This is a genomic window from Luteipulveratus halotolerans, from assembly GCF_001247745.1.
GTDB lineage: Bacteria > Actinomycetota > Actinomycetes > Actinomycetales > Dermatophilaceae > Luteipulveratus > Luteipulveratus halotolerans.
This window is the reverse complement of sequence record NZ_LAIR01000002.1, coordinates 3505339-3562003: the sequence shown is the minus strand read 5'-3', so window position 1 is coordinate 3562003 and position 56665 is coordinate 3505339. Positions and strand designations below refer to the sequence as shown.

52 protein-coding genes, 3 pseudogenes and 1 other annotated feature (2 of these 56 running past the window's edge) are annotated in these 56665 nt (G+C 70.2%); of the genes and pseudogenes, 30 read left to right on the top strand and 25 right to left on the bottom strand.

The annotated features are described in order from the left end of the window. Positions 1 to 982: the 3' portion of a DHA2 family efflux MFS transporter permease subunit gene (locus tag VV01_RS17895; protein ID WP_050671078.1), read on the top strand. It extends 236 nt beyond the left edge of the window; only the last 982 of its 1218 coding nucleotides appear in the window; its start codon lies off the left edge, out of view; it ends in the stop codon at positions 980 to 982. Positions 983 to 1398: 416 nt separating this feature from the next. Here the strand turns inward: VV01_RS17895 and VV01_RS17890 are convergent. Continuing rightward, positions 1399 to 2642 (bottom strand): IS3 family transposase gene (locus tag VV01_RS17890; protein ID WP_157508689.1). Its coding sequence is split into 2 segments (ribosomal slippage): positions 1399 to 2354 and positions 2354 to 2642, totalling 1245 coding nucleotides; the frame shifts between segments, so codons are not numbered across the junction. Continuing rightward, positions 2227 to 2355, bottom strand: a sequence feature (AL1L pseudoknot). It overlaps the preceding gene by 129 nt. On the opposite strand from VV01_RS17890, the gene VV01_RS17880 reads away from it, so the two are divergent. After that, positions 2641 to 3705: an IS110 family RNA-guided transposase gene (locus VV01_RS17880; RefSeq protein ID WP_050671077.1), complete on the top strand. Its 1065-nt coding sequence runs from the start codon at positions 2641 to 2643 to the stop codon at positions 3703 to 3705. The genes VV01_RS17890 and VV01_RS17880 overlap by 2 nt on opposite strands. A 14-nt stretch (positions 3706 to 3719) precedes the next feature. Next, positions 3720 to 4070 (top strand): UBP-type zinc finger domain-containing protein, encoded by a 351-nt coding sequence (locus VV01_RS17875; protein ID WP_050671076.1) that lies wholly within the window; start codon positions 3720 to 3722, stop codon positions 4068 to 4070. 8 nt (positions 4071 to 4078) lie between these two features. Here the strand turns inward: VV01_RS17875 and VV01_RS17870 are convergent, their stop codons facing one another. Then, the gene (locus VV01_RS17870) at positions 4079 to 4906 is read right to left on the bottom strand and encodes a helix-turn-helix transcriptional regulator (RefSeq protein ID WP_050672013.1); all 828 of its coding nucleotides are present in this window, start codon (positions 4904 to 4906) and stop codon (positions 4079 to 4081) included. Positions 4907 to 5057: 151 nt separating this feature from the next. Here VV01_RS17870 and VV01_RS17865 point away from each other — a divergent pair, with 151 nt between their 5' ends. The 5 genes from VV01_RS17865 to mgrA all read left to right on the top strand — a co-directional run bounded on the left by VV01_RS17865 (position 5058) and on the right by mgrA (position 10338). Then, complete coding sequence (locus tag VV01_RS17865; protein ID WP_331456463.1) at positions 5058 to 6491, top strand: MFS transporter; 1434 nt, start codon at positions 5058 to 5060, stop codon at positions 6489 to 6491. 147 nt (positions 6492 to 6638) lie between these two features. Continuing rightward, positions 6639 to 7217 (top strand): TetR/AcrR family transcriptional regulator, encoded by a 579-nt coding sequence (locus VV01_RS17860; RefSeq protein ID WP_050671075.1) that lies wholly within the window; start codon positions 6639 to 6641, stop codon positions 7215 to 7217. A gap of 88 nt (positions 7218 to 7305) precedes the next feature. Further along, positions 7306 to 8550: a Cmx/CmrA family chloramphenicol efflux MFS transporter gene (locus tag VV01_RS17855; protein WP_050671074.1), complete on the top strand. Its 1245-nt coding sequence runs from the start codon at positions 7306 to 7308 to the stop codon at positions 8548 to 8550. A 158-nt stretch (positions 8551 to 8708) separates the two neighbouring features. Next, entirely contained in the window at positions 8709 to 9272 is a 564-nt protein-coding gene (locus tag VV01_RS17850; protein ID WP_050671073.1) for an NADPH-dependent FMN reductase, read from the top strand. Positions 9273 to 9294: 22 nt separating this feature from the next. After that, a complete protein-coding gene (mgrA, locus tag VV01_RS17845) occupies positions 9295 to 10338 on the top strand; it encodes an L-glyceraldehyde 3-phosphate reductase (RefSeq protein ID WP_050671072.1) in 1044 nt (347 codons plus the stop codon). A 32-nt stretch (positions 10339 to 10370) separates the two neighbouring features. Here the strand turns inward: mgrA and VV01_RS17840 are convergent, their stop codons facing one another. From VV01_RS17840 to VV01_RS17820, 5 genes are all read right to left on the bottom strand, one after another. Beyond that, on the bottom strand, positions 10371 to 11393 hold the full coding sequence (locus tag VV01_RS17840; protein ID WP_050671071.1) for a 6-phosphofructokinase: 1023 nt from the start codon (positions 11391 to 11393) through the stop codon (positions 10371 to 10373). A 152-nt stretch (positions 11394 to 11545) separates the two neighbouring features. Further along, positions 11546 to 12229 (bottom strand): VOC family protein, encoded by a 684-nt coding sequence (locus VV01_RS17835; RefSeq protein ID WP_050671070.1) that lies wholly within the window; start codon positions 12227 to 12229, stop codon positions 11546 to 11548. A gap of 36 nt (positions 12230 to 12265) precedes the next feature. Continuing rightward, positions 12266 to 12985 (bottom strand): response regulator transcription factor, encoded by a 720-nt coding sequence (locus VV01_RS17830; protein ID WP_231635267.1) that lies wholly within the window; start codon positions 12983 to 12985, stop codon positions 12266 to 12268. Between the two features lie 165 nt (positions 12986 to 13150). Continuing rightward, on the bottom strand, positions 13151 to 13672 hold the full coding sequence (locus VV01_RS17825) for a cysteine hydrolase family protein (RefSeq protein ID WP_050671068.1): 522 nt from the start codon (positions 13670 to 13672) through the stop codon (positions 13151 to 13153). After that, positions 13669 to 15180 carry a purine-cytosine permease family protein gene (locus tag VV01_RS17820; RefSeq protein WP_050671067.1) on the bottom strand — a complete coding sequence of 504 codons (1512 nt, stop codon included), beginning with the start codon at positions 15178 to 15180 and terminating at the stop codon, positions 13669 to 13671. Before VV01_RS17820 ends, VV01_RS17825 begins: the two co-directional genes overlap by 4 nt. Here VV01_RS17820 and VV01_RS23455 point away from each other — a divergent pair. After that, entirely contained in the window at positions 15179 to 15343 is a 165-nt protein-coding gene (locus tag VV01_RS23455; protein ID WP_157508912.1) for a hypothetical protein, read from the top strand. The two genes, VV01_RS17820 and VV01_RS23455, sit on opposite strands and share 2 nt — an antisense overlap. A gap of 13 nt (positions 15344 to 15356) precedes the next feature. Here VV01_RS23455 and VV01_RS17815 read toward each other — a convergent pair whose 3' ends face one another. Beyond that, positions 15357 to 16805: an HNH endonuclease signature motif containing protein gene (locus tag VV01_RS17815; RefSeq protein WP_197275096.1), complete on the bottom strand. Its 1449-nt coding sequence runs from the start codon at positions 16803 to 16805 to the stop codon at positions 15357 to 15359. A gap of 156 nt (positions 16806 to 16961) precedes the next feature. On the opposite strand from VV01_RS17815, the gene VV01_RS17810 reads away from it, so the two are divergent. Genes VV01_RS17810 through VV01_RS17800 form a run of 3 tightly spaced genes read left to right on the top strand, consistent with a single transcriptional unit; the run spans position 16962 to position 19470 of the window. After that, on the top strand, positions 16962 to 17537 hold the full coding sequence (locus VV01_RS17810; RefSeq protein WP_050671065.1) for an NADPH-dependent FMN reductase: 576 nt from the start codon (positions 16962 to 16964) through the stop codon (positions 17535 to 17537). Then, positions 17534 to 19045, top strand: a complete 1512-nt coding sequence (locus VV01_RS17805) for a DHA2 family efflux MFS transporter permease subunit (protein WP_050671064.1) — start codon at positions 17534 to 17536, stop codon at positions 19043 to 19045. Before VV01_RS17810 ends, VV01_RS17805 begins: the two co-directional genes overlap by 4 nt. Further along, positions 19042 to 19470, top strand: a complete 429-nt coding sequence (locus tag VV01_RS17800; RefSeq protein WP_050671063.1) for a MerR family transcriptional regulator — start codon at positions 19042 to 19044, stop codon at positions 19468 to 19470. The genes VV01_RS17805 and VV01_RS17800 overlap by 4 nt, the downstream gene beginning before the upstream one ends. Before the next feature lie 12 nt (positions 19471 to 19482). Here VV01_RS17800 and VV01_RS17795 read toward each other — a convergent pair whose 3' ends face one another. From VV01_RS17795 to VV01_RS17765, 7 genes are all read right to left on the bottom strand, one after another. After that, positions 19483 to 19809: a WhiB family transcriptional regulator gene (locus tag VV01_RS17795; RefSeq protein ID WP_157508911.1), complete on the bottom strand. Its 327-nt coding sequence runs from the start codon at positions 19807 to 19809 to the stop codon at positions 19483 to 19485. 82 nt (positions 19810 to 19891) lie between these two features. After that, entirely contained in the window at positions 19892 to 21217 is a 1326-nt protein-coding gene (locus VV01_RS17790; protein ID WP_050671062.1) for an NAD(P)/FAD-dependent oxidoreductase, read from the bottom strand. Between the two features lie 6 nt (positions 21218 to 21223). Beyond that, on the bottom strand, positions 21224 to 21553 hold the full coding sequence (locus VV01_RS17785; protein WP_050671061.1) for a hypothetical protein: 330 nt from the start codon (positions 21551 to 21553) through the stop codon (positions 21224 to 21226). Beyond that, entirely contained in the window at positions 21534 to 22931 is a 1398-nt protein-coding gene (locus VV01_RS17780; protein ID WP_071606594.1) for an ABC1 kinase family protein, read from the bottom strand. The genes VV01_RS17785 and VV01_RS17780 overlap by 20 nt, the downstream gene beginning before the upstream one ends. A 236-nt stretch (positions 22932 to 23167) precedes the next feature. After that, positions 23168 to 24061, bottom strand: coding sequence for a LysR family transcriptional regulator ArgP (locus tag VV01_RS17775; RefSeq protein ID WP_050671059.1), 894 nt, complete (start codon positions 24059 to 24061; stop codon positions 23168 to 23170). Positions 24062 to 24064: 3 nt separating this feature from the next. Continuing rightward, positions 24065 to 24559: a Cys-tRNA(Pro) deacylase gene (gene ybaK, locus VV01_RS17770; RefSeq protein WP_050671058.1), complete on the bottom strand. Its 495-nt coding sequence runs from the start codon at positions 24557 to 24559 to the stop codon at positions 24065 to 24067. 50 nt (positions 24560 to 24609) lie between these two features. Next, entirely contained in the window at positions 24610 to 26430 is a 1821-nt protein-coding gene (locus tag VV01_RS17765) for a multicopper oxidase family protein (protein ID WP_082221074.1), read from the bottom strand. A 339-nt stretch (positions 26431 to 26769) separates the two neighbouring features. Here VV01_RS17765 and VV01_RS17760 point away from each other — a divergent pair, with 339 nt between their 5' ends. Continuing rightward, entirely contained in the window at positions 26770 to 27369 is a 600-nt protein-coding gene (locus VV01_RS17760; RefSeq protein ID WP_050671057.1) for a LysE/ArgO family amino acid transporter, read from the top strand. On the opposite strand, the gene VV01_RS17755 is transcribed toward VV01_RS17760, so the two are convergent. Together VV01_RS17755 and VV01_RS17750 are read right to left on the bottom strand one after the other, a co-directional pair. Next, positions 27268 to 28140 carry a phosphatase PAP2 family protein gene (locus VV01_RS17755; protein WP_157508910.1) on the bottom strand — a complete coding sequence of 291 codons (873 nt, stop codon included), beginning with the start codon at positions 28138 to 28140 and terminating at the stop codon, positions 27268 to 27270. The genes VV01_RS17760 and VV01_RS17755 overlap by 102 nt on opposite strands. Positions 28141 to 28453: 313 nt before the next feature. Beyond that, entirely contained in the window at positions 28454 to 29218 is a 765-nt protein-coding gene (locus tag VV01_RS17750; protein ID WP_050671055.1) for a TetR/AcrR family transcriptional regulator, read from the bottom strand. Between the two features lie 77 nt (positions 29219 to 29295). On the opposite strand from VV01_RS17750, the gene VV01_RS17745 reads away from it, so the two are divergent. After that, on the top strand, positions 29296 to 29709 hold the full coding sequence (locus VV01_RS17745) for a VOC family protein (protein WP_050671054.1): 414 nt from the start codon (positions 29296 to 29298) through the stop codon (positions 29707 to 29709). Positions 29710 to 29837: 128 nt separating this feature from the next. On the opposite strand, the gene VV01_RS17740 is transcribed toward VV01_RS17745, so the two are convergent. After that, a complete protein-coding gene (locus VV01_RS17740) occupies positions 29838 to 30314 on the bottom strand; it encodes an OsmC family protein (protein ID WP_050671053.1) in 477 nt (158 codons plus the stop codon). Between the two features lie 163 nt (positions 30315 to 30477). On the opposite strand from VV01_RS17740, the gene VV01_RS17735 reads away from it, so the two are divergent. The 4 genes from VV01_RS17735 to VV01_RS17720 are packed head-to-tail and all read left to right on the top strand — an operon-like array spanning position 30478 to position 34109. Further along, positions 30478 to 31725, top strand: a complete 1248-nt coding sequence (locus VV01_RS17735; RefSeq protein ID WP_050671052.1) for a glycosyltransferase family 4 protein — start codon at positions 30478 to 30480, stop codon at positions 31723 to 31725. Continuing rightward, on the top strand, positions 31722 to 32453 hold the full coding sequence (locus VV01_RS17730) for a class I SAM-dependent methyltransferase (protein WP_050671051.1): 732 nt from the start codon (positions 31722 to 31724) through the stop codon (positions 32451 to 32453). The genes VV01_RS17735 and VV01_RS17730 overlap by 4 nt, the downstream gene beginning before the upstream one ends. After that, positions 32450 to 33508 carry a prenyltransferase/squalene oxidase repeat-containing protein gene (locus VV01_RS17725; RefSeq protein ID WP_050671050.1) on the top strand — a complete coding sequence of 353 codons (1059 nt, stop codon included), beginning with the start codon at positions 32450 to 32452 and terminating at the stop codon, positions 33506 to 33508. Before VV01_RS17730 ends, VV01_RS17725 begins: the two co-directional genes overlap by 4 nt. Further along, on the top strand, positions 33492 to 34109 hold the full coding sequence (locus tag VV01_RS17720) for a class I SAM-dependent methyltransferase (protein WP_050672009.1): 618 nt from the start codon (positions 33492 to 33494) through the stop codon (positions 34107 to 34109). Before VV01_RS17725 ends, VV01_RS17720 begins: the two co-directional genes overlap by 17 nt. Positions 34110 to 34211: 102 nt before the next feature. Here the strand turns inward: VV01_RS17720 and VV01_RS17715 are convergent, their stop codons facing one another. Continuing rightward, complete coding sequence (locus VV01_RS17715) at positions 34212 to 35216, bottom strand: GNAT family N-acetyltransferase (RefSeq protein ID WP_050671049.1); 1005 nt, start codon at positions 35214 to 35216, stop codon at positions 34212 to 34214. A 98-nt stretch (positions 35217 to 35314) separates the two neighbouring features. On the opposite strand from VV01_RS17715, the gene VV01_RS17710 reads away from it, so the two are divergent. Continuing rightward, positions 35315 to 38725, top strand: a complete 3411-nt coding sequence (locus tag VV01_RS17710) for a transglutaminase family protein (RefSeq protein WP_050671048.1) — start codon at positions 35315 to 35317, stop codon at positions 38723 to 38725. Positions 38726 to 38978: 253 nt separating this feature from the next. On the opposite strand, the gene VV01_RS17705 is transcribed toward VV01_RS17710, so the two are convergent. Further along, positions 38979 to 39443, bottom strand: a complete 465-nt coding sequence (locus tag VV01_RS17705; protein ID WP_157508909.1) for a hypothetical protein — start codon at positions 39441 to 39443, stop codon at positions 38979 to 38981. 144 nt (positions 39444 to 39587) lie between these two features. After that, positions 39588 to 40217 (bottom strand): HNH endonuclease family protein, encoded by a 630-nt coding sequence (locus VV01_RS17700; RefSeq protein ID WP_082221073.1) that lies wholly within the window; start codon positions 40215 to 40217, stop codon positions 39588 to 39590. A 247-nt stretch (positions 40218 to 40464) separates the two neighbouring features. Between VV01_RS17700 and VV01_RS17695 the strand changes: the two genes are divergently transcribed. The 4 genes from VV01_RS17695 to VV01_RS17680 all read left to right on the top strand — a co-directional run bounded on the left by VV01_RS17695 (position 40465) and on the right by VV01_RS17680 (position 46174). Then, positions 40465 to 43131 (top strand): circularly permuted type 2 ATP-grasp protein, encoded by a 2667-nt coding sequence (locus VV01_RS17695; RefSeq protein ID WP_050671045.1) that lies wholly within the window; start codon positions 40465 to 40467, stop codon positions 43129 to 43131. Further along, positions 43131 to 44048, top strand: a complete 918-nt coding sequence (locus VV01_RS17690; protein ID WP_050671044.1) for a transglutaminase family protein — start codon at positions 43131 to 43133, stop codon at positions 44046 to 44048. Before VV01_RS17695 ends, VV01_RS17690 begins: the two co-directional genes overlap by 1 nt. 5 nt (positions 44049 to 44053) lie before the next feature. After that, entirely contained in the window at positions 44054 to 44593 is a 540-nt protein-coding gene (locus tag VV01_RS17685; RefSeq protein ID WP_157508908.1) for a DUF4190 domain-containing protein, read from the top strand. A gap of 87 nt (positions 44594 to 44680) precedes the next feature. After that, entirely contained in the window at positions 44681 to 46174 is a 1494-nt protein-coding gene (locus tag VV01_RS17680; protein WP_050671042.1) for a flavin-containing monooxygenase, read from the top strand. Between the two features lie 154 nt (positions 46175 to 46328). Here the strand turns inward: VV01_RS17680 and VV01_RS17675 are convergent, their stop codons facing one another. Next, positions 46329 to 47267, bottom strand: coding sequence for a type IV toxin-antitoxin system AbiEi family antitoxin domain-containing protein (locus tag VV01_RS17675; RefSeq protein ID WP_050671041.1), 939 nt, complete (start codon positions 47265 to 47267; stop codon positions 46329 to 46331). A 238-nt stretch (positions 47268 to 47505) separates the two neighbouring features. Here VV01_RS17675 and VV01_RS17670 point away from each other — a divergent pair, with 238 nt between their 5' ends. From VV01_RS17670 to VV01_RS17655, 4 genes and pseudogenes are all read left to right on the top strand, one after another. Next, a complete protein-coding gene (locus VV01_RS17670; RefSeq protein WP_050672008.1) occupies positions 47506 to 48687 on the top strand; it encodes an acyl-CoA dehydrogenase family protein in 1182 nt (393 codons plus the stop codon). Further along, positions 48684 to 49718, top strand: a complete 1035-nt coding sequence (locus VV01_RS17665) for an asparaginase (RefSeq protein ID WP_050671040.1) — start codon at positions 48684 to 48686, stop codon at positions 49716 to 49718. Before VV01_RS17670 ends, VV01_RS17665 begins: the two co-directional genes overlap by 4 nt. After that, a complete protein-coding gene (locus VV01_RS17660) occupies positions 49715 to 50806 on the top strand; it encodes a CaiB/BaiF CoA transferase family protein (RefSeq protein WP_050671039.1) in 1092 nt (363 codons plus the stop codon). The genes VV01_RS17665 and VV01_RS17660 overlap by 4 nt, the downstream gene beginning before the upstream one ends. 110 nt (positions 50807 to 50916) lie before the next feature. Continuing rightward, positions 50917 to 51426 (top strand): annotated as a pseudogene (locus tag VV01_RS17655) (helix-turn-helix domain-containing protein); the annotation flags it as partial. Between the two features lie 450 nt (positions 51427 to 51876). Here VV01_RS17655 and VV01_RS17650 read toward each other — a convergent pair. Next, positions 51877 to 53081: pseudogene (locus VV01_RS17650) on the bottom strand (IS3 family transposase). Between the two features lie 445 nt (positions 53082 to 53526). On the opposite strand from VV01_RS17650, the gene VV01_RS17640 reads away from it, so the two are divergent. The 3 genes and pseudogenes from VV01_RS17640 to VV01_RS17630 form a co-directional block, all read left to right on the top strand. Further along, complete coding sequence (locus tag VV01_RS17640) at positions 53527 to 54195, top strand: YoaK family protein (RefSeq protein ID WP_197275093.1); 669 nt, start codon at positions 53527 to 53529, stop codon at positions 54193 to 54195. Continuing rightward, on the top strand, positions 54188 to 54814 hold the full coding sequence (locus VV01_RS17635; RefSeq protein WP_197275092.1) for a carbonic anhydrase: 627 nt from the start codon (positions 54188 to 54190) through the stop codon (positions 54812 to 54814). Before VV01_RS17640 ends, VV01_RS17635 begins: the two co-directional genes overlap by 8 nt. Positions 54815 to 55154: 340 nt before the next feature. Then, positions 55155 to 55859: pseudogene (locus VV01_RS17630) on the top strand (IS30 family transposase); the annotation flags it as partial. 83 nt (positions 55860 to 55942) lie between these two features. Here the strand turns inward: VV01_RS17630 and VV01_RS17625 are convergent. Then, positions 55943 to 56533, bottom strand: coding sequence for a GTP-binding protein (locus tag VV01_RS17625; RefSeq protein WP_050671035.1), 591 nt, complete (start codon positions 56531 to 56533; stop codon positions 55943 to 55945). Beyond that, positions 56514 to 56665 carry the 3' end of a DUF742 domain-containing protein gene (locus VV01_RS17620; RefSeq protein ID WP_082221071.1) on the bottom strand. It continues 244 nt past the right edge of the window, so only the last 152 of its 396 coding nucleotides appear in the window; the start codon falls outside the window, past its right edge; its stop codon occupies positions 56514 to 56516. The genes VV01_RS17625 and VV01_RS17620 overlap by 20 nt, the downstream gene beginning before the upstream one ends.

Sequence of the window (56665 nt, the reverse complement as noted above, 5' to 3'; positions counted from 1 at the left end):
CCTCGGCATGCTGCTGATGTCGCCGGGTCTGGCACTGTTCCTGTACGGCGTCTCCTCGATCCCCGAGGAGGGCACGATCGCCGCGGCGAAGGTGCTCATCCCGATGATCGTCGGTGCGGTGCTGATCGTGGCGTTCGTGTTCCACACCTTCCGCCCCGAGCACCCGCTGCTCGACCTGCGGCTGTTCAAGAACAAGAACCTCACGGTCTCGATCATCACGATGTTCCTGTTCGTGGCGGCGTTCTTCGGTGGTCTGCTGCTGGTGCCGACCTACCTGCAGCAGATCCGTGGCGAGTCGGTCACCAACTCCGGCCTGCTCATGGCGGCACAGGGCATCGGCGCGATGGTCACGATGCCGCTCGCCGGTGCGCTGGCCGACAAGATGCCGATCGGCCGTTTCGTCCCGATCGGTCTGGTCCTCATCACCGGTGGCATGTTCGGTCTCTCGCGCATCGACGAGTCGACCTCGTACTGGGGCTACATCATCCCGGTGCTGTTCGTGATGGGTCTCGGCATGGGCGCCACGATGATGCCGATCATGACGTCGGCCCTGAAGACGCTGCGCGGCAAGGAGATCGCGCGCGGCTCCACGCTGATCAACATCGTCCAGCAGGTCGGTTCGTCGGTCGGTGTCGCGATCATGTCGGTGCTGCTGACCAACCACTTCAACAACTCCAACGCGGTCCAGGCAGGCCAGAAGCTCGGCGAGGCGCAGCAGGTCGGCACCCCGCAGGCGATGCAGCAGGCTCAGCAGGACCCGGTCGTGATCGAGGCTCTCAAGGCCGCCGGCGGCAGTGTCCAGAAGCTCACCCAGATGGCGATGCACGAGGGCGCCGAGGCGTTCGCGAGCACGTTCGTCGTGGCCTCGATCCTCGTGGCGCTGACGTTCATCCCGGCGTTCTTCCTGCCCCGCAAGCCGCTCGAGACGCCCCCGGCGCCCGAGGGCGAGGGCGGCGAAGAGGTGCCGGTGCTGATGCACTGAGCCACGCTCGTACGCCGAACGGCCCCGTCTCCCAGCCCGGGAGGCGGGGCCGTTCGTCATGGCCCGGTCGGACGGCCTCCACGGGTCTAGCGTGGACGTCAGTGTCAGGGTGAGGCTCGCCGCTTTCGCGGCTGGTTGGATCCTGAGCACCTGGTGTCTGGCTCGTAGCGTTGTTGTCGCCTGTGGGCTGATGTGCATGCGTTGTGCCGGCACTGGGTGTGAAGGAGCCGGTCGGCGTGACTTGAGAGGAGCGTGGCATCGCCCCCACTGAGATGTGTCCGCCGACCGGCCCAACCGTCCAGTCACTGATCAGGTGAAGGAGGCAACCACCATGGTTGTTGTTGGGGCCGATGTGCACAAGCGCACGCACACGTTCTGAACCGCCCCGGGGTTTCCGGACACTTCGTGTTGTGTCTCTACCCGGACGGGATGAGACGGTTTCGTGCAGCGTAGTGGGCTGATTCGACCTCGATGGGTGTCAGGTCGTCGATGGACTCGTGGGGTCGGTCGTGGTTGAACCAGTGGACCCACTGCAGGGTGTCGAGCTCGACGTGCTCGACATCGCGCCACGGCCCGTCGGGACGGATCAGCTCGGTCTTGTACGCGCCGATCTGGGACTCAGCCATCGCGTTGTCGTAGGCGTCGCCCACCGAACCCACTGATGGGTCCACGCCGGCGTCAATCAGCCTGGTAGTGAAGGCGAAAGAGGTGTACTGGCTGCCGGCGTCGGTGTGGTGCACCAGCCCGGTCAGGTCGTCCACGCCGTGCTGGCGGCGTGACCAGATCGCGTGCTCGAGGGTGTCCAGCACCAGCTGGGTGCTCATGCTGGTGGCCGCGCGCCAGCCGACGATCATCCGGGAGTAGACGTCGATGACGAACGCGACGTAGACGGTCCCGGACCAGGTCGCGACATAGGTGAAGTCAGCGACCCACAGCCGGTTCGGGGCCGAGGCGGTGAAGTCTCGCTGGACCAGATCCGCCGCTCGGGCATCGCGCGGGTCAGCGATGGTGGTCCGCACCTGCTTGCCCCGCAGTGCGCCCTGCCAGCCGTTCGCGGCCATCACTCGCTCCACGGTGCACCGGGCCACGTCATGGCCCTGCCTGCGCAGGTGCAACCACATCTTGCGCGCACCGAACCGGGTCACGAACCGCTGCTGACGCGCGGACCGGATCAGCTCGCCGACCTGCGCATCGCGCAGCGTCCGCGCTGAGGGCGCCCGATCGCGGGCCTCGTAGTACGTCGACGGGGCGATCTTGACGCCGTGCTCGCACAGCACTCGACAGATCGGCTCGACCCCGAACTCCTCACGATGAGTGTCGATGAACTCGGTCAGTACCTGGGTGGGCGGTCGAGCTCCGCCGCGAAGAAAGCCGACGCTGACTTCAAGATCTCGTTCGCCCGGCGCAGCTCGGCGTTCTCCTTCTTCAACGCCCGGATCTCCTCCAGCTCCTGGGTCGTGCGACCCGGTCGGGTCCCGCCATCGACCTGGGCCTGGCGAACCCACTTACGCAGGGTCTCGGGAGACCCGATGCCCAGTCGAGCCGCGATCGTGCGGATCGCTTCGAACTCGCTGGTGTACTCGCCGGCGGCGACTGACTCCGTCACCATCCGGACCGCACGCTCCCGCAGCTCACGCGGGTACTTCGAGGGACGTGCCATGACTTCATCCTCCAGTAATGAAGTCTCCGGACATCCCGGGGCGGTTCAGTTCGTCGCGGTCGACGAGGTCGGCAAGCAGATCGGACAGCTTACGGTCGCGGCCACGAGCGCGGGCCATGCCAAGGCGTTGAGGTGGGCCCGCACCCAGTTGGGTGAGGAGCTGACGTGGGCGGTCGAGGACTGCCGGCACCTGTCGGCCCGGTTGGAGCGGGACCTGCTGTCCGCGGGGCAGCAGGTGGTGCGGGTGCCGCCGAAGATGATGGCCGAGCAGCGTCGGATCGCGCGTACGCGGGGTAAGTCGGACCCGATCGATGCGTTGGCGGTCGCACGGGCCTACCTGCGTGAGCCTGACCTGCCGGTGGCGTCCCACGATGAGGTGTCGCGGGAGGTCAAGCTGCTCGTCGACCGACGAGATGCGTTGGTAGCGACCAGGACTCGCACGATCAACTCGTTGTTGTGGCGGGTGCACGAGCTGGACCCGCGGCGGGCGCCCAAGCCGCGGTCGCTGGACCTGGCCAAGCATCAGCAGCTGCTGCGTGCCTGGCTGGGCACCCTCAGCGGTGTGGTCGCCGAGATGGCCTTGGACGAGCTCGATGACGCCATCAGCCTCACCGCGCGGATCAAGACGTTCGAGAGGCGAATCAGGCAGCTGGCGCGTCAGCACGCGCCGAGTCTGGTGGCGATGCCCGGCTGTGGCGAGCTGTCCGCGGCCAAGCTGTTGGGTGAGTCCGCCGGGATCAGCCGTTTCCACTCAGAAGCCGCGTTCGCACGGCACGGTGGACTCGCGCCGATCCCGGTGTGGTCGGGCAGCACCGCCGGCCGGGTACGGATGACCCGCAGCGGGAACCGGCAGATCAACTGCGCGATCCACCGCATCGCAATCACCCAGCAGCGCATGCCCGGCTCCCTGGGGCGGGCGTACTACGACAAGAAGATCGCAGAGGGCAAGACCAAGACCGAAGCGCTGGGCTGTCTCAAGCGGCGCCTCGTACGCGTGATCTTCAACCACCTCACAACCGACCAGACCAACCGTCAAACCGCGACCCTACCGACCGCGGCTTGACATAGGAGAAAGGCATGAGCGACACCGACATCGACCCGAGCGTCCCGCCGAGCGGCACCGGCTGCGTCGAGTGCCTCGACCGACCGGACGGCTGGTGGGTGCACCTGCGTCGGTGCGCCGCGTGCGGTCACATCGGCTGCTGCGACACCTCGCCCGGGCAGCACGCGTCAGCGCACGCCGAGCAGACCGGCCACCCGGTGATCCGCAGCTTCGAACCCGGTGAGGAGTGGTTCTTCGACTACCGCACCAGCAGGGTGCGTACGAGAGGGCCGGCGCTCGCCGAACCGATCAGCCACCCCGCCGAGCAGGGTGTCCCCGGGCCGGCCGACCGTGTACCCGACGACTGGCAGTCGCACCTGCACTGACCCATCGGTCAGCTGCGGGCCAGCAGCTCCAGACCGTCGGCGGCCGGCGTACCGGGCTCGGCGTGATAGATCCCGATGCGGTGGGTGCTGTCGGACAGGCTGAGCACCTCGTACGCCACATCGAGCCGCCCGACGAGCGGGTGCTGGAACCGCTTCACGCCGTAGCCGCAGTCCTGCACGAGGTGCTTGGCCCACAGCCGGGCGAACTCGTCGCTCTTCTGACACAGCTCGCCGACCAGCGCGGTGAGGTTGGGGTCGTCCGGGTTGTTGCCCGAGGAGAACCGCAGGAACGCGACCATGTCCTTGGCCACCTGGCCCGCGTCGACGTACAGGTCGTGACCGTCGGGGTCGAGGAAGAACATCTTGAGCAGGTTGGGACGGTTGCGCTGCTGCTTGGGGTGCTCGAAGCACGTCTGATAGCCGATCAGCTTGTGCCCCAACGGATTCCACGCGAGCACGTCGTTGCAGTGGTCGAGGATGACGGCCGGGTTGGACATCGACATGATCATCGCGACAGTCTCCGGCCGGGCCTGTGTGCGCTTCGGTCGTCGCGGCGTACGACCGGGCTCGGGGTGGGCGAGCCGCCGCAGGTGCTCGTGCTCCTGGGGGTTCAGCGCGAGCGCCCGGGCGAGCGCGTCGATCACGCCGTCGGACGCGTTGTGGGAGGCCGACTGCTCCAGCCGCGTGTAGTAGGTCGGGCTCACGCCGGCGAGCTGGGCGAGCTCTTCGCGCCGCAGTCCTGGGACGCGCCGGGTGCCGTACGACACCACGCCGACGTCCTCGGGGTTGATCGCGGCTCGTCGGATCCGCAGGAACTCACCCAGCTCGGTCGTCATGGCGACCATTGTGCGCGGATCCTTCCCGCTCAGCCTGACCTTGGCAGTGCTACCCAGGCCAGGGGTAGGCAGCGCAGGGACCTGGTTGGCGGTCGCGACGGCGAGCAGGTTGGTGGACGAACGCATCACCACCGACTCACAAGGGGAACCCGTGACCACCCACGTCTCACCCGAGGCGTCCGCCTCGATGACACGGCGGCAGCTGCTCGTCCTGGGCCTGCTGCTCGCGTCGCAGTTCATGCTCGCCGTCGACTTCTCGATCCTCAACGTGGCCCTGCCGACCGTCGGCGCCGGGCTGGGCTTCGCCGAGGCCGACCTGCAGTGGATCGCCACCTCGTTCGCCCTCTGCGCGGCCGGGTTCACGTTGCTGTTCGGCCGGTTCGGCGACTATCTCGGGCGGCGCCGGATGTTCCTGATCGGCATGGCCGCCCTGGGTGTCGCTTCGCTGGTCGGCGGCCTCGCGACCAGCCCGTCCATGCTGCTCGCGGCTCGTGTGGCGCAGGGCCTCGCGACCGCCGCCGTGACTCCGGCCGGCCTGTCGCTGCTGACGACGTCGTTCCCGGAGGGGCCGCTGCGCTCGCGGGCGCTCGGCCTGAACAGCGTCATGATGTCGGCCGGCTTCACCTCGGGCGCGATCCTCGGCGGTGTCCTCACCGACCTGCTCAGCTGGCGCTGGGCGTTCCTGGTCAACGTGCCTGTCGCGGCGCTCGTGCTGGTGCTGGCCCCGATGCTGCTCACCGACACCGCCGACCGCGAGCGCTCACGCCTCGACGTCCCCGGCTCGGTGCTCGTCACGACCGGTCTGCTCGCGCTGGTGTACGGCGTCACGCGCGCCGGTGAGGAGGGTTTCAGTGACCCGTGGGCCGGGTCCGCGCTGCTCGCCGCGGTCGTGCTCCTCGTCGCGTTCTGGCGGGCCGAGGGTCGTCACTCCCACCCGCTCGTGCCGACCGCGATCCTGCGCCGGCGCACCATCGGCTGGGGCAACCTCGGCGGCTTCATCACGTTCGCGATGGAGAGCTCGCAGGTGTTCCTGCTGACGCTGTACCTGCAGCACGTCGTCAGCCTCGACGCGCTGCAGACCGGTCTCACCCTCGGGGCGATGGGTCTCGGCGCGATCATCGGCGGCGCGTGCGGTCCACGCGTCATCGCCGCGGTCGGCGTACGCCGCGCGCTCGCCGGCGGTCTGCTCGTCCAGGGCGTCTTCACCGCGGTGCTCGTCGTGCTCGGTGCGGCGACGGGTTGGATCTGGCTGGTCGCCGGTGCGACGTTCGTCGGCGCGATCGGCCACGTCTGCGCGATCGTCGGGTTCATGGTCGCGGCGACGTCGGGTCTGCCCGACCACGAGCAGGGCCTCGCGACCGGGCTCGCGACCATGACCCAGCAGGTCGGCGTCGCCATGGGCGTACCGGTGATGAGCGCGGTCGCGACGATGGCCGGTTCGTTGGAGTCGCTCACGTCGCTGCGGGTCGCGCTCGGTGTCGACGCGGCGGTCGTGCTGGTCGCGGCGCTGCTGGTGGCGACCCAGCTGCGCGCGGGCCGGACGGCAGCCGCCGAGCCGCAGGAGCGCGTACCCGCCTCCGCCTGACCGCCCTTCCGCCGACAGCACACCTCTCGCCGAGAGGCATGTCCCACGGGTATGCCTCCCGGCGAGAGGTATGCCTCTCGCGGCGTGGTGAGACGGCGCAGGACGCTTTCTGGACAGATCAGTTCAGAATGTGTCAGGGTCGTCCTCGTGGCACGGCACAAGGAGTTCGACGAGCAGCACGCGCTCGACCAGGCGTTGGAGACGTTCTGGTCGGGCTCGTACGCGTCGACGAGCACCCAGGACCTGTGCGACTCGACGGGGCTGTCGCGCAGCAGCCTTTACAGCACGTTCACCTGCAAGTCCGACCTCTACCGTCGGTCGCTGCGGCGCTACGGCGAGATCAAGGGCGTCGAGCGCAGCGGCTACCTCGAGCGCGAGGGCAGCGGTCGTGAGCTGCTCACCGCGATGCTCACCGACGTGCTCGGTGGCCAGTGCGACGACCCCGACCGGCGCGGCTGCATGATCATCAACGCCGCGGTCGAGCTCGGCGAGAGCGACGACGAGGTCGCCGCGCTGTCCCGGGCCAACCTTGAGGAGTTCCGCGACGTGCTCGCGGCCCTCATCGCGAGAGGGCAGGACGACGGGTCGATCACCGCGACCACCCCGGCCATCGACCTCGCGACCGTCGTGCACGCCACGCTCAACGGCCTGCAGGTCAGTGCGCGCGTCGCGACCGACCCCGCCGCGCTGACCAAGGCCCTGCACACCTTGCTCTCACTCATCTGACCGTCGGCGCCGTCGTCGTGCGCCGGCGCCTGCCGCCTTTCTGAACCGATCAGTCCACAATCCGGAACGCCCACGAAAGGGAACGCCCGTGTCGCTCGCGACCGAGACCGCACCGCCGCGGACTCGCCTGCCCCTCGCCGTCTACGTCCTCGCCCTCGGCACGTTCTGCCTCGGCACGTCGGAGTTCATGCTGGCCGGGCTGCTGCCCCAGCTGTCCGACGGCCTCGGCGTCTCGATCCCGCGCGCAGGCCTGCTGATCACCGCCTTCGCCATCGGCATGACGCTCGGCGCGCCGGTGATGACGCTCGCCACGCTCCGACTGCCTCGGCGGGCGACCCTGCTCAGCGCGGCCGCTGTCTTCGCCGCCGTCCACCTGCTGCCGCTGGCCTTCGACGGGTACGCAGCGGTGTTCGCCGGCCGTGTCATCGCGGCGGTCGCGTGCGCGACGTACTGGGCGGTGGGCGCCGTCATCGCGGTCCGCCTCGCCGGCCCCGACCTCACCGCCCGCGCACTGGCCGCGATCGTCGGTGGCCTGACCCTCTCCAACATCCTCGGTGTCCCGGCCGGCACCTGGATCGGCGAACAGCTCGGCTGGCAGGCGGCGTTCGTCGCCGTGGCGATCGCGACCATCGTCATCATCGGTGTCCTGCGGGTCATGGTCCCGGTGCAGCCGCACGACGACGCCTCCACGCCGATGAAGGTCCTCGTACGCCGCGAGCTCGTCGCCTTCCGCGACCGTCGGCTCTGGCTGGCGCTCGCGACGACGGCGTCGTTCCAGGCGGCCGTCTTCTGCTGCTTCTCCTACCTCGCGCCCCTGCTGACCGACGTCGCCGGTATCTCCGACTCGCGAGTTCCGTTGGTACTGCTGCTGTTCGGCGTCGGATCCTTCGTCGGCGTGACGATCGGTGGCCGGTACGCCGACCGCGACCTGCTGGTCAACGTGTGCGCCAGCCTGGGCGCGATGACTCTCGCCTTGCTGCTGCTCATCGTGCTCGCGGGATCGGGTGTCGGTGTCGTGGTCGCGACCTTCCTGTTCGGCGCGACCGCGTTCTCGATCGCTGCCGCGCTCAACGGTCGCGTGTTCGCGTTCGCCGGTGACGCCCCGACGCTCGCCGCATCGGTCAACGTGTCCGCGTTCAACGTCGGCAACGCGATCGGCCCCTGGATCGGCGGCCTCGTGATCGACGCCGGGCTCGGGCTGCGCGCGCCGGCATGGGCCGCGATCGGCCTCGCGCTCATGGCGCTGACGATCGCGGCGTTCAGCTGGCGCCTGGAGCGCGGGCCGGCCGCTCGGCGTACGGACTGCCCTGACGCGGTGTGCGCCTCCGCCTGAGACACCTGGCGTGACGTGAGCTCCTCGTCCGCGCAGCTGCTGCAGCGGATGCGCGGACGAGGACCTGCCAGTACGTCCGGGCGGGAACTGTCACAACGCGCGTCCGATGCATCAGAGTGGGAGCTGCTTCGGGGAGAGAGGCTCGACAGGAGGTCACCATGAACCAGCTCCGCATCGCCGTCATCACCGCCAGCACCCGCCCCACACGCGTCGGACCGCAGGTGACCGACTGGGTGATGGGACACCTGCGCACCCGCTCCGACGCGGCGTACGAGGTCATCGACCTGCTCGACGTCGGCCTGCCGTTTCTCGACGAGCCGGAGCCCGCGTCGTCCGGCCACTACACGAAGGCGCACACCCACGACTGGGCCGCGACCATCGACGGGTACGACGGGTTCCTGTTCGTCACGCCCGAGTACAACCGCGGTATGCCGGCGCCGCTCAAGAACGCACTCGACTTCCTCTACGCCGAGTGGAACAACAAGGCCGCCGGGCTCGTGGTCTACGGCAGCTCCGGCGGGCTGCGCTGCGCCGAGCAGCTGAAGTCGGTGCTCGGCGAGCTGCAGGTCGCGACCGTGCGGGCCCAGGTGTCGATCTCGATCTACGACGACATGGCCGACTTCGAGCGCATGACGCCCCGCGACTTCCAGGCCGGCAACCTCGGGACGACGGTCGACCAGCTCGTGCGCTGGTCCAAGGCGATGCGCGGGATCCGCCGCTGAGCCGCGTCGTACGGTGGCAGGTATGACGCTGCACGCCGACGACTACCAGGCCGACCGCTCGCGCTACGACTCGATGACCTACCGCCGCTGCGGGCGCAGCGGTCTCGACCTGCCCGCGGTGTCGCTCGGCCTGTGGCACAACTTCGGCGACGACGTGCCGCTCCAACGCCAACGAGCTACTCTCCGTAGGGCTTTCGACCTCGGCGTCACCCACTTCGACCTCGCCAACAACTACGGTCCGCCGTACGGCTCGGCCGAGCGCAACTTCGGCACGATCTTCGCGCAGGACTTCCGCCGCTACCGCGACGAGCTGATCATCTCGAGCAAGGCCGGTTACGACATGTGGCCCGGCCCGTACGGTCAGGGCGGCGGCTCGCGCAAGTACGTCCTGGCATCCCTCGACCAGTCGCTCGCCCGCATGGGCCTGGACTACGTCGACATCTTCTACAGCCACCGGTTCGACGACTCGACGCCGCTGGAGGAGACGCTCGGCGCGCTCGACACCGCGGTGCGTCAGGGCAAGGCGCTGTACGTCGGGATCTCGTCGTACTCCGGCCCGCGCACGCAGGAGGCCGTCCGCATCCTGCGCGACCTCGGGACGCCGCTGCTGATCCACCAGCCGTCGTACTCCATGCTCAACCGTTGGGTCGAGGAGGACCTGCTCGACGTGCTCGGCGAGGAGGGCGTCGGCTGCATCGCGTTCTCACCGCTCGCCCAGGGCATGCTCACCGACAAGTACCTCAAGGGCATTCCTGCCGATTCCCGTGCGGCACAAGGGAAGTCGCTCGACCCGAAGATGCTCGACGAGGCCGCGCTCAAGCACATCCGCGCGCTCAACCGCATCGCCAAGGCACGCGGTCAGTCGTTGGCGCAGCTCGCGCTCGCGTGGATCCTGCGCGACCCGCGCGTCACGTCGGTGCTGATTGGGGCGTCGTCGGTCGAGCAGCTCGAGAACAGCCTCGGCGCGCTCGACAACCTGGCGTTCGACGACGCCGAGCTGAAGAAGATCGACAAGCACGCCGTCGACGCCGGCATCAACATCTGGGCGAAGTCCTCCCGGGCCTGACCAGCGGTCTGCGACTCGCCCAGCGGCCAGGGTCAGCCGAAGAGGATGGCGGCCTCGTCGTACCTCGACCGCGGCACCGTCTTGAGCACGGTCGTCGCGTCGTGCAGGTCGACGGTGACGACCTCGGTGCCGGACAGCGACACCATGGTGCCCCACTTCTGCTCGACGACGGCGTCGATCGCGCCGGTGCCGAAGCGGGTGGCGAGCACGCGGTCGTACGCCGACGGCACGCCTCCGCGCTGCAGGTGACCGAGCGTGGCGACCCGGGTCTCGATGCCGGTGGCGTCCTCGACCATCGGGCCGAGGCGCTCGCCGATGCCGCCGAGGCGCGGGCGCCCGAACGCGTCGAGCCCGCGCGGTGCGTCGGGGTGCTCCTCGCCGTCGAGGGTGAACCCCTCGGCGACCACGACGATCGGGGCACGGCCGCGGTCGCGGGCGCTCTCGACCCACTCGGCGATCTGCCCCATCGACTGGGGCACCTCGGGGATCAGGATCGCCTGGGCGCCCCCGGCGAGGCCGGCGTGCAGCGCGATCCACCCGACGTGGCGGCCCATGACCTCGACGACCATGCAGCGGTGGTGCGACTCGGCCGTCGTACGCAGCCGGTCGATCGACTCGGTCGCGATCTCGACCGCCGTGTCGAACCCGAACGTGTAGTCGGTCGCCGACAGGTCGTTGTCGATCGTCTTGGGCACACCGACGATGTTGATGCCCTCATCGGCCAGCCGGCGCGCTGCGGTGAGAGTGCCCTCGCCACCGATCGCGATCACGGCGTCCATCTCGTGATGGGCCATGACCTTGCGGACCTGGTCGATGCCGCCGTCGTCGAACGGGTTGGTGCGCGACGTGCCGAGGATCGTGCCGCCCTGCCGGGACAGGCCGCGTACGTCGTGGCGGGGCAGAGGGATGACGTCGTCCTCGACGAGGCCGCGCCAGCCGTCCTTGATGCCGAGGAAGGTCTGACCGTGGATGCGGTCGCCCTTGACGACCGCGCCTCGGATGACCGCGTTGAGGCCGGGGCAGTCGCCGCCGCTGGTGAGGATTCCGATACGCACCCGACAATTCTGGACGTTCGATCGTGTTTACACGTGAGTACGTCTCATCCTTCGGGTCACATTCTCGGTCGAGTCCCGTCTGTCCGGCAGTGCATGGAGTGCCGGGCAGACGAGATTCGCGCGGGAGGCGCGACCGGCGTACGACGAGTGGCTCAGACCGGTGTGAACGCGCAGAACTCGTTGCCGGCTGGGTCGGTCATGACGTTCCAGCCGATGCCGTCGTCACCCTTGGGCCGCTGCAGCACGGCGCCCGCGGCGATGAGCGCGTCGAGGTCGTCGGTGGTGACGTCGAGATGGATGCGGTTCTTGGTGGTCTTGGGCTCGGGCACCGGAGCGAAGTCGATCGACTCGAACGGTGCGCCCGTGATGCCCTCGATGTAGGAGAAACCCTCGTCGTCCCGGACCGCCTCGACCCCGAACGCAGCTGCCCACCAGGCTGCGAGCTCGTGCGCCGCGTCGGCGTCGCCGGTGACGTCCCAGCCGATCTCGTACAGGCCGATCGGGTGTGCCGCCGGCCGGATGAAGACGCAGAAGTCCTGACCGTCGGGGTCGCGCATCGTGGTCCACGAGAAGCTCTCGGCGTCGACGACGGTCGCGCCGGCCGCGATGATCGGGTCGAGCGAGTGCGCGTTGATGTCGAGGTGGACGCGATTCTTGGCTGTCACCGGCTCGGGCACCTGGTTGACCCACACCTCGACGGCCTCACCTGCACGCAAGCAGCCGTCACCGTCGTCGTGCGGGTGCGGGTCCCACCCGAGCAGCGGAGCCCAGAACCGTGTCTGCGCATGGGCGTCGGAGGCATCCATGCACAGGTCCTTGTACGCCACGAGAGCCATGCCTGCGAACCTACCGAGCCCCACCGACAGCGGCGGTCAGGTACGGCTCTGGCGGCCGCGTCCGAGCATCGCGAGCACGGCACCGGCGCGCGAGTCGGCACCCGTGAGCGCCATGACCGCCGCGACGTCACGGGCCACGGTCCGGGGCGAGACATCGAGCGCGCGAGCGATCGCGGCGTCGGTGCGACCCAGGCACATGGCGCGTGCGACCGACAGCTGGCGAGCGTTGAGCGGGGGCTCCTCGCTGTCGGCGAGCACGGGTCGCGACTCCGCCCAGGTCACGTGCCACAGCTCGAGAGCGCGCGCGAGGAACGTGCCCGACGTCGCCGCCCAGGCCACGGGTTCGCCACGGGCGGTGTCGGGTCCCTCCAGGAGGGCGAGCCGTTCGTCGCTGATGATGAGGCGCAGCATGGCGGTGCCCACCCGGATCTGCGGGGTGAACGACGGCAGCAGAGGGCTGAACCGCAGCGCTCGCTCGGTCGTGATCCTCTGCAGATCGACCTTGCGTGCGTACGAACGGTCCTCGAGCTCGAAGGCAGGGTTCTCGGGGTCGAAGCTGAGCGTCGGGTTGGTGCTCCAGACGCTGCGCACGGTCTGCGCCTCGATGTCGACGAGACGCTTCGTGATCGGCCCCTGCCCGACGGCGAACAGGCTCAGACCGGGCGGTGGCGGTCCATCCGACATCGCGACGTCGGTGACGGCCGCGCGCAGAGCCACGCCGAGCGTCCGGGCATCGTGCCGTTCAGGTGGCGTCACCCTGAGTCCTCCCCTGAGCCGGCCCGGTACGGCCGGACCGCGTGGGCACTGAGATAGCACCCCGGGCGCTGGGGCCTCAAGCGCGGTGACGAAGTCTCGCCACGAGTCGGAAGCGCAGGGCTGCGTGATGCCGGACCGTCACCTGCGCGGGACGCGGCGTTGCCGTCAGCGCTCGACGGTGATGAGGGGGCTGTAGAGCGCCATCACGTCGAGGGCCTTGGTGTGGTTGTCGGGCGTCGAGCCGGCGCATGCCTCGGCCCGGACCGTGAGCGCGTAGCCCACGTCCGACATCGCGAGGGCGGTCGAGATGACGCAGCAGTCGGTCGCGACGCCGACGAGCTCGACCGACCGCGCGTCACCGAGCGCCCGCTCCAGCTGCGGCCCCCACTTGCCGAACGTCGTCTCGTCGACGGTCGGGCGGTCGGCGTACTCGTCGATCATGCGGTACTGCCTCGCGTCGGGGGAGGTGAGCGCGAACGGCCAGTCCTCGTAGTACTTCACCCACGCGCCCTCGGGCGTCTCGGGCGCGATGAACCGGGTGAACACGACACGGTCGTCGTACGCCGCCACGCGGCTCGCGATCCGCGGTCGCGCATCCGCGAACATCGGTGAGCCCCAGTCGCTCTCGGGGTCGGCGAACACGTTCTGGGCGTCGATGACGAGCAGAACGTCGGAGGCGGCGCTCACGACGCCGCCACCGGCTCGTCGTGCGCCACGTCGTCGAGGGCCTCCTGGCGGGCGACCTCACCGCGGGTCAGCAGCCAGGTGCCGACGAAGCCGATCAGCAGCGACACCAGCACACCGAGGCCGGCGAACGCCCAGGTGCCTTCCTTGCCGCCGAGGTTGAACGCGTCGAGCAGGTAGCCCTGCCACTCCAGCCAGCCGGTGCCGGTGGTGTTGACGACCAGACCCCAGCCGACGGCGGTGCCGAGGGCGAGCAGACCCAGCGCCGACCAGCGCACCGAGCCGTAGCGGCCGCGAGCGTCGTACAGGTCCTCGTCGTGGTAGTCGCGGCGGCGCAGCACCATGTCGGCGAGGAAGATGCCGCACCACGCCGCGAGCGGCACGCCGCCGGTGATGAGGAAGCCCTGAAACGGGCCGATGAAGTCGTCGGCGAAGAACACGACCGCGATCGCGCCGAGCGTCATCACGACACCGTCGATGAGGGCGGCGACGTAGCGCGGCACGCGCAGGCCCATGCTCAGCAACGACAGGCCGGAGGAGTAGATGTCGAGCACGGTGCCGCCGATGAGACCGAGGATCGCGACGAGCGCGAACGGCACCAGGAACCACGTCGGCAGGATCGTCGTGAGCGCGCCGATCGGGTCGGACTGGACCGCCGTCGACATCTTCTCGCTCGACCCGGTGAGCAGGATGCCGAAGAAGATCAGCACGAGCGGGCCCAGCGAGGCGCCGAACGTCGGCCAGAAGACGACACCGCGCGAGGACGCCGACCGGGGCAGGTAGCGGGAGTAGTCGGCGGCGGCGTTGGTCCAGCCGAGGCCGAGCGCGGTGACGAGCATGACGGTGGCGCCGATGACCTCGGGCAGCCCGCCGCTGCTGTGCGCGGTGACCGCGTCCCAGCTGATCTCGTCCCACGACAACGCGATGTAGACGACGGTCAGCACGGCGGTCGCCATCGTGATCCAGGTCTGCACCTTCATGATGATCTGGAAGCCGAAAACGCCTGCCACCACCGTGATTCCGGCGACCAGGATCAACGCGACGACCTTGGTCTCGTTGCCGCCGCCCCAGCCGAGCCGGTCGAACACGGTGGCGCTCGCGAGCGTGGCGAGCACGACGAGCACGGTCTCCCAGCCGACGAGCAGCAGCCACGACAGGAACGCCGGCACGCGGTTGCCGTTGACACCGAACGATGCTCGCGACAGCACCATCGTCGGCGCGGAGCCGCGCTTGCCCGCGAGCGAGACGAACCCGCACAGCAGGAACGACAGCACCGTGCCGAGCACCATCGCGAGCAGCGCCCGCCCGAACGACAGGCCGAAGCCGAGCACGTAGGCGCCGTAGGGGATTGCGAGCACCGAGATGTTGGCCGCGAACCACGGCCAGAACAACGAGCGCGGCGTGCCGTGCCGCTCCGACTCGTGGATGACGTTGAGGCCGTTGGCCTCGACCGATGCTGCGGCGCCGGTGGCGGCCGGGGGCGCAGGCTCAGCTGACAGAGGGGTCGCCATGGACCACAACGTAGCGCCGAACGCACCGCGGGTCTCGGCACCGGCGTTCGTACGTCGGGTCCGTGACCTCGTACGACGCGACGTCGGCTCGGACCAGCGGCGCTTGTACGTCGGGAGTGCCCTCGCGCGCATGCTCCGCAGCCCGCCGTCGCCGGAGGGCTGAGAGGGCAGGGTCGTCATGCGAGCCCGGTGTGCCAGACGACACCGGTGGCGGTCACCGTCGCGGTCAGGTCGCGGCGGTGCACGAGGGTGTGGTGGCGCCCGCACAGCAGTGCTGCGTTGGAGACGTCGGTCGTGCCGCCGCGTGACCACCAGATCACGTGGTGGGCATCGCACCACTGCGGTGGGATCGTGCACCCGGGGTAGGTGCAGCCTCCGTCACGGCGCCACAGCGCACGCCGTTGGCCGAGCGTGAACAGCCGCTGCTCGCGGCCGACGTCGAGCACCTCGCCTCTGCTGCCCAGGACCATCGGCACGATGCCGGCGTCGCAGGCCATCCGGCGTACCTCGCCGCCCGAGAGCACCTGGCCGGTGGCGGTGACACCTGCGCCGGCCCCGAGCGCAGCGCCCACCCCCGCGCCGAACGCAGAGCCGAAGGTAGTGGGAGCCCCCGCGCCGAACGACGTCCCGAACGCAGCGTCGAATGCAACTTCAACCCCAGCGCCGAATGCAGGACCGGACTCCGCTGCAGCACCGGGTGCAGGCGTGTCGGTGCGAGCCCGGGCTCCGTGATGGGTGGCCAGGTCGGCGAGCAGCTGGTCGAGCGTCATGGTGACGATCACCTGGGCCTTGGCGGTGGTCGGCTGCTCACCCGGGGAGGACACACCGCGTCGCACGATCTCGACCAACGCGTCAGCGCGGCGCTGAGCTGCCGGCCGCAGGTCGGGCTCACGGTCCGGGCCCGTCACCGGCGCAGAAAGTCCGGCGACGGCAGCGTCGACGACGGCGGCACCCGCAGGGTCGAGGAGCAGGCGATAGGCGCACAGCCCGCCCGGCCCGGGCCCCGACGTCAACGACCGGCCACGCGCCAGGGCCTCGTGCTCGCGGTCGAGGTCGCGCTCGGGCTTCATCAGCTCGCCGGCGTAGCGGATCGCCGTGCGCAGCTCGCGCTCGGTGAGGCCGGTGGTGTCTGCGGTGTCGGAGGCGGCGTCGACGAGATGGTCGACCGTCTCGAGGACCGTGTCGGCAGCCACCACCGGCGTGACCTCGCGCTCGAACCGGCCGATCTGGTCGGCCTTGCCGAGTGGCAACGTGCCGAGCCGGAACGCCGACCACACGGCCCGACCGCCGACCCGGGAAGCGCACTGCACCACGCGCACCACACGGGCAGCGTGCGCGACATCGCCCACGGGTGCGCCGGTCCGACGCTGACACGAGCGCACCCAGTCGACGGCGCCGAAGCCCTGCTCGCGGTGCAGGCCGCGCTCCAGACCCTCACGCACCGCAACGGCGTCGAGCCGGTCGAGCGCGCTGCGCGTCGCGGCCGCCAGACCGATCAGCTCCTCGACCTCGGCACCCGACAGCCGCCACAGCTCGGCATCCACCGCGTCGGCGACCACGGCGGCGGCAGCGCGCAGCCCGGCGACGGTCGAGAGCTCCTCGACCTGTGGAACGAGCGGCTGCATGGCCATGAGTCGAACATACATTCGAACACCGACAGCCCGTCTCGATCATCCACAGGGCCGACGTCACCAGGGCTCAGTCGCGGGGAAAGGGGGCGCGCGGGACTGCTCGAACCCACGCTTGACCTCAACCTTTGTTCAACTTCTAGCGTCCCCGTCATGGACACCTCGAAGATGCGCATCGTGCTGCTGGTCGGCAGTGTTCGGACCTCGCGGATGGCCGACCCGATCGTCGCCTGGCTGCGCGCACAGCTCGCTCAGCACACCTGGATCGACCTCGACGTGATCGATCTGGCGACCGTGCGACTGCCTGAGGCCGAGCTCCGTCCGGGCTCCGGCGACAGTCCGATCGCCGACCGGATGAACGCCGCCGACGGGTTCGTCGTCCTCACGCCCGAGTACAACCACAGCTTCCCGGCCGCTCTGAAGAACGCGATCGACTGGCACTACACGGAGTGGACTCGCAAGCCGGTGACGTTCGTGGCGTACGGCGCCGGGTCGGGCGGGATCCGCGCGATCGAGCAGCTGCGGCTGATCTTCCCCGAGCTGTCGGCCGTGACGACCCGCAACGTCGTCACGCTCAGCGCACCGTGGAATCACCTGGGGGACAACGGTTTCGAGCCTCCTGAGCAGGTCGTCGGTGCCCTTGAGGCAACGGTCGCCGAGCTGCACTGGTGGGCCACGGCCCTGCGGGTGGCCCGCGGGCGCGACGCTGCGGACCTGGTGCCGGCATGACCATCGACGCACGAGCCTCCGCGCGCCCGCCCACGCAACCGACGGCGTACGACGACGCCGCCACCGGCCGAACCCGGCGCGGTCTCGCCCTCGCCGTCGGCGGTTTGTGCATCGTCCTCGACACGACGATCACGGTCGTCGCGGTGCCGGTGCTGATGCGCGAGCTCGACGCGTCGCTCGCGACGATGCAGTGGACGACGACGGCGTACATCCTGGCGCTCGTCACGACGCTCCCGCTGGCGGCACGGCTGAGCACGCGCTACGGCCCGCGCCGGACGTATGTCGCGGCGATGCTCGTCTTCGCGCTCGGCTCGGTGCTCGCCGGACTGGCCTCCGGGCCCGTCACCCTGATCGCCGCGCGCGTCGTCCAGGGCCTCGGCGGCGGCCTGGTCAACCCGGTCGCGATGATGCTGCTGATGCGCGGCGTGCCGGCCGCGCAGCGGGGCAAGGTCGCGAGCCTCCTTGGGCTACCCGTGCTCCTCGGACCGCTGACCGGCCCCGTGCTGTCCGGCTGGCTCATCGACACCTGGTCGTGGCGCGCGATCTTCTTCATCACCGTGCCGCCCGCCCTGCTGGCCGCCGTGCTCGTACGCCGGCTCGCGCCTCCCGACGGAGCCGGCACCCGCGAGCCGGTCGACGTCCGTGGTCTCGCGCTGCTCCTGCCCGCGTCGGTCATCACGGTGCTCGGCCTGGGCGAGGCCGCGTTGCCGGCAGCGCTCCGACTCGCGCTGATCGCCGCGGGGCTCGGGCTGATGCTCGGGTTCGTCCGCCACGCGCGCACGACGTCCGCACCGCTGCTGCGCGTCGCCCTGCTGTGGCGGCGCAGCATGGCCAGCAGCGTGGTCGTGCTCGTGCTCTTCGGGGCGGCGTACTTCGGGTCGATGCTGCTGCTGCCGACCTACGTCCAGGTGATGCGCGGCGACTCCGCGCTCACCGCGGGAAGCATGAGCATCCCGGTCGCGCTGGCGACCGGGCTGATGATGCAGGTGGCGACCAGACTGGTCGACCGGGTCGAGCCCTGGCGGATCGTCGCCGCCGGGCTCACCGTCTCGCTGGCCGGAGCCGTGACGCTCGCCGTCGTGCTGCGGCCCGACACGTCGTACGTCGTGCTGATGGCCGCCTCCGCCGTGATCGGGCTCGGCGCCGGTGCGGTCATCCTGCCCGCGATGACGGCCGCCACACGCGACCTCGACGGTGCCGACCTGGCGTCGGGCTCGTCGGTGATGGGCCTGGCCCAACAGCTGGCGTCGGCGTTCGGGACGGCGGCGGTCACCGCCCTGCTGGCCGCCGCTGTCGCCTGGCGGGCACCCCTGCTCGACGACGGACTCGAAGGCGCGGCGCGCCTGTCCGGACCGGCGCGTGCCGACGTCGCCCCTGACCTCGTCGACGCACAACGCCTCACCCAGCTCGCGGTCGTCCTGCTGATCGGCACCGCACTCGTCCTGGCGCTCACGCTCATGCCTCGGGCGTCCCGACCGCCGAAGTCCCAGCCGCAGGAGGACCGATGACCACCCAGATGCTCGAGCGCACCCTCACGGTCAGCGACGTCGCACGCCAGGCCGGCGTCGCGGTCTCGGCCGTGCGGTTCTACGAGAAGCACGGTCTGCTGGTGAGCGAACGGACGAGCGGCAACCAGCGCCGCTTCGACCGCACCGCACCCTGCCGCATTCGTGTCGCACGCGTCGCGCAGCGAGTAGGCATGACTGTCAACGACATTCGCGATCTGCTGACGGTGCTGCCCGAGGACGGGAGCGCGACGGACGAGCACTGGCGGGCGATGTACGACGCGATCCTGGCCGAGGGTGAGCGTCGGGTGCGCGTGCTGCGCCGGGCGATGGCCGACATCGTCACCCAGGACCGGCTGTGCGAGGTGCCGGTCGACGACCAGGTCGAGCCGACCCCGTACCGGATGGGCCCGGCGCGCACGACCTGATCGACCAGAGCGCTACGCCGCGTCCAGCTTCTTGCGCGGTCGACCGCGGGCGCGCTTCTTGACGAGGATCTCCCCGTCGACGAGGAACTCGCCTCCCCAGACGCCCCAGGGCTCCTGACGTTCCTGCGCGTCCGCGAGGCACTGGGCCTGGAACGGGCAGACGCGGCACAGTGTCTTGGCGCGCTCGACCTGGACCGGGCTCTCCGCGAACCAGATCGCCGGGTCGTGCGTCCGGCACGGCAGCGTGTCGCCGTCGTCGTGGGCCAGCAACGTCTCGTTGATCAGGTGTACGAGGCGTGTGGCCCGTCTCGTGGTGGTGCAGCGGTTGTCGTTCCGCATCTCCTGCTTCCCCCGTAGCTGTTCGTCGTTCGGCGACGCTAATGACCCGCCCTACATGTGGCCTACATCCGCCCTACATCGGTCACGAGGCGCGGGGCGCCGTCGACGATGCAGCTCGCCGGAACTCCTCTGCCGGCCGCTGGAGGCTGCCCAGCGACGAGACCTCGCGGCGGAAGAACATCGCCATGGTCCAGTCGAGGACCACGCGCAGCTTGCGGTTGAACGTCGGGATCCGCGACATGTGATAGCTCCGGTGCAGCAGCCACGCCGGCCATCCCTTGACGCGGACGCCGTACAGCTCGGCGACCCCGCGGTGCAGGCCCAGGCTCGCGACGGAGCCGACGTGCCGGTGCCGGTACGACTGCAGCGGCTCGGCGTCGATCGCGCGCAGGATGTTGCGCGCGAGGACCTTCGCCTGCCGCACGGCGTGCTGGGCGCTCGGGCTGCACAGCGCGCCGTCCTCGCCGGTCAGGTCGGGTACGGCGGCGTTGTCGCCGGCAGCCCAGGCGTGCCGGCACCCGGCGACCGCGAGGGTCGGCTCGCACACGACGCGGCCCAGCGTGTCCAGCTGCAGGCCGGTGCCGACGAGGTCGGGGTGAGCCCGTACGCCGGCCGTCCAGACGATCGTGTCGGCGTCCAGCTCGGTGCCGTCGGTCAGCACGACGTGGCCGTCGACGCACGACACGAGGCGGGTGTCGAGCCGCACCTCGAGGGCGCGCCGCTCCAGCTGGGCGAGCGCGTACCGGCCGAGGCTGTCGCTGACCTCGGGCAGGATGCGGTCGGACGCCTCGACGAGGACCCAGCGCAGATCGCTCGGCTCGATCGTGGGGTAGTGGCGGGTCGCGTCGCGGGCCATGTCCTCCAGCTCGGCGAACGCCTCGACGCCCGCATACCCGGCGCCCACGACCACGAACGTCAGTGCGGCCGTCCGCAGGGTTGAATCTCGTTGCGACGCAGCGACATCCAGCCGGTCGATCACCTGGTTGCCCAGCGCGATCGCCTCCTCGACCTGGTGGAACCCGATGGCGTTCTCGGCGAGCCCCGGGATCGGGAGCGTGCGTGAAACCGACCCGAGCGCGAGGACGACGTGGTCGTACCCGACGTCGTACGCCGCACCCTCGGTGGGCGTGATCGTCGCGGTCCGTCGGCCGTGGTCCAGCCCGGTGACGCGACCGGTGATCACGTCGCAGCCGGACAGGACCGTGCGCAAGGGGACGACGACGTGTCGGGGCTCGATCGAGCCGGCCGCCGCTTCGGACAGGAACGGCTGGTAGGTCATGGCCGACCGGGGGTCGACCACGGTCACGCGGACCCGGCCCTTGCGGGCGGCGCGGCGCAGGCCGTACGCGGTGTACAACCCGACGTAACCGCCTCCGACGACGAGGACGTGCGGAACTCGCTGTGTCATGACTGCTCACTCCTGTGCGGTGGACGTGGTGGGTTCGTGGGTCACGGCGCCCTCGATGCGGCGCAGCCTCGCCTCGACGCGTTCGAGCTGCTCGTCGAGCCGGTCCAGGGCGTCGGCGGGCGCGCGCATCCGGCGTTCGAGGCGTGCCACGTCGGTGGCGGTGGGCAGGTTGAGCGCCCCGAGGACGCCCTCCTGGGCGCGGATGAACCGGTCGCGCCCGGCGGACACCTCGCGCAGCAGGCGTTGTACGACGGGCTCGTCGGCGAGCGGCATGAGCACCGGTTCGAGGACCTCGCGGACGCCGGCGAGCAGCCGGTCAGGATGCCGGAGCAGCATGGCCCGCCTCCATCGCCCAGGCGCGCTCGACCCGGCCGAGCCCAGTGACCGGCGGCTCGTCGTACACCCACTCGCGGGCGACCCGATGCAGGTTGATCGTGGGACGCAATGTGCTGAGGAGCCCAGGGATTTGGCCTTCGGCGCGCGCCCGGAAGGCGTACGTCGACGGCATCGAGAACTGTTGTGCCAGAGCGAGACTCGCGCGCGGAGTCGCCATCTGCGCGGGCAGCTCGTTGACAGCTGCGGACGAGATCTCGACCTCGCGGTCCTCGCAGAACCACCAGCACACCGAGCGCATCATCGACAGCAGGTCGTCGGCGTCGACCGCGCTCGGGTCGGACAGGAAACCGCGTTCGTACGACAGTCGCGCCAGGGCTTCGGCGTCACCCTCGATGACCGCCCGGAGCGTCGCGCGTTCGGCGGCCGAGTCGTGCAGCGACAGCCGACCGAGGAGGCCGAAGTCGAGGAACGCCAGCGTGCCGTCGGCCATGACCAGGCAGTTGCCGGGGTGCGGGTCGGCGTTGTAGATGCCGTTGCGGTGCGGCGTGAGCCCGTAGAACCGGTAGAGGATCTCGGCGGTCCGACGCCGCGTGTCCGGGTCGGCGTCGGCGACGCTGCGCAGCGGGACGCCGTCGAGCCAGGTGGTGGTGAGCACGCGAGTGGTGCTCAGGTCCGACACGACTGCGGGCACCCGGATGAACGGGTGTCCGCGAAACACGCGTGACATCGCCCGCGTGTGGTCGGCCTCCAGCACGTAGTCGAGCTCGTCCACGATGCGCGCCTCGACCTCGGCGGCCAGCGCGGTCGCGTCCAGCGGTGAGCGCATGGTGCGACCGGCGACCTTGAGGAACAGCGCGAGGTTCTTCAGGTCGCCCCGCACTGCGGTGTCGATGCCGGGGTACTGCACCTTGACGGCGACCTCGCGGCCGTCGCGCAGCACCGCCCGGTAGACCTGGCCGATCGACGCCGCGGCGACCGGCGTCTCGTCGAAGTCCTTGTACGCACTCGCCAGCCGCTCCCCGAGCTCGGACTCGATCTGGCGTCGCATCCGGTCCCACGGCACGGTCGGCGCGTTGGCGTGCAGGGCGGCGAGCCGGCTCTGGAACTGCTCGCGGTGGGACTCCGGGACCAGCCCGCCGTCGACCATGGCGAGCATCTGCCCGAACTTGAGCGCCGCTCCCTTCATCGTGCCGAGCACGGTGAGCAGGCGGTCGGCCATCTCGATGCTGCGGGCCTCGAGCGCCGCGGCGGCGGCCTCATCGGAGCGGAACACGTTGGCGGTGCGCGTGCTCAGCTGACGGGTCGCCTGGCCGCCTGCGACTCCGGCGAGCTGGGCGGTGCGTCCGGTGCGGGACCTTCGCGTCCTGGGTGTCGGCATCGTCACTCCTTCGGGGGTGTCGTTGCCGCGACGCTAGGAAGTGCGCGAGCCCTCGCCATCCCTCACAGGAGCGTTCACCGCCCGGAGGGCTCCCTCGGGTGGGTGATCACGGATGCCACGTTCGATGTGAGGAAGCGTGAGCAGGAGCGCTCGGTGTGACGCAGCGTGCGGTGGGTGGTGCTGCGTTCGATGTGAGGAAGCGTGAGCAGCAGCGCTCGGTGTGACGCAGCGTGCGATCAGGGTCGCCGCAGCGTCGAGGCCGCTGCTCGGCGTACGACGTCGGAGATCTCGTCCAGACGGGTCGAACGCAGCCGCCACCGCTGCCAGTACAACGGGACGTCGACGTGGTCACGCGAGCCGAGGCGTACGAGCCGGCCGGTCTCGAAGTCGTCACCGGCCTGCTGCTCGGGCACCGCTCCCCAGCCGAGCCCGGCGTGCACGGCGGCGAGGAACCCTTGCGACGACGGTACGAGGTGGGTGGGCGGGTCGTCGGTGAGGCCGCGGCGTTCGAGCACGCGCCGCTGGAGGTCGTCCTTGGCGTTGAACCGCACCACCGGCATCGTGGTCCAGTCGACCCGACGGCCGCGCCGGTGGCGGGCGAGGAACTCCGGCGCCGCCGCGGGGAGGTAGCGCATCACGCCGAGTGGTTCGATCGAACAGCCTTGCACCGCAACGTGATCCGAGGTCACCGCGCCGAGCACGGCCCCTGATCGGAGCAGCGCCGCCGAGTGGTCCTGGTCCTCGACGTGCAGGCGGAGCGTGACGTCGTCCCAGTCGCCGCAGGTGTCGAGCACGGTGGTGAACCACGTGGCCAGCGAGTCGGCGTTGATCGCGAGCGAGAGCTCCACCCGCCCGGGGTCGTCGGCGTGCAGCTCGCGGCGGACGTCGGCGTCGAGGAGGCGGCGCTGCCGGGCGAGCCGGACGAGCACCTCGCCGGCGTCGGTGGCCTCGCACGGTGTCGTACGTCGCACGACCACTTGCCCGACCTGGGCCTCCAGGGCGCGGATGCGCTGGCTCATCGCAGACGGTGTGATCGACAGGGCACGCGCTCCCGCGTCGAACGTGCCGTGGTCGATCGCCGCGAGCAGGGCGTCGAGATGCTCACCGCGAAAACCGTTGGGGGAGTGCATGACTCAGCGCCCGATGGCCGCGAACGTGGCCTGCGTCACCGAAGCCAGGTCGGCCGGGGCGAGCTCGATGTCCATTCCGCGACGTCCGCCGGAGACGAGCACCGTGGCGTACGCGGTCGCCGACTGGTCGAGGAACGTCGGCAACGACTTGCGCTGGCCGATCGGGCTGATGCCGCCGACGACATATCCGGTCGACCGCTCGGCGTCCTTGGGGTCGGCCATCTCGGCGCGCTTGGCGCCCAGTGCGGCTGCGATCGCCTTGAGGTCGAGCTGCCGGTCGACCGGGACGACACCCACCGCGAGCGTGCCGTCGACCCGCACGAGCAGTGTCTTGAGCACCCGGCCGGGCTCGACGTCGAGTGCCTCGGCCGCCTCCAGGCCGTACGACGCCGCAGCCGGGTCGTGCGCGTAGGTGCGGACGTCGTACGCGATGCCGGCCCGGTCGAGCGCGACCGTTGCGGGGGTGCCGCCCGCTTGCTGCTTCTTGGTGCGCGCCATGGCCGCGACGATAACCGCCGCGGCCACGGCACGCCGTACGAGTGCGCGGCTCAGTGGTCGTGGCCGCCACTGCCGGGGTGCGTGTGGAACTGCGCCACCTCGGGCGGGTGGACGACGAACGGCCGCATCATGCCTTCGTCCTCGTGGTCGAGGATGTGGCAGTGGTACATGAAGTCACCGGTGCCACCGACCATCTGGCCCACGACCGTGGCCCACTCACCAGCCCGCAGCTGGAAGGTGTCCTTCCAGCCGATCTCGTAGTCCTCGATCGCACGACCCGGCCCGGGCGCGGGCAGCGGAGCGGTCGTACCCCCTGCCGCGACGTCGAACCCGACCGCGGCGCCCCCGGGCGCGGTGAGTGCGTACTGCTGCCGGGTGAGCAGCTGGAACTCGGCCAGGTGGATGTGCACGGGGTGCGTGGGTCCGCCCAGGTGCACGAGGTTCCAGATCACCCAGCGTCCGTGGTCGAGGAAGAACGTGGTCGTGTCGTCGAAGACGCGGGCCACCGTGCGGAACGTGCGCACCGCGTCGCTCGACGGGTCGGTGAGCTGCACCCAGCCCTCCGCGGGGAACGACGGTGGCAGCTGGGCCGGGTCCGTCACCTCGGCGAGCTCCCACATCTGCGGGTGCGCCTCGCCGGCGCTGCCGGGCGGCACGAGCCCGACGAACACGTGGTCGTGCTCGGGCAGCGTGGTGCCGTGCTCGAGCCGGAAGTACGACGACGACAGCCGCGACGGCAGCTCGAACCGGTCCTTGACCGGCCGGTCCCCGACCCGGAACTCCATCAGGTCGGGCTCGGTCGGTCCACCGGCAGCGTTGAGGTCGGTGAGGCGCACGTTCCGGCCGCGCAGGGCGCCGAAGTCGATGAGGATGTCGGCCCGCTCGGACGGGTGCAGCGTCAGCCCGTCCTCGGGCATGCGCACCGGCCGGGGCAGCAGACCGCCGTCGGTGCCGATGATCCGTACGGCGTCCTGCTGCGTGATGCCGTCGTCGTCGACCAGGTCGAGCCGGTACGGGCGGGCTCCCGCAGTGTTGAGCACGCGGAAGCGGTACCAGCGCGGCTCGACGTCCAGGTGCGGCCAGATGACGCCGTTGACCAGGTTGAACGGCCCGGTGAACGGGAGGACCGCACCGTTCGGCAGCACCGGCACCTTCCACAGCAGGTCGCCCGTGAGCTCGCCGGTCTGCGGGTCGGTGTCGAGGTTGCAGTCGCGCAGGACGAGCGGGATCTCGTGCTCGCCGTGCGGCAGCCGCAGCCGGTCCTCGTCCTCGTCGCGGATGAGGTACATCCCGGCGAGACCGGCGTGCACGTTGAAGCGGGTGATCGCCATCGCGTGGTCGTGGTACCAGAGCGCCGTCGCCTCCTGGCCGTTCGGGTACTCCGCGAGCTGCGACGCACCGTGCAGGACCGCGTTGTGCGCCCAGCCGTCGTTGCCGCCGCTCGTGCGAGCACCGTGCAGGTGCACGACGTTCCACGCGGGCAGTGCACCGACCTCGTCGAGCACGTCGACGCCGTCCTGCAGCGTGCCGTCCGGGTTGCGGTAGCCGGGTGACGTGGCCGGCAATGCCGCGCTCGGCTGCTGCACCGCGGTGAGCGGGATCCGGCCCTCGGTGCCGTTGCGCCACCGGATCCGGACCGGCTCGTCGCGGCGCACCTCGATGGTCGGGCCGGGCATGCGGCCGTCGTACCCCCAGACCGTCGTCGACGAGAGCTCGGAGTGCAGGCGTACGCGAGTGCGGCGGGTCGTGACGGTCAGCTCACCGTCACGCGGGCGGACCACCGGCGGGATCCGGAGTGGGTCCAGGAACTTCGTCAGGCCGTACGTCGGCGCGTGCGAGGTGCGCTCGACGGCCGGGGTCATCGTGCTCATGTGTGTGTCTCCCTCTCGATGGACGAGCGGGGCAGAGGTCAGCGCCTCCCCAGGCTGCTGCGTGGTCGGTCCACGCCCTCTGCGTCCCCCTGTCGGCCTCGATGGCCGCCGTCCTGTCTAGTCGTCGAGCACGGTGAGTTCAAGGGGGTCGAGCATGTATCAGCAGACGGTGCTCCCGCTCCTGTCCTGCCCGATGGCGTGGTGTCGAAATCGTGATCTGCCAACGCTGTTCGCGACATGCTCGGGAGGTCAGGAGCCCGGTCATGATGAAGTCACACTTCATCATCTGAAGAATTCGTTGCTTTGCTTCAGGGCTGCGGCGTCCTAACGTCGCTGCTCGTGACTGCTCTGCTCCCCGGCCTGCTCACCGGACTCGGCCTCATCATCGCGATCGGCGCCCAGAACGCGTTCGTGCTGCGGCAAGGGCTGCAGCGCCATCACATCGGGCTGGTCGTCGCGATCTGCGCGCTGTCCGACGCCGTGCTGATCACCGCAGGTGTCGCGGGCGTCGGGGCCGTGGTGCGGGAGCACGAGACGGCGTTGACGGCGCTGAAGTGGGTGGGCGCGGCGTACCTCGTGGGCTTCGGCCTGATGTCGCTGTGGCGAGCGCGCACGGCGCAGTCACTCAGGCCCGCCGACCGTGACGGTCGCTCGTGGCGCGTCGTCGCCGCCACCACGCTCGCCCTGACGTGGCTCAACCCGCACGTCTACCTCGACACCGTCCTCATGCTCGGCTCGATCGCCAACCAGCACGGCGACCCGGGCCGCTGGTGGTTCGCGGTCGGTGCGGTGCTCGGCAGCGTGCTGTGGTTCACCGGGCTGGGGTACGGCGCCCGCTCAGTCTCCCACCTCGCCGCGCAGCCCAGCACCTGGCGTGCGCTCGACGTCGTGATCGGTGTCGTGATGATCGCGCTCGCCCTGCGCCTGCTCACGAGCTGAGCCGGTCGACAGCGTCCAGACGGTCGTCACGACCAGTCCGACCAGCAGCAGCCCGACGCCGGCGAGCACGTCGACGACGTAGTGGTTGCCCGTCGCGACGACGTCCACCGCGGTCACTGCCGGGAAGATCCAGGCGAGGTGGGCCAGCCGCCGGTGCGACCGGCGTACGCACCACCAGATCGCCAGCGCGCACCAGGTCGCCCACGCCATGTGCAGGCTCGGCATGGCGGCGTACAGGTTGGCGCCGTTGCCCGAGTCGCGCGAGGTCGCGCCGTTCAGGATGTCGTGGGTGGCGATCACGTCGACGATGCCGTGCATCGCGAAGCGCGGCGGCGCGACGGCGTACAGCGCGAAGACCGGCAGGCTCGCGACGGTCGTCACGACGAGGACGCGGCGCAGCGGCCGGTAGTGCTCGCCGGCCCGCCACCACATCCAGGCCAGCACGAGCGGTGGTACGACCAGGACCGCGCCGTAGAACCACCCGGCCAGATGGGTGAGGAACAGGTGGTCGGCGAGCCACTGGTTGACGCCGACCTCGATGTCCAGGCGGAGGGCGCTCTCGAACCGTTGGAGCGCGTCGGCATGGGTGTACGCCGCGCCCGGCGCCGAGCCGAGCCGCGCCTGGACCAGTGAGAAGGCGGCGTAGCCGAGGGCCAGCAGCACCAGCTCGGGCAGCCAGCCCGGCCGGGCGAAGGTGCGGTGGACGGCGCGCTGCACGAAGCGGCGAGCCTGTGTCGTGTCGTACGTCGGTGGCGACCCCAGCGTCGTCATCTGCATCACCCGTGCTTCCCCGAGACCCCTGTGGCTGATGATTGAACGCTAGGGAGCCGAGAGGCAACGGGCATCCCGACAAGGGATGAGATCCGAGCGGGAGGCCCCTACCGGGGTATGAGTCCCTCAGTAGGGCGTGAGGGACGCACGGCCGCGGAGAGCTGGGGGGCGGGATCCCTCCGCGACCGTGCGCCGTGCGGGCCCGTCGATGATCGACAGGCCCACGGTCGAGTACACCTCATCCGTCAAGCCCCCTCCGCGAGCGACGCGCTGGGGTCATCGATCGGGCCGAAGCGCTGCCGTCGTGGTCGGATCAGTCGTCGATGAGCGCGGCCAGGCCGTCGAGGGTGCGTTCGAGCCCGAACTCCCAGGCCACGTCGGCGTCCCAGGCGCTGCCGTACGCCTCGCCCGACGCGGTGCCGATGCGGACGGCGCGGGGGTAGGCGTCGGGGTCGAGGACGCGGGCGAGGAGCGGTTCGTTGGCGGCCCACCAGTCGGCGTCGGTCAGGCCGCTGTCGGAGATCGAACGGGCGGCGTCGTGGGCCGAACGTGCTTGCGTATGAACGAAACCCAGCAGATAGGTGAGGGCCGCGTGGGTCGTCACGTCGTCGAGGCCGGCGTCGTCCAGCGCAGCCAGCTCGTGCTCGTACTTGGCCATGACGCCCGGACCGAGCGGCGGCCGGCTGAGGGCCGCGACCTCGGTCATCCACGGGTGCTCGGTCAGCAGCGCACGGTTGGCCTCGGCGACGTCGGTGAGGCGGCGGCGCCACGACCTGGTGCGCCACGACGGCCTGGGCATCTGCAGGTAGAGCGCGTCGACCATCAGGTCGAGCAGCTCGGCCTTGCCGGGCACGTAGGTGTAGACCGACATCGCGCTCACGCCCACCCGTTCGGCCACTGCGCGCATCGTGACCGCTGCGAGGCCCTGCTCGTCGGCGAGGGCGAGCGCTGCGTCGACGACCTGCGCGACGGTGGCCGAGCGACCCGGCCCTTTGCGTCGCCGGGTCACGGACTCATCGCCCCACAGCAGGGCCAGGGTGCGGCTCGGCTCGCCCGCTCCGGTGCTCTTGTCGGTCACGGGAATGATTCTGCCAGCCGTACGTTGTACCTCGTACTATGTACAAGGTACGACGTAAGCATCCGACAGGAGCCGCCATGCACATCACCGCCACCGCCATCTCGCTCAACGTCCCCGACGTCGCCGCGTCCGCGGCCTGGGCGAAGGACCACCTCGGGTTCACCGAGGCCATGGCCGCCGACGGGTTCAGCTCGCTCGCTCACCCCGAGGCGCCCGGGTTCAACCTCATCTACCTGCAGACCGGGCTGCCGACGTTCAAGCCGGCGTCCGCAGCCGGGCGCGCTGACGGGCTGCTCGTCGTCTTCACGGTCGACGACATCGACGCCCAGTACGCCCGACTCCAGGACGAAGGCGTCGAGGTCGTCACACCGATCGAGACCGAGCCCTGGGGTGAGCGCTACTTCCAGATGGCCGACCCGAGCGGCGTGATCTTCCAGCTCGTCCAGTGGGTCGAGCCGACCGATCCGCAGTACGCCGGCGTGACCGGTTGATCGCGCCCTCGACATGAGGAAGCGTGAGCTGGTGCTCACGCTTCCTCATGTCGTCCAGCGACCCACCGGCAAAAGGTGGCGAGCAGCACACGCATGGATGTGCACGCCGCCACCTTCTGCCGGTGGGCTCAGCTCCAGGTGAACGTCGGCTCGACCGTCACCGGCGTCGACAGGCTGTTGGCGATGAAGCACTCGCGGTGCGCGACCTCGACCAGGTGCTCCAGCCGCGTGTCAGCCGGCCGCGCCCGCGCGGTGTCGCTGAGCGTGATCACCGGTCGCAGCACGATCTCGTCGAGCCGCATCGGTCGGTGCGCCTCGCTCATCGACGCCGTCGCGTCGTCGACGTAGTCCACGACGTCCAGCCGAGCCCGTGCCGCGACGGCGAGGAAGCTCAGCAGCTGGCACGACGAGGCCGCAGCCACGACGAGCTGCTCGGGGTTGAGCAGGGCCGGGTCGCCCAGGAACGCCGGGTCGGACGCCAGTCGCAGCGTCTGCTCCGCGGGTGCGGCGGTGACGTCGTGGGCCCGCTCGTACGCGTCGTACCCGAGTCCCGTCGAACCTCTCCAGGCCAGCCGGGTCGCGTACGAGTGGTCGGCATCGCTCATGCGCGACAACCTAGGTCACGGCGACCGACGCGGTCGCAGATCCGGCTGTCGGTGTGAGGTCGGTTAAAGTTACCGACGAGTCACCTGCGCCGCGACGAGGCAGCGCCCGCCCGACGAGCGGCCCGACGGCCGCCCGAGCACCCGACCAGGAGGGGTCCCTTTCGTGCGCATCGCGTTGTCGTCGTACCGCTCCAAGCCGCACTCCGGGGGCCAGGGCATCTACGTCCGCAACCTCTCGCGTGAGCTCGTCCGACTCGGCCACGAGGTCGACGTGTTCTCGGGCCAGCCCTACCCCGAGCTCGACGAGGGCGTGGGCCTGACCAAGATCCCGAGCCTGGACCTCTACCGCCCCGAGGACCCGTTCCGCCGTCCAAGCCCGCGCGAGTTCCGTGACGGCATCGACGTGCTGGAGTTCCTCACGATGTGCACGAGCGGCTTCCCCGAGCCGCGCACGTTCTCGATGCGGCTGGCGCGGCACCTGCGCGACCAGCTCAGCGCGTACGACATCCTCCACGACAACCAGACGCTCGGCCCGGGCGTGCTGCAGCTCGCCCGCCGCGGCATGCCGGTGCTGACGACGATCCATCACCCGATCAGCCAGGACCGTCGCCTCGAGCTCGAGGCCGCCCACGGATGGGACCGCATCACCAAGCGTCGCTGGTACGGCTTCGTGTCGATGCAGCGGCGCGTGGCCCTGCGCTGCGAGCACCTGCTGACCGTGTCCGAGCAGTCGGCGCACGACATCGTCACCGACTTCGGCGTACGCCGTGAGCGGCTCGACGTCGTACCCGTCGGTGTGGACGTGGACACGTTCACACCGCGCCCGTACGCCGACCGCGTGCCCGGCCGTCTGGTCGCCATCGTCTCCGCCGACGTGCCGCTCAAGGGGCTGTCGGTGCTGGTCGCGGCGCTCACGAAGGTCGAGCGCTCGGCCTGGAGCGAGCTGGTCGTGGTCGGCAACCCGGGCGACAAGACCCTCAAGGCGATCGCCGACGCCGGTCTCACCGATCGCGTGCGGTTCGAGCAGGGCCTGTCGACACCCGATCTCGCCGACCTGATGGCGTCGGCCCAGGTGCACGTCGTGCCGTCGCTGTACGAAGGCTTCTCGCTGCCGACGGTCGAGGCCATGGCGTGCGGCACCGCCCTGGTCGCCTCGCGGGTCGGCGCCCTGCCCGAGCTGCTCGCCGGCTCCGGCGACGAGGCGCCCGGCCTGCTGGTCGCGCCCGGCGACCCCGACGCTCTGGCCGCCGCGCTCACCGACCTGCTCACGCATCCCGACCGTTGTGCACGGATGGGTGAGATCGGCCGCCACCGGGCGGTCTCGACGTACTCCTGGGCCTCGGTGGCCCGGGCCACCGCCGCGGTCTACGAGAAGATCGTCGACCAGCACCGTCAGAAGGACTCCGCATGATCACCGTCGACTTCGAGAAGTTCCCCCTCGCCCCCGGCATGCGCCTGCTCGACGTGGGCTGCGGCCAGGGCCGGCACTCGTTCGAGGCGCTGCGGCGCGGGTGCGACGTGACGGCGTTCGACGCCAACGAGTCCGACCTGGCCGACGTCAAGACGATGTTCGGCGCCATGGAGCTCGAGGGCGAGATCGGTCCGGGTGGGCGGGCCGACGTGCTGCACGGTGACGCCCGCGAGATGCCGTTCGAGGACAACACGTTCGACCGGGTGATCGCCGCCGAGATCCTCGAGCACATCCACGAGGACGAGCAGGTCATGGCCGAGATCTTCCGGGTCACCAAGCCCGGCGGGCTCGTCGCCGTCAGCGTGCCGCGCAACTGGCCCGAGCAGATCTGCTGGAAGCTCTCCGGCGAATATCACGAGGTCGAGGGCGGCCACATCCGCATCTACAAGGCGTCCGAGCTGGTCGAGCGCCTGCAGCGAGCAGGCCTGGAGCTGCTCGACACCCACCATGCGCACGCCCTGCACGCGCCCTACTGGTGGATCAAGTGCGCATCCGGTGTCGACAACGACAACATCGCGACGAAGGCGTACCACAAGCTGCTCGTCTGGGACCTGATGAAGGCGCCGCGCGCGACCCGCTGGACCGAGGCGGCGCTCAACCCGGTGCTCGGCAAGAGCGTGGTCGTCTACCTCCGCAAGCCGCTCGGCGACGCGTCGGAGGCCGCGTGACGTTCGCTCCGGCGCTCGCGCTCGAGGGAGTTCTGTCGGCGCAGCAGCTCGCGGACACAGGGAAGTTCATCCTCTCCCAACAGCTGGCGGACGGTTCGATCCCGTGGTGGCGCGGCGGCAAGCTCGACCCCTGGGACCACGTCGAGGCGGCGATGGGGCTGTCCGCCCTCGGCCACCACGACGAGGCGCTCGCGGCGTACGAGTGGTCGGCCCGCACGCAGGCCGACGACGGCTCGTGGCCGATGGAGCAGACCGACGGCGTCGTCACCGAGGCGGCGTCCGACACCAACCAGTGCGCCTACATCGCGACCGGCGTGTGGCACCACCACCTGGTCACCGGCTCCACCGACGTGCTGCTCAGGTACTGGCCCACCGTCGAGCGGGCCATCGACTTCGTCGTACGCCAGCAGCGGCCGGGCGGTGAGCTCGCCTGGGCGGTCGACCCGCAGCGCAAGGCCGACGACTTCGCCCTGCGTACGGGCTCGGCCAGCGCACTCCACTCGATCACCTGCGCGATCGAGATCGCTGGTGTCCTGGGCGAGTCCAAGCCCGGGTGGCAGCGAGCGGCCAAGCGGCTGCGGGACTGCCTGGTCGAGAGCCCGCGGTCGTTCGCCGACCGCGATCGCTACTCCATGGACTGGTACTACCCGGTGCTCGGCGGCGCCCTGCGCGGCTGCGAGGCGCGCGACCTCATCGAGCAGCGGTGGGACGAGTTCGTGTGGCCCGGCTTCGGCGTGCGGTGCGTCAACGACCACCCGTGGGTGACGGCCGCCGAGTCGTGCGAGCTGGTCATGTCTCTCGATGCGATCGGCGAAACCGCTTCTGCCACCAAGGTTCTCAGCGACATCCAGTGCATGCGCGACGAGACCACCGGCGGCTACTGGACCGGCTACGTCGTCGCTGACGAGGCGATCTGGCCGGAGGAGCAGACCACCTGGACCGCGTCGGCCGTCGTCCTCGCCGTCGATGCCGTGACCGGGACGACCGGCGGGTCGGGGATCTTCCGCGACTACGCCCTGGCCGAGGAGCAGGATGCCGATGGCGCTGCCAGCTGACGTGAAGGTCGCGGTCGCGGCGACCAAGGGGTTCATGCCCGACGACGAGGGCGCCGCTCTGTACGACGTCGCCCGGTCGACGCTGCCCGGCACCTGGCTGGAGATCGGCACCTACTGCGGCAAGTCGACGATTCTGCTCGGCAGCGCCGCGCGCGAGGTCGGCGCCCAGGTCGTCACCGTCGACCACCACCACGGCTCCGAGGAGAACCAGCCCGGCTGGGAGTGGCACGACACCTCGATGGTCGACGCCCGCACCGACCGGCTCGACACGCTGCCGACGTTCCGGCAGACCCTCGACGACCACGTGAGCGACACGGTCTCGGCTGTGATCGCGACGACCGCTCAGGTCGCGCAGTGGTGGTGTACGCCGGTGCAGCTGCTCTTCCTCGACGGCAACCACACCGAGGAGACCGCCCAGCACGACTACCGCGCGTTCGCGCCACACGTCGTGCCGGGCGGCGTACTGCTGGTGCACGACGTGTTCCCCGACCCGGCCGACGGCGGCCAGGCGCCCTGGCACGTCGTGCAGGCAGCGCTGGACTCCGGCCGGTTCACCGAGGAGGCCGTGCACGGCAGCCTCCGCGTCCTGCGCGCCCGCTGACTCACCCCACCTCTTCACGAAACGACCCGCTCTTTGCGAGACGACCCGCAGATCGGCGGGTCGTCTCGCAAAGAGCGGGTCGTTTCGCGGTGCGGAGAGCGGTCAGACGGGCAGGCGCATCGCGACGCCCTTCTCGACGATCTCGAACCCGAGGTCCTCGTTGATCGCCACCATGTAGGCGTTGTTGTCGGCGTTGCTGGTCCGCACCAGCGTGCGACCCGGGAAGTCCGCCTGCAGCCGGCGTAGGTTGGCGATCTTGACCGCCATGCCGAGTCGATGGCCCCGGTGATCGCGGTGCACGAACGTCCCCCACTGCCACACCTGCGTCGACGGCGCGGGCGGCACGACGAGGTCGGAGTGGGCGGCGACGACGCCGGTCGAGCGCTCGATCGCGAGCGCTATCAACCGAGTTCGACCCTGCTTGCGCTGCAGCTCCCAGTAGTCGCGGACGCGCTCGGGCGTCTGCGCCTCCGGCTCGAACTCGACCACGCCGGTCGGCGCGTCGACGCCGAGCAGGTTGTAGAGGTCGACCAGGCCCTGGACGTACTCGTCGGGGACGCCGCCGGAGAACACGCGCACGTCGTACGCCGCGTCGGCCGCCTCCGCAGCCGTGTCGCCGTGCCGCGCGAGCACCTCATCGAGAACGGGCAGCGGCATGTGGCGGACGTTCTCGACCCAGCCCGGCTCGAACCCGCGAGCGACCGCGAACCGGTGATACGGATGTGCCTCGATGGCCGAGCCGGGCACGTGGAACTCGGTCAGCAGCGTGGTCCGCTGCTCCTCACGCGTCCGCGCCGCGAGCCGTTCGATCAGGGCAGTCCCGTGACCGCGACCGCGGAAGTCGGGGTGCACGTGCAGGTCGGTCCACACCATCCAGGTGTTGTCCTCGTCGGGCAGCCAGGTGAGGGCCGCCCCGACGACGCGCCCCTCGTCGTACGCACCCCACAGCTCGAAGCGCTCGGCAGGGTCCTTGAAGCGCACGTCCTCGACCCACTCGTCGTAGGGGTGCGGCTCGTACCACGGGCGGTCCACGGCGGCGGAGCGCTCGGTGGCCTCGTGCGCCTGGCGCAGCGCTGTCTCGTCGGCCAGGTCGATCTGCTGGATCATGCTCATGACGCTGACACGGCAGCGTGATCCCGGCCACTGGTTTTCGCGGGGCCGGGCGGGCTCGCATCAACGGCCGACCGGCCCAGTAGGTTGGCCCGGTGACGATTCGCGTAGCCCTGGAGCACAGGACCACCTACCGGTTCGCCCACCCGGTGAAGGTCTACCCGCACACGGTGCGGCTGCGACCTGCGCCGCACTCCCGTACGCCGATCGACGCGTACTCCCTCGACGTCAAGCCCGCGAACCACTTCATCAACTGGCAGCAGGACGCGTTCGGCAACTACCTCGCGCGGCTGGTGTTCCCCGAGCCGGTGAGCGAGCTCGACATCACGGTCGGCGTCGTGGCCGACATGACGGTCATCAACCCGTTCGACTTCTTCGTCGAGGAGTACGCCGAGACCTACCCCTTCACCTACCCCGACGGGCTGCGGGCCGAGCTCGACCCCTATCTCAAGCCCGTCGACGACGGCGGACCGCTCACGCAGCGGTGGCTCGCCGAGAACCAGCCGGCCGACGGGCGGCGCATCGTCGACTACCTGGTGGCGCTCAATCACGCCGTCAACCGCGACATCGCCTACACCGTCCGGCTCGAGACGGGCGTGCAGGACCCCGACGAGACGTTGGAGAAGCGCCTCGGCTCGTGCCGTGACAGCGCCTGGCTGCTCGTGTCGGTGCTGCGCAAGCTCGGCCTGGCCGCCCGCTTCGTGTCGGGCTACCTCGTGCAGCTGACCTCCGACCAGAAGTCGACCAACGGCAAGGACGGCCCCGCCGAGGACTTCACCGACCTGCACGCCTGGGCCGAGGTGTTCATCCCCGGTGCCGGCTGGATCGGCATGGACGCCACGTCGGGCCTGTTCGCGGGCGAGGGGCACATCCCGCTCTCGGCCACTCCGCACCCGTCGTCGGCCGCACCCATCAGCGGCGCGACCGGCGTGGTCGACGTCGACTTCTCCTTCTCCAACACGGTGACCCGCATCCACGAGGACGCTCGCGTCACCAAGCCCTACTCCGAGCAGCAGTGGGCGCAGGCCGACGCGCTCGGCTCGTACGTCGACCGGTTGCTCGACGAGGGTGACGTCCGGCTGACGATGGGCGGCGAGCCGACCTTCGTCTCGGCCGGTGACACCTCGTCCGCACAGTGGGAGTCAGCGGCCGACGGCGACGAGAAGCGTTCTCTTGCAACGGATCTCGCGGCCCGACTCAAGGATCGGTGGGCTCCCGACGGTCTCGTCCACCGCGGCCAGGGCAAGTGGTACCCCGGAGAACCCCTGCCGCGCTGGCAGATCCAGCTGACGTGGCGCAACGACGGCGAGCCGCTCTGGTCCCGCCCCGAGCTGTTCGACGACCCCTGGGGTGATCCGCGCGAGATCGACCCGCAGGTCACCCGCGACCTCGCCATCGGCGTCGCGACCAGGCTGGGCGTGCCCGCCGAGCTGGCCCTGCCGGCGTACGAAGACACCATGAACGACGTCTGGAACGAAGCCCGCAAACCGCGCGGCGACCAGCGTCCGGAGGTCGACGTCGAGCCGGGCGGTGACGCAGCCGCGCTGGTGGATTCCGTTGACTCCCAGGCCAGTACGCCGCGTGGCTGGGTCGTGCCGATCTTCCGCGACCCTGAGGGTGAGGGCTGGGCGACGGCGCAGTGGCGCACGCGTCGCAAGCACCTGTTCCTCACCCCGGGCACGTCGCCGATGGGCCTGCGGCTGCCGCTGAGCTCGATCGCCTGGACGGAGGCGCCGTTCGAGCCGGAGGCGCCGGCGTTCGGTGACCGCGGCGACCTCGCCACCGCCGACGAAGCGCTCGCCGACGTCGAGCCGGCCGCCGTGCGCGACATCGAGGAGTCTCCGCGCACGGCACTGTGCGTCGAGGAGCGCGACGGTCACGTGTTCGTGTTCCTGCCGCCGCTCAGCCACCTCGACCACGCCCTGCAGGTGGTCGCTGCCGTCGAGGCGACCGTCGAAAAGCTCGGTGTACCAGTCGTTCTCGAGGGTTATCCGTTGCCCGGCGACCCGCGTACGAAGTCCCTGTCCGTCACGCCCGACCCCGGAGTCATCGAGGTCAACGTGCAGCCGACCGGCTCGTGGGGCGACCTGAGCGAGCTGACGACGACCTTGTTCGAGGACGCTCGCGCGACCGGCCTCGCCACCGAGAAGTTCGACGTCGACGGCACCCACACCGGCACGGGCGGCGGCAACCACATCACGCTCGGCGGCACCTCGCCCCAGGACTCGCCGCTGCTGCGACGGCCCGACGTGCTGCGCAGCCTGCTGACGTACTGGCAGCACCACCCGGCGCTCTCCTACGTGTTCTCAGGGCGATTCATCGGCCCGACGTCCCAGTCGCCGCGCTTCGACGAGGGCCGTGCCGAGACGTTGTACGAGATGGAGATCGCGTTCGACGAGCTGGAGCGCGTCATCGGTCAGTCCGACGAGCGCATCGCCGCTGATGTCGCTGCTGACAAGGACCGCGACGAGAAGTGGGCCGACCGGCGTACGCGCCAGCAGACCTCACAGCTGTGGCTCACCGACCGGCTGCTGCGCCACCTGCTCACCGACATCACGGGCAACACGCACCGGTCGGAGTTCTGCATCGACAAGCTCTACAGCCCCGACTCCGAGCGAGGACGCCTGGGACTGCTGGAGCTTCGTGGTTTCGAGATGCCGCCGCACCCGCAGATGTCGCTCGTGCAGGCCCTGCTCGTGCGGGCGCTCGTCGCGAAGTTCTGGCACGAGCCGTACGCCGGCCCGCTGGTCCGGTGGGGCACTCGCCTGCACGACCGGTTCCTGCTGCCCGGGTTCGCCGCGGCTGACCTGCGCGAGGTCGTCACCGACCTCAACCGCTTTCTCGCGTCGACGGATTCTAGCGCACCTCAGTTCGACGAGGCGTGGTTCGAGCCGTTCCTGGAGTTCCGGTTCCCGCGGCTCGGGGAGACCGACGTCGCCGGCGTACACCTCGAGCTGCGTCAGGGCGTCGAGCCGTGGCACGTGCTGGGCGAAGAGGTCGGCCGCTCCGGCACGGCCCGGTACGTCGACTCGTCGGTCGAGCGGGTGCAGGTCGCGGCGTCCGGGCTGGTCGAGGGACGGCACGTGATCACGTGCAACGGCGTTCCCGTGCCCCTCGTCCCCGCGCCCGGATCCGGTTGGGGCACAGGCACATCCGAGACCGGGGCGTTCATCGGGGGAGTGCGCTTCAGGGCGTGGGCGCCGCCGTCGGCGCTGCACCCGACGATCGGCATCCACGCGCCGCTCACGTTCGACCTGGTCGACACCTGGAACGGGCGTTCGCTCGGCGGGTTCACCTATCACGTGGTGCATCCGGGTGGCCGGGCGTACGAGGACTACCCCGTCAACGCGGCCGCCGCCGAGACGCGGCGGGCGTCACGCTTCGAGGCGATCGGTCACTCCAGCGGCCCGGTCGACATGGGCACCTGGCCGACGATGGCCGGCGGCCCCGCCCATGAGTACCCGACCACCCTCGACCTGCGCCGCTTCAGCCCCGGCCACCGCTGACTCGATCTCACGCCTGGGCCAGCCGCCCTCTCCGTCGGTTGAGCCGGGCGGAGCGCTAGCGGAGCCCGTGTCGAAACCACGTGACCGTGGGGAGGCGTGTCCCTGTGCGTCACCGGGTTTCGACACGAGCTCGCCCTGGGGGCTCGCCCGGCTCAACCAGCGGGGGTGGGTTCGACCTACTCGACCAGCGGGGTGGGTTCGACCTACTCGACCAGCGGGGGTGGGCTGGCCCGGCTCGACCAGCGGGGTGGGCTCAGCTCGCGCGGCAGATCTGGCCGAGGACCTCGTGGTCGGGTACGCACAGCCGCATTTCGCGGGTCCAGTCGGCCGGACCGTGGCTGTCGGCGGTGTTGTCGGCGTAGACCTCGACCTGCCCATCGCCCAGCACCCGAAAGTACGTCACGATCGGGTCGCCCTCGGTGGTCGGTCGCGTGACCCTCAGCTCGGCAGTGGCCTTCGCTGCTCGCGCGCGTCGCATGCACGACAGCGGACCGTCGGGGAGTCCTGGATAGGGGCCCTGCTCGAACACGACCGAGCCGCAGTCGGCGTACCTCTCCCGCTGGTCGAACTGCCGCGCAACGGGATCCGCGGCCCGGTCGTACGCCTGGAGAGGCGTCGGCGGGTTCGCCGAGGACGTCGACGGAGCACCGCCGCTCGCCGTCGAGCACCCCGCCAGCAGCATGATCAGAACGCCCGTCGCCGCCACCCGTCTCCCCATGGTCGAACGATAGGAGCCGGGCGACGGCAGGACCAGCACGACAAGGTCACGGTGACCACCCGCAGACGACGCTCGTACGCGCAGACGACGCTGACATGTCAGCGTCGTCTGCCAGTTCGAGCGTCGTTCGGCGAGAAGGGGGCGTCAGCAGGTGGCGAGCAGGTTGTTCAGCGCGGTGACCTCGGCCTGCTGGGCGGTCAGACCCCACTGGTACTTCGAGGCGATCCACATCTTGGCGTAGGTGCAGCGGTACGCCGTGCGCGTCGGCACCCAGGTCGAGGGGTCCTGGTCGCTCTTGGAGCGGTTGGACGAGGCGCTCACAGCGATCAGCTGCGAGTGGTCGAGGTCGTTGGCGAACGCCTGCCGTTTGGACGTGGTCCACGACTTCGCGCCCGAGCGCCACGCCTCGGCCAGCGGCACGACGTGGTCGATGTCGAAGCTGCCGGGGTCGGTGGTGGTGACACCGTCGTACTCGGAGTACCAGGAGCCCTTGGTGGGATAGCAGTCCGAACCGGTCGTGACGTTGGTGCCGTCACGCTTGAGCACCATCTCGCGGGTGTTGCAGGTGCCCTCGATCGTGATCCAGTGAGGGAACTTGTCGCGGCTGTAGCCGTCGGAGGAGCCCTCGGTCTTGACGGTGATCGCGGAGAGGTACGAGCGTGCCGTCGTCGTCGAGGGGATGCCGGGCGGCGTGGCGCTCGCGTGCGCGGGGAAGCAGACGGCCAGGAGGAGCACGGCGAGGATGGCGCCGAGTGCGTTGCGTGTCCGAGTCATGAGACAACGCTCCTGCGCAACGGTCATGCCGCTGGCCAACTCCCGCTGACACCTTGGCCAAGGGCGGACCAAGCGTTGGTCAACGCCCGTACGTCCCCGCCGCACCCGAGACGACCCGCACCCTGCGAGACGACCCGCCGATCCGCGGGTCGTCTCGCAGAGGGCGGGTCGTGTGGTGGGGAGTGATCCGGGCCACTTCCGCGTGGGGGTTCGGGCGCTGTGGGTGGGACCGCCTACGCTCGACCCGATGTCAGCCCAGGTCGATGAGCAGGGCGGGGGCGCGCTCGACGCCTACCGCGAGCTGCTGCACAGCCAGGCGGTTCGCGACGGCGAGCCCGCCGGTCCGGTCGTCGACGAGCTGATCGGGCCCGACGGCGTACGCCCCGACCACGAGGCCCTCGCCGACACGATCACCGGCATGGGTACGACGGGTCTGCTCACCCGGGCGGCGCGCGCTCGCCGCTTCGTGCACAGCGACGGCGTCACCTACGGCACGACCGGCGAGGGCGGTCAGGCGCGCAACTGGCACCTCGACCCGCTGCCCGTCGTCATCGGCGCCCAGGAGTGGGCCGACCTCGAGCACGGCCTCGCCCAGCGGGCGCACCTGCTCGACCTGGTCCTGAGCGACCTCTACGGCGAGCGCACGCTGCTGCACCGCAGGGTCGTGCCGGCCGAGGTCGTGCTCGGCCACCCCGGGTTCATCCGGCAGGCCGACCACGTGCGACTGCCCACCGCCCACCAGCTGTTCATGGCGGCCACCGATCTCGCGCGCGGCGCCGACGGGTCGTGGGAGGTCATCGCCGACCGCACCCAGGCGCCGTCCGGGGCCGGCTACGCCATGGCCAACCGGCGCATCATCACCCGCACGATGCCGGCCCTGCACCGCGGCACCGACCTGGCCCGGCTGCGCAGCTTCTTCCACACGATGCGCGCCGCGCTGCAGGACGTCGCCCCCGAGACGAGCGAGGCGCCGCGCGTCGTCGTCCTCAGTCCCGGCTCGGGCAGCGAGACCGCGTTCGACCAGGCGTTCATGGCGACGCTGCTCGGCTTCCCGCTGGTCGAGGCCGACGACCTGACGATGCGCGACGGCCGTGTGTGGGTCCGTACGACGGGCCGCCTCGAGCCGGTCGACGTCATCCTGCGTCGGGTCGACGCGCTGTGGTCGGACCCACTCGAGCTGCGTGCCGACTCCCAGCTCGGCGTCCCGGGTCTGGTCGAGGCGACCCGCCGCGGCACGATCGCGGTCGTCAACCCGGTCGGCGCGGGCGTACTCGAAAATCCTGGGCTGCAGCACTTCCTCGGCGACGTCGCCCGCGAGGTGCTCGGTGAGGACCTCGTCCTGCCCGGCCCGCCCTCGTGGTGGTGCGGTGACGACGCCCAGCGCTCGCACGTGCTGGCTCACCTCGACGAGCTGGTCGTCAAGCCCATCTCGCGCGGCATCGACAGCGACAGCGAGTTCGGCTGGCAGCTCAGCAGATCCGAGCTCGACGACCTCAAATCCCGCATCGAGGCACAGCCGTGGGCGTGGTGCGCCCAAGAGGTCGTGCCCGCGTCGTCCGCACCGGTGGTCACCCAGGGCGGGCTCGAGCCCCGGCGTCTGGTGCTGCGCTCGTTCGCGGTGGCGCACGGCAGCGACTACGTGTTCCTGCCCGGCGGGCTCGCGCGCGTCGCGTCCGAGGCCGGCCAGCACGTCGTCGCGGGCAGCTCGGGCGCACTCGCCAAGGACGTCTGGGTGCTGGCCGCTCCCGATGCTGCCGACGCGGGCGCGCCCACCCGCAGCGAACGCCTGTCGCCGGTGTCCAGCGCCGCCGCAGCACCGACCGCCGGCCTCGCACCGCGCGTCGCCGAGGACCTGTTCTGGCTCGGCCGCTACGCCGAGCGCGCCGAGGGCACGGCCCGCGTGCTCAAGGTCGCCGACGACCTCACCGAGGACTACGTCGGCCGCCCGGGCTCGCTCGGCGCCGTCGCCATGAGCGCGATCCTCGACGCGGTCGACGCGGTCACCACCGTGCCGCGTGACACCGACGCCGACAGCGCTCACCTCGACCGGCTGCGCGCCCTGGTGACCGACCGGCGTACGACGGGCACGGTCGGCTTCGCCGTCGACCGGCTGGTGCAGGCGGCCCAGCAGGTACGCGACCAGCTGTCGCTCGACACCTGGCCCGTGCTCAACCGGCTCGAGGAGACGCTGGCCGCCGAGGAGACCGAGGAGTCCCAGCTGCAGGCGTTGCTGGAGCAGCTCATCGAGTCGTTGCTCGCGCTCGCGGGCGTCGTCGCGCAGAGCATGATCCGAGACCGCACCTGGGCCTACCTCGACGCGGGCAGCCGCATCGAACGCTCTCAGCTGACCGTCGCCCTGCTCGCCTCGACGCTCGCCGTCGACCGCTCGCCCGTCATCGAGGGACAGGTCACCGAGGCCGTGCTCGTGGCCGGCGAGAGCGTCATCACCCATCGCCGCCGCTCCGCAGCGGGGCTCGGTCCGGCGTCGCCCGTGCACTCAGCGCTCGACCTGCTCCTGCGCGACGGCGACAACCCGCGTTCGGTCGTCTACCAGCTCGACCGCCTGGCCGTCGACCTCGAGCTCATCGGCGACGAGGACCGGGCCCGCACGGCGGTCGAGCTGCGGTCCCGCCTCGTCGGCACCTCGCTGCACGAGCTCGCCGGCCACGACCGGGCACCGCTCGCCGCGCTGCTCACCGAGCTCGACACCGACCTGCGTGATCTCGCCGATGCCATCGGCCGCCACCACTTCGTCCGCAAGGCGACCCAGCGCACGCACCTCACCGAGTGGACACTGGCTCGCCTGCACCAGACCGTCCTCGACGACGAGTCCCCATGGATCGCAAGGGGTTTCGACGCCAACTCGGCCGGTTCGACGAGCGGCGGCGCCTCGACGTACTCCCAGGGAGCCTGATGGCCAGCCAGACCGACGCGGACTTCGAGCCGCGCCGATACCGGGTGAAGCACCAGACGACCTACCGCTACGAGGACGACGTCACCGGGTGCTACGAGCGGGGCTGCCTGCGTCCGCGCGACACCCCGAGCCAGCACGTCGTGTCCAACGACATCGAGGTCTCGCCCGAGCCCGACGTGCTCGCCGACCACGTCGACCACTTCGGCAACCACAGCCACTACGTCGAGGTGCGCACCCCGCACACCGAGCTGTCGGTCACCAAGACCTCGGTCGTCGACGTCGCCTGGCCGAAGGCCGACCAGGCCGAGCTCGACCAGCACACGGTGGCGGAGGTCGTCGAGCTGCTCCGCTCGGACGCCGACCCGGTCGAGCGCACCTCCTACCTCCTGCCGTCGGCCCTGGTCGACCTCGGCCCGCAGGTGCGCGCGTACGCCGAGGGCATCCTCGCGCCGGACCGCCCGTTCGGCGAGGCGGTCGTCGCGCTGACGCGCACGATCTACGCCGACTTCACCTACGCCAAGGGCGCCACGTCGGTGAAGACGACCCTGCCCGAGCTGCTCGACAAGCGTGAGGGTGTCTGCCAGGACTTCGCTCACCTCGCTGCTGGCTGCCTGCGCTCGATCGGCCTGCCCGGGCGTTATGTCAGCGGCTACATCGAGACCCAGCCGCCGCCCGGCAAGCCCAAGCTCGAGGGCTCCGACGCCTCGCACGCCTGGACGTCGGTGATGGCGCCGGGCGGTCAGTGGATCGACCTCGACCCGACCAACGACCACCTCGCCGACTCCCGCTACATCGTCACTGCGTGGGGCCGCGACTTCCGTGACGTGTCACCGCTGAAGGGCGTCATCTTCACCGAGTCGCCGTCGTCCAAGCTCGACGTCGGCGTCACGGTCACCCGCCTCGACCCGACAGACTGACGCCCGTGACGTCACTGGGGTGCCCGCGCTGCGGCCGGGCCGTGAAGGCCGACGCTGCCCGCTGCCAGGGCTGCGGTCAGCCGATGGGCACCGGGCAGCCCGACCCGTTCGCGCCGCCCGCGCACGACCGCAGCCCCATCACCTACGGCACACCGCCGGTGCCGTACGCCGCCCAGCCCGCGCCGTACGCACCTCAGCCGCCGGCGTACCCGGCTCAACCCGCGCCGTACCCACCCGTGCCGTACGCCGCCCAGCCGGCGCCGTACCCGATGGGCCCCTACGGCTACGCGCCCTCGGCGTACGTGCCGGTCGAGACGTCCGGGCTGGCGATCGGCTCGCTCGTGGCGTCGTTGCTGTGGGTGTGCGGGCTCGGCTCGTTGGTCGCGGTGGTGCTGGGGTGCATCGCGCTCGGTGAGACCCGCGCCGGACGCCGCCGTGGTCGCGGCATGGCCATCGCCGGCATCATCATCGGCGTCCTCGGCCTGGCCGTGGCGGCGATCCCGTTCGCGATCGGCATCTACGACAGCGCTACCCAGCCGTACTGACGCGAGTTCCTTCGGGCGTACGCGCCCTGCCGCCCGGTCGCCCAAGTTACGGTGAAGTAGGTCACACCGTCGCGAGAGGGCAGGTCGATGCACAGCGAGCACTACGACGTCGTCATCATCGGAGCCGGGCTGTCGGGGATCGGCGCGGCCTACCGGTTGCAGACCGAGTGCCCAGGGCTGTCGTACGCCGTCCTCGAGGCGCGTGCGTCGATGGGCGGCACCTGGGACCTGTTCTCCTACCCGGGGCTGCGCTCGGACTCGGACATGTTCACGCTGTCGTTCCCGTTCGAGCCGTGGCGCGGTGAGAAGTCCATCGCCGACGGCGCCGACATCCTGCAATACATCAAGGACACGGCATCCAAGTACGGCATCGACGAGCGAATTCGCAACAGCACCAAGGTGACTCACGGTTCGTGGTCCTCCGACGACGCGACCTGGACCCTCGACCTCGACACCGCTGACGGGCCGCAGCAGGTCACTGCGAGGTTCGTCTACGCGGCCGCCGGCTACTACTCGTACGACGCTCCGCACAGCCCCGAGTTCGCCGGCCGCGAGTCGTTCACCGGGCAGGTCGTCCACCCGCAGTTCTGGCCGGACGACCTCGACGTCAAGGGCAAGCGCGTCACGGTCATCGGCTCGGGCGCCACCGCGGTCACGCTGGTGCCGGCGCTGGTCGACCAGGGCGCTGCGCACGTCACGATGCTGCAGCGCACGCCCACCTACATCCTGCCGCTGCCGGCCAAGGACCCCCTCGCCGATCTCGTACGCCGCCTGCCCGACGCCCAGCGCGCGCACACCGTCAACCGGTGGTCCAACGCGATCAAGACACTGGGCTTCTACCAGTTCTCGCGGCGCATGCCGCGGACCGCGACCAAGGTGCTGACCTCGGGGCCGCGCATGGCGATGAAGGGCTCACCGGCGTACGACGCGAAGCACTTCCAGCCGCCGTACAAGCCGTGGGACCAGCGCGTGTGCATCATCCCCGACGCCGACCTGTTCCAGGCGTTGCGCGGGGGTGGGGCCAGCATCGTCACCGACACGATCGAGGAGTTCGTGCCCGAGGGCATCCGCACGTCTTCGGGTGAGGTGGTCGAGTCCGACGTCATCGTCACCGCGACCGGGCTGTCGATGCAGATGGCCGGCGGCGTCACGTTGGACATCGACGGCGAGAAGGTCGACTACCCCGACCACTACGTCTACCGCGGCTGCATGCTCGAGGGCGTCCCCAACCTGGCGATGGCCATCGGCTACACCAACGCGTCGTGGACCCTGCGCGCCGACCTGTCGGCCCGGTTCTTCTGCGCGTTCGTCAACCAGGTGACCACGCGGGGCTTCGCGTTCGCGTTCCCCAAGGTCAGCGGTCGGCTCTCGCCGCAGCCGGTGCTCGACCTGACGTCGGGCTATGTCCAGCGGGCGATGGCGCGCTTCCCCAAGGCGGGCGACCGGGCGCCGTGGCGCGTGCGGCAGAACTTCCTGGCCGACTCCTACGAGATGCGCCGCGCCAAGCCGACCGACGACATGCGGTTCGTCCGGCACGGCGAGCCGATCCGGCCGGGCGCCGGCACCGTCGGCGCCGCCTGAGCCGCCCGCGCCCCTGCTTCTCCCCGCGCACGACACGACCCGGGTACGCCGGTAGCCGACTCCCGCAGGAGCGCCGGACTCTGTACGTGCAGGTGCGCGTGCGCGTACGGGAGTCGGATGCGCCGGCTCGCCGACCGCGCGCGAGCGAGCCCGGTCAGGCGTCGCGCGGCGCCCGCGCGATGCCTTCGCGGATCAGGCGGACGACCTGTGACGGGCGATCGAGCTGGGCCCAGACGAACCGCTCGAAGTCCCAGCGCAGTCGGCGGCAGGCGTCTTCGCGGCGTTTCTCCCTCTCAAGGGCGTTCTGCCCGTCGGCGGCCCGGTACTTCAGCATGCCGTCGAACTCCAGCAGCAGCCGTGTGCCGACCACTCTGAAGTCGGCGCGCGCCACGCAACGTTGCTGATCGAGCACGCGGAACTGCGGTTCGACCTCGATGCCCGCGCCCTCGCAGATCAGCCGCAGCCGCGACTCGCCGACGGACTCGCTGCGTCGATCGCAGGACCGGAGCATGCGCCGCATGGCTTCGACGCCGACGGCACCGGCATGTGCAGTGACTGCCGCGGTCAGCTGGTCCTCGGTCACCATGCCGCGACGCAATGCATGGTCGGCGGAGACCACTCCCGCCACCAGGCCGAACCGTCCGGCTGTCTGAGTGATCGCCCACGACGGTCGGACGCAGGCCCACCCGTCGACGTGGCCCCACGGGGTTCGTCGCGCGGGACGCATGAGGCGGAAACGGTCGACCGTCCGGGTCGGGCTCTGGTTGGTCCAGATGCCGTGGGCCGCAGTCAGGTCGACTGCGTGCAGGTCGATGCCGAGCAGAGCCAAGGCCGAATGATGGCTGGCCACGACGCTCGGGTGGCTGAGCAGCATGGCGCGGACGAGCTCGCGATGGCCCTCCTCGCGCGTCGAAGGGACCGGCGACGCGGCGTACACCGCGCGCCCGAGCCGGCGTACGACGCCTTGCTGCACCCATCGTGCGACGTCACGCCGGGTCACCCCCGCCGTGCTGGCATCGGACGCGAGGAACAGCCCGTGCGGGCGGTCGCCGACAAGATGGCGAAGTGCGGGAGGGGGTGTTGCCTCGGACATGCGCAGCATCGTGGCTCAGCCGGCCCGAGCCGCGCCCGGCCCCTGTGGACAACCGCGCACGGACGCAAGGCGACTCTCATCGGCGCGGCCGACTCCGTACGTTCAGGGTTCGGTGCACGCCGGAGGGTCGCGTAGGCGGGTCGGTGCCGGGGCAGTGCCCCCGCAAAGAGCGGGTCGTTTCGCATGACGGCACCGGGGCACCGCAGGGTGAACGTCGGCGTACGTGATGATGTGGCGCATGGCACAGACGTTGGAACAGCTGTTCGCGATCGACGGGCTCATCCACGAGGACGAACGCGAGATCGCCCGCGCCGTACGCCGCTTCGTCGACGACCGCGTACGCCCGCACGTCGCCGAGTGGTTCGACACCGCCCAGGTGCCGGCGCGCGAGCTGACCCAGGAGCTCGGTGAGCTGGGCGTGCTCGGCATGCACCTGGAGGGGTACGGCTGTGCGGGCCTGAGCGCGACGACGTACGGCCTGGCCTGCCAGGAGCTCGAGGCGGGCGACTCGGGCATCCGCAGCCTCGTGTCGGTGCAGGGGTCGCTCGCGATGTACGCGATCTGGAAGCACGGGTCGGAGGAGCACAAGCAGGAGTGGCTGCCCCGGATGGCCGCCGGCGACGCGATCGGCTGCTTCGGGCTGACCGAGCCGGACTTCGGCTCCAACCCGGGCGGGATGCGGACGCGCGCCCGCCGCGACGGTGACGACTGGGTGCTCAACGGCGCCAAGATGTGGATCACCAACGGTTCGGTCGCCGATGTCGCGGTGGTCTGGGCGCAGACCGATCCCGACGCCGGCCCGCGCGGCATCCGCGGGTTCGTGGTCCCGACCGACACGCCGGGGTTCTCCGCCCCCGAGATCACGCACAAGATGTCGCTGCGCGCGTCGGTCACCGCCGAGCTGGTGCTGCAGGACGTGCGGCTGCCCTCGAGCGCGATGCTGCCCGAGGTCGAAGGGCTGCGCGGGCCGCTCAGCTGCCTGTCCGAGGCGCGCTTCGGCATCATCTTCGGCTCGATGGGCGCCGCGCGTGACTGCCTCGAGACGACGATCGCCTATGCGCAGGACCGGCAGGTGTTCGACAAGTCGCTCGCGTCGTACCAGCTGACGCAGGCCAAGATCGCCGACATGGCGCTCGAGCTCGGCAAGGGGCAGCTGCTCGCGCTGCACCTCGGCCGGCTCAAGGACGCCGGTGAAGTCACCGGTGAGCAGGTCAGCGTCGGCAAGCTCAACAACACCCGCGAGGCCATCAGGATCGCCCGCGAGTGCCGTACGATCCTCGCGGCCAACGGCATCACCCTCGACTACCCCGTGATCCGGCACGCCAACAACCTCGAGTCGGTGCTGACGTACGAAGGCACCTCCGAGGTGCATCAGCTCGTCATCGGCAAGGCACTCACCGGCGCGGACGCGTTCCGGTGATCGACGAGACCGCGGGCGCTCGCTCGCACATCGCGTACTTCGCGCTCGGCGGCACCATCGCGAGCGTGCCACCGGCACCGGGTGAGCCGGCACAGCCTGGCCTGTCCGCGGCCGACATCGCGGGCAGCATCGAAGGTCTCGACGAGGTCGCCGATGTCATGGGCGAGGACCTCATGAAGGTCAGCTCGGCCCGACTCGACCTCACGCACATGCTGCGGTTGCGCGATGCCGCGGCCGCGGCGGTCGACGCCGGCGCCGACGGGGTGGTCGTGTCGCAGGGCACCGACTCGCTCGAGGAGACCTCGTACGCCCTCGACGTCCTGTGGGACCGGGCCGAGCCGCTGGTGTTCACCGGCGCCATGCGCAACCCGTCGCTGCTCAGCCCCGACGGCGCGGCCAACCTGATGGCGGCCGTACGCACCGCCGCCAGCTCGCAGGCCCGCGACCAGGGCGCGCTCGTCGTCCTCAACGACGAGGTCCACGCGGCCCGCTACGTCCGCAAGACGCACACCTCCAACGTCGCGACGTTCGGGTCGCCGACGGTCGGACGCATCGGGAGGCTCGTCGAGGACCGCGTCGAGCTCGGCCTGCGGGTGCCGCGCATCCCACCGATGCACGTGCCCAGCACGGTCACGATCCCGCCGATCGCCCTGGTCACCATGACGATCGGCGACGACGGTCGCATCCTGCGCACCCTGCCCGACCTCGGGTACGAAGGCGTCGTCCTCGCGGGCATGGGCGGCGGTCACGTCGCCGTCGAGTGGGTCGAGCCCCTGCGCGACCTCGCCGCCCGGATGCCGGTGGTCCTCGCCTCGCGGGCCGGCGCCGGTGAGGTGCTGTCCAAGACCTACGGCTATCCCGGCAGCGAGGTCGCGCTCCTCGAGGCCGGCCTCCTCGGCGCCGGTGCGCTCGACCCGCTGAAGGCCCGGGTGCGGCTCGCGCTGGCACTCGCGGGCGGCGTACCCGTGGCTGAGGCGTTCGCGGCGACGGGTACGACGACCGGTTCGGTCACGGGCTCGCGCGTGCGATGACGGGTGCGCTCGACGGTCTGGTGATCGCGGACTTCGGGCGGGTGCTGGCCGGCCCGTACGCCACGATGCTGCTGGCCGACCTCGGTGCCGAGGTGATCAAGATCGAGCGGCCTGGCACCGGCGACGACACCCGGCAGTGGGGTCCGCCGTTCACCGACGAGGGCGAGTCGACGTACTTCCTGTCCGTCAACCGCAACAAGACCTCTCGCACGCTCGACCTGCGATCAGCCGAAGGCCGTTCTGCTGCAACGGAACTCATCGCTGCCGCCGACGTGGTCGTCGAGAACTTCCTGCCCGGCGCGATGGACAGGCTCGGCCTCGGGTACGACGACGCCCGGGCTCTGCGGGACGACGTGATCTACTGCAGCATCACGGGATTCGGCGGCGAGTCGACACTGCCGGGCTATGACCTGCTGATCCAGGCGATGAGCGGGCTGATGTCGGTGACGGGCCCGTCGCCGGAGCAGCCCACCAAGGTCGGGGTGGCCCTGATCGACGTCATCACCGGGCTGCACGCCGCGGTGGGCATTCTTGCCGCGCTGCGGTATCGCGCCGAGACCGGTGAGGGACAGCGCGTCGAGGTCAGCCTGCTCGGATGCGCGCTCTCCGCGCTCAGCAACCAGACGTCGGCGCACCTGCTCGCCGGCGTCACACCGCGCGCCACCGGCAACGACCATCCGTCGATCTCGCCCTACGGTGTGTACGCCACCGCCGACCGGCCGCTCGTTCTCGCCGTCGGCAACGATCGCCAGTTCGCTTCTCTCGCAACAGTTCTCGGCGACGAGGCGATGGCTGCCGACGATCGTTACGCGACCAATGCCGCTCGGGTCGCCCACGCCGAGCAGCTGCGCGGACGGCTGGAGGCGCACCTGAGCCGAGCGAGCGCACAGGAGTGGGCGCAGCGGCTGGCCGAGGTCGGCGTACCTGCCGGGCCGGTCAACACGGTGCCCGAGGCGTTCGCGTTGGCCGAGCAGGTAGGGATCGACGCGGTGGCCGACGTCGAGGGAACGTCGTTGGTGGCCAACCCGATTCGGCTCAGTGCGACGCCGGCGACGTACCGGACCCGCCCTCCGCGACTGGTGCCCTAGGACGACCAACGCCCACTCACCAGGCGAAATGTGACTGCACGGGCTGCAATGCGCACGGCGGGCTCAGGTGGTTCGCGCAACGCCTGTGATGAAAGGTCAGGTGTTGCAGCATGTTTCGTCCTCGTCGTGGGAGGCCGCCGGTGCCGTGGGAGCGGCGTCGGCTGTTCTGGGAGGCGTTGGCCGGTGGTGAGTCGGTCGCGGTCGCGGCGGCCGCGGCGGGCGTGTCCGATCAGTCGGGGTATGTGTGGTTGGCCCAGTCCGGTGGTATTCCTCCGAGGGTGAGTGAGTCCGGTGGGCGCCTGAGCCTGGAAGATCGAGCACAGCTGCAGTGGTTGCTCTCACAGCAGCCGCGTCCGTCGTTGCGGGCGATCGCGGGCCAGCTGGGGCGGGCGTCCTCGACGATCACCCGGGAGCTGGTCCGGGCCGGGGTCGATCCGAAGGACCCGGTCGGTTATCAGGCCGCGCGGGCGCAGCGCCTGGCGCAGGACAACGCGCGGGCCGCCGGCGCGGCCCGGCACGCGGGTCGGCCGTTGAAGCTGAGCCCGGGGAGCCGGTTGTGGGCCGAAGTAGTCTCGGGGCTGAAACAGCGGCATAGCCCTGAGCAGATCGCTCACCGGCTTATCTGCAGCAGCGAGGGCTATGTGATCCACATGATCGAGATGGCTTTGGTGAGTTGTCCTGGCCGTGGATCAGGTCGTTATCTGTAAGGCCGTGATCGAGGTGGGCCAGGGCACTCAGCGTTCCGGGCGCGTGTAGTTCTTCTTTGGTGCCCGTGTGCCGAACGTCAGGGTCCGCGGGACGTCCACCTCGCGCCCGCCTGACCGTGACCCGGACGGCCCATCTCGCGCAGGCAAGGCTTACTGACCTTGATGTGCTGACCCGGCGGGTGGGGTGTGACAGACGGCTTCGAGGTTGATGTCATGCGGGTCGAGGATGAAGGCGCCGAAGTAGTCCTCGTGGTATTCCGGATGCAGCGCTGGAGGGTGCAGCAGCTGGGCGTCGAGGTCGGTTGCAGCTTGATAGAAGGCGTGGACCTGGGGACTGCTGCACGAACAGGTGACAGGTGGTAGTCATGCCGCCTGATCGGCTGGCGTGGTCATGATGGTCTCGTACTCGATGGGGTTCAACTGGCCGAGGCGGTCTTGGCGTCGACGTCGGTGGTAGGTGCGTTCGGTCCAGGTGATGATCGCGATCCGCAGGTCTTCGCGGGTGTCCCAGGTGCGGCGGTCCAGGACGTTCTTCTGCAGCAGCGCGTAGAAGGACTCCATCGCGGCGTTGTCACCGGCAGCGCCGACCCGGCCCATCGACCCGGTCAGCGCGTGCTGGTTCAAGGCGTGCACGAACTTGCGTGAGCGGAACTGGCTGCCGCGGTCGGAGTGCACGATGCACCCGGTGACGTCCTGCCCCTGCGCGCGTCGCCGCGCGACGGCCGAGTCCAGGGCTGCCGACCGCGAGGGTGGACTTCATCCGGTCGCTGATGGAGTAGCCCACGATCCGCCCGGAGCAGGCGTCCTTGATCGCGCACAGGTACAGCTTCCCCTCACCAGTGCGGTGCTCGGTGATGTCGGTCAGCCACACCTGGTTCGGCGCGGCGGCGGTGAAGGAGTGCCGGATCACGCCGTGCTCGTCCTGACCGGCGAGCAGGTCATCGTGCACCGGTGGCCCGGGCTTCTTGCCGTGGCTGCCGCGCTTCTTGCCGAAGACCGACCACCAGGAGTTGGCCGAGCAGATCCGCCACGCCGTGCGCGGCGTCATCACCTCACCCGCGTCGGCGGCCTCCACAAGCAAGTACCGGTACCCGAACTCTGGATCATCACGGTGGGCATCGAACAACGCGTTGGCCCGGTAGGCCGCCTGCAGCTCACGACCGGTGACCGGACTGGCCAGCCAGGCGTAGTACTTCTGACGGTGGAGCTTCAGGACCCGGCACGTGACCGTCACGGGGATCCCGTCAGCGGCCAGCTCACTCACGAGCGGGTAGAGCCTTTTCCCGGCAGATGCGCCTGAGACAGGTAGGCCGCCGCCCGGCGCAGCACCTCGTTCTCCTGCTCAAGCAGCCGTATCCGCCGTTGGCCTCCCGCAGGTCAGCAGACTCAGCCGTGGTCGTGCCGGGCTTGTCGCCATCATCGATCGCGGCCTGGCGCAACCACTTGTTCAACGTCATCGGGTGGACACCGAAGTCCTTGGCGACCTGCTCCAGCGTCACACCCGGCTCACGGCCGCGGGCGACGCGCACGACATCATCACGAAACTCTCGGGGGTAGGGCTTGGGCACAGCAACATCCTTCCAGGCCACCCTCACGGGCAAGCCAGATCAGATGTCACCTGTTCGTGCAGCAGTCCCCAGGCCGTGCCCACCCTGTGTCTCGGGATGCGGGACGTCGTGTCTCGAGTCACATTCTCTGGCAGGTGTCGGCACGCTCTGAATGCTGAGAGAAGTGTGCACCAAGCGCGTGTCCCATGGAGGTCAGCATTGCTTCAACGGAAGGCCTGCAAATGGTCATGTCGCTTTTGCATTAGCCGGTGGCCCTTAGCGGTCGCCAAGGCACCCACGCCGCCGTCCCCACCTCGGGCCGAGCGGCCGGGCGGGCATGTCGCTTACGGTGTGAGCGCGTTTCGGGGGGAAGGCACTCACGGCAATCCAGTTAGGGGTTCGCATGGCTCGACCGACCTTTCCCGATGACCCTGACCTGCGCCGCTTCGTGATGATCTATGTGTGCGTGCTGGCCGCGATCGCGGGGTTCATCAACTCGACCCTGCTCGTGGACCTGGTGTACCCGGTCAGTCACGTGTCGGGGTCGCTGACCCACTTCAGCATGGAGGTGGTCGAGGGCGACCTGCCCGACTTGGAGCAGCTGATGCTGATCCTGCTGGGGTTCTTCGCCGGGGCGGTGCTCGGTGGCGCGATCATTGGTGGTACCGAGACCGAGACCGGCCGCCGCTACGGCGGCGCGCTGCTGATCGAGGCCGGGTTGCTCGCCGCCGCGCCGCTGCTGGACGGTGCCGGCCTGGAACCCGGCGCGATGATCGCTGCGGCGTCCGCGTGCGGGCTGCAGAACGCCATGTTCTCCAACTACCGGGGCCTGGTGCTGCGCACCACCCACTTCACCGGCACGCTGACCGACCTGGGCGCGCTGATCGGGCGCAGCACCCACAAGCGCACCGACGTGTGGTTCGCCTCGGTGCTGGTGCTGACCATGCTGTTCTTCGTGATCGGCGGCGCCCTGGGAGCGGTCAACGCCATTGATGACGGCACCAACGCCCTGTATTACCCCGCCGGCGTGTGCGCACTGCTGGGCATCGCCTACTTCACCTACCACCACCGCCGAGCCGCTGCCGACCCCGAGACCGACAAATCCGACCATGAACTGGAGTCCGACCGTGTCTGACATCGCCCTGCTGCTGGAGAACAACACCGCCTGGTCGAAGGCCAGGACCGCCGCCGACCCCGACTTCTTCACCCGCCTGTCCACACAGCAGGCACCGGACTACCTGTGGATCGGGTGCTCAGACTCCCGCGTCCCAGCCAACCAGATCATCGGCCTAGACCCCGGCGAGGTGTTCGTCCACCGGAACATCGCGAACGTGGTCCCGCACGCCGACCACAACTCCCACTCGGTCATCCAGTACGCCGTCGAGGTCTTGAAGGTCTCCGACATCATCGTCTGCGGCCACTACGGCTGCGGCGGCGTCGCCGCCGCTAAGAACGGCACCCGCATCGGCCTGATCGACAACTGGCTGCGCTACATCCAGGACGTGTACGCCCGCCACCGCGCCGAGGTCGACGCCCTGCCTGAGGAGCAGGCCCTGCGCCGGCTGTGCGAGCTGAACGCCATCACCCAGGCTGAGCACCTCACCCATACCCCGATCATCCGCGACGCCTGGGAACGCCACGACGGCCCCACCGTGCACGCCTGGATCTACGGCCTCGACGACGGCCGTATCCACCCCCTGCACAGCTTCACTCCCGACACCGCAGCCACCCATGCGCGCGCGGGGGTGGTCTAAGCCTGCCGGGTCACCCGAGACCGCCCCGGTTCCGCACCTGAGCGTCCTGGACCTAGGCCCGCCCGCCTGGACGACCTCGAGGTGTGCCGGTGGCTGCGCCGCGCCGGGCACCAGCAGCCAGTGCGGCGTGGGCCGGCAGGGCCCAGGAGGCGCTGCGGACGGCGATGCGTACAGGGCGCCGCGTCGCCTTCGTTGCGGGCACCCCCACAACTCCTTCGCAGCAGCCGGTCGGGCATGCTCCCGCGCGTGTGCCACGCACGTAGGTCAGTAGGTCACATGTGATCGACGGTCTCACCAGCGGAGAAGTGGACCAAGTCGAGACTCGCTGCAGATAACCGGACTGCGCACGGACTTCCCTGACGATCCGGAGATGCGGGTGTCGCACGAGACGATCTACCAGGCGCTGTACGTCCAAGGGCGTGGCAGCCTGCGCGCGCAGGTCGGTGACGCGTTGCGGTCCGGGCGGGCCCGGCGGATCCCGCGCGGCGCGGCTCGGGCCGGCAAGCACCCGAAGATCGTCGGGATGGTCAACATCAGCGAACGTCCTGCCGAGGCCGATGACCGGGCCGTGCCCGGCCACTGGGAAGGCGACCTGATCATCGGCGCCGGCAACCAGTCAGCGATCGGGACCCTGGTCGAGCGATCGACCCGGTTCGTGATGCTGCTGCACCTGCCCAACGGGCACACCGCCGAGCAGGTCGAGCAAGCCATGACCGCCAAGATCATGACCCTGCCCGAACACCTACGCCGGTCACTGACCTGGGACCAGGGCAGCGAGATGGCCCGGCACGCCAGCTTCAGCCTCGCCACCGGCATCCCGGTCTACTTCTGTGACCCGCGCTCACCCTGGCAACGCGGCAGCAACGAGAACACCAACGGCCTGCTACGCCAGTACTTCCCCAAGAGCACCGACCTGTCCCTGCACGGCCCCGGCATCCTGGACAACGTCGCAGCAGAGCTCAACGGCCGCCCCCGCAAGACCCTCGGCTGGGCCACCCCAGCCGAGAAGCTCAACAAGCTCCTCAACCAGCAAAACGTTGCGTAAACCGCTTGAGACCGCCCACTCCTGAAGTCACATTTCGCCCGGGAAGTGGGCGTTGTGTGTCCGAGGCCGAGCGAGGACCGGCGTCAGGCGCCGGCGGGCGAGCCCGACAGCTGCTGCAGTGCGAACTCGGTGACGCGGATGAGGGCCTGCTTGGCGGACTCTCGTTCGCGGGCGTCGATGGGCATGATCGGGACGTACGCCGGCAGCGACAGCGCCTCGGCGATCTGGTCCATCGGGTAGCGCGCGGTGTTGTCGAACTCGTTGACCGCGACGATGAACGGCAGCCCCTTGGCCTCGAAGTAGTCGATGGCCGAGAACGCCTCATCGAGACGAGCGGTGTCGACGATGATGATCGCGCCGATCGCACCGCGCACGAGGTCGTCCCACATGAACCAGAAGCGCCGCTGGCCGGGCGTGCCGAACAGGTAGAGGACCAGGTCGTCGGCCAGCGTGATGCGGCCGAAGTCCATGGCGACGGTGGTGGTGGACTTCATCGGCGTGGAGGCCAGGTTGTCGACGCCCTCGGAGGCGTCGGTGACCAGGGCCTCGGTGCGCAGCGGGACGATCTCGGAGACCGAGCCGACCAGTGTGGTCTTGCCGACGCCGAAGCCGCCTGCCACGACGATCTTGGTCGAGGCGGAGGCGGGGGTCTGGCTAGATCGCCCGTAGTCCACGGAGGGTCCTTTCGATGAGGTCGTGTCGCTCCCCGGTGGAGGAGTGGTCGGTGAGGGTGGCTTGGACCTTGAGGTAGCCGGACTCGATGAGGTCGCCGATCAGGACGCGGACCACACCCAGGGGTGCGCCGA

What these genes read in the sequence shown, in the direction of transcription:
- VV01_RS17815 (WP_197275096.1), bottom strand. Translation starts at nt 16,805, where the DNA reads ATGCAGCCGCTCGTTCCACAGGTCGAGGAGCTCTCGACCGTCGCCGGG.
- mgrA (WP_050671072.1), top strand. Translation starts at nt 9,295, where the DNA reads ATGACGCTGCACGCCGACGACTACCAGGCCGACCGCTCGCGCTACGAC.
- VV01_RS17785 (WP_050671061.1), bottom strand. Translation starts at nt 21,553, where the DNA reads ATGCTGCTCCGGCATCCTGACCGGCTGCTCGCCGGCGTCCGCGAGGTC.
- VV01_RS17790 (WP_050671062.1), bottom strand. Translation starts at nt 21,217, where the DNA reads ATGACACAGCGAGTTCCGCACGTCCTCGTCGTCGGAGGCGGTTACGTC.
- VV01_RS17730 (WP_050671051.1), top strand. Translation starts at nt 31,722, where the DNA reads ATGATCACCGTCGACTTCGAGAAGTTCCCCCTCGCCCCCGGCATGCGC.
- VV01_RS17795 (WP_157508911.1), bottom strand. Translation starts at nt 19,809, where the DNA reads ATGCGGAACGACAACCGCTGCACCACCACGAGACGGGCCACACGCCTC.
- VV01_RS17755 (WP_157508910.1), bottom strand. Translation starts at nt 28,140, where the DNA reads ATGACGACGCTGGGGTCGCCACCGACGTACGACACGACACAGGCTCGC.
- VV01_RS17765 (WP_082221074.1), bottom strand. Translation starts at nt 26,430, where the DNA reads ATGAGCACGATGACCCCGGCCGTCGAGCGCACCTCGCACGCGCCGACG.
- ybaK (WP_050671058.1), bottom strand. Translation starts at nt 24,559, where the DNA reads ATGGCGCGCACCAAGAAGCAGCAAGCGGGCGGCACCCCCGCAACGGTC.
- VV01_RS17745 (WP_050671054.1), top strand. Translation starts at nt 29,296, where the DNA reads ATGCACATCACCGCCACCGCCATCTCGCTCAACGTCCCCGACGTCGCC.
- VV01_RS17740 (WP_050671053.1), bottom strand. Translation starts at nt 30,314, where the DNA reads ATGAGCGATGCCGACCACTCGTACGCGACCCGGCTGGCCTGGAGAGGT.
- VV01_RS17690 (WP_050671044.1), top strand. Translation starts at nt 43,131, where the DNA reads ATGGCCAGCCAGACCGACGCGGACTTCGAGCCGCGCCGATACCGGGTG.
- VV01_RS17810 (WP_050671065.1), top strand. Translation starts at nt 16,962, where the DNA reads ATGGACACCTCGAAGATGCGCATCGTGCTGCTGGTCGGCAGTGTTCGG.
- VV01_RS17875 (WP_050671076.1), top strand. Translation starts at nt 3,720, where the DNA reads ATGAGCGACACCGACATCGACCCGAGCGTCCCGCCGAGCGGCACCGGC.
- VV01_RS17695 (WP_050671045.1), top strand. Translation starts at nt 40,465, where the DNA reads ATGTCAGCCCAGGTCGATGAGCAGGGCGGGGGCGCGCTCGACGCCTAC.
- VV01_RS17705 (WP_157508909.1), bottom strand. Translation starts at nt 39,443, where the DNA reads ATGGGGAGACGGGTGGCGGCGACGGGCGTTCTGATCATGCTGCTGGCG.
- VV01_RS23455 (WP_157508912.1), top strand. Translation starts at nt 15,179, where the DNA reads ATGGACCACAACGTAGCGCCGAACGCACCGCGGGTCTCGGCACCGGCG.
- VV01_RS17700 (WP_082221073.1), bottom strand. Translation starts at nt 40,217, where the DNA reads ATGACTCGGACACGCAACGCACTCGGCGCCATCCTCGCCGTGCTCCTC.
- VV01_RS17880 (WP_050671077.1), top strand. Translation starts at nt 2,641, where the DNA reads ATGACTTCATCCTCCAGTAATGAAGTCTCCGGACATCCCGGGGCGGTT.
- VV01_RS17850 (WP_050671073.1), top strand. Translation starts at nt 8,709, where the DNA reads ATGAACCAGCTCCGCATCGCCGTCATCACCGCCAGCACCCGCCCCACA.
- VV01_RS17720 (WP_050672009.1), top strand. Translation starts at nt 33,492, where the DNA reads ATGGCGCTGCCAGCTGACGTGAAGGTCGCGGTCGCGGCGACCAAGGGG.
- VV01_RS17780 (WP_071606594.1), bottom strand. Translation starts at nt 22,931, where the DNA reads ATGCCGACACCCAGGACGCGAAGGTCCCGCACCGGACGCACCGCCCAG.
- VV01_RS17675 (WP_050671041.1), bottom strand. Translation starts at nt 47,267, where the DNA reads ATGTCCGAGGCAACACCCCCTCCCGCACTTCGCCATCTTGTCGGCGAC.
- VV01_RS17680 (WP_050671042.1), top strand. Translation starts at nt 44,681, where the DNA reads ATGCACAGCGAGCACTACGACGTCGTCATCATCGGAGCCGGGCTGTCG.
- VV01_RS17820 (WP_050671067.1), bottom strand. Translation starts at nt 15,180, where the DNA reads ATGGCGACCCCTCTGTCAGCTGAGCCTGCGCCCCCGGCCGCCACCGGC.
- VV01_RS17775 (WP_050671059.1), bottom strand. Translation starts at nt 24,061, where the DNA reads ATGCACTCCCCCAACGGTTTTCGCGGTGAGCATCTCGACGCCCTGCTC.
- VV01_RS17835 (WP_050671070.1), bottom strand. Translation starts at nt 12,229, where the DNA reads ATGGCTCTCGTGGCGTACAAGGACCTGTGCATGGATGCCTCCGACGCC.
- VV01_RS17715 (WP_050671049.1), bottom strand. Translation starts at nt 35,216, where the DNA reads ATGATCCAGCAGATCGACCTGGCCGACGAGACAGCGCTGCGCCAGGCG.
- VV01_RS17670 (WP_050672008.1), top strand. Translation starts at nt 47,506, where the DNA reads ATGGCACAGACGTTGGAACAGCTGTTCGCGATCGACGGGCTCATCCAC.
- VV01_RS17800 (WP_050671063.1), top strand. Translation starts at nt 19,042, where the DNA reads ATGACCACCCAGATGCTCGAGCGCACCCTCACGGTCAGCGACGTCGCA.
- VV01_RS17805 (WP_050671064.1), top strand. Translation starts at nt 17,534, where the DNA reads ATGACCATCGACGCACGAGCCTCCGCGCGCCCGCCCACGCAACCGACG.
- VV01_RS17870 (WP_050672013.1), bottom strand. Translation starts at nt 4,906, where the DNA reads ATGACGACCGAGCTGGGTGAGTTCCTGCGGATCCGACGAGCCGCGATC.
- VV01_RS17660 (WP_050671039.1), top strand. Translation starts at nt 49,715, where the DNA reads ATGACGGGTGCGCTCGACGGTCTGGTGATCGCGGACTTCGGGCGGGTG.